Here is a 57,671-nt window from a genome sequence, read left to right as displayed (position 1 = left end):
TTGAGAATGGCCATAATGCAGAAGAGAACCATGTATCAAGGGTATCTTCATCCTGTGTCAGATGTTCACAGCCGCATTTCGGGCATACAGACGGCAGTTCTCTTGCAACAACTGTTTCTCCACAGTTATCACAGTAATAAGCCGGGATTCTGTGTCCCCACCATAACTGACGGGAAATACACCAGTCACGGATATTTTCCAGCCAGTGCATGTAAATCTTATCAAAACGTTCCGGAACGAAAGTCAGGTTGCCATCCTGTAATGTTTTGATTGCAGCCTCTCCCATTTCTTTCATTCTTACAAACCACTGCGGTTTAATCATTGGTTCTACGGTTGTACCACAACGATCATGTGTTCCTACACTGTGAGAATGCGGAACAACTTTTACTAAAAGACCAAGATCTTCTAAATCTTTTACCATTGCTTTTCTGGCTTCGTAACGGTCCATGCCTGCGTATTTTCCACCTAAATCATTGATGGTTGCATCATCATTCATGATATTGATTTCTTCGAGGTTATGACGTTTTCCGACTTCAAAGTCATTTGGGTCATGTGCCGGTGTAATTTTTACACAACCTGTTCCAAATTCTTTATCTACATATTCATCAGCGATAACCGGAATTTCTCTGTCTGTCAAAGGCAGTTTTAACATTTTTCCGATTAAATCTTTGTATCTTTCATCTTCCGGGTTAACTGCAACTGCAGTATCGCCCAACAGAGTTTCCGGACGGGTGGTTGCGATTTCAACGAAACGACCTTCTTCTCCAACAATCGGATAATTGATGTGCCAGAAAAATCCATCCTGATCCTCATGTTCCACCTCAGCATCAGAAATAGAGGTCTGGCAGACCGGACACCAGTTGATGATTCTGGAACCTTTGTAAATATATCCTTTTTCGTATAAACGGATAAATACCTCTTTGACTGCTTTTGAACAACCTTCATCCATTGTGAAACGTTCTCTGTCCCAGTCAGCAGAAGCACCCAGTTTCTTTAACTGGTTAATAATTTTTCCGCCGTACTCTTCTTTCCATGCCCAGGCATGTTTTAAGAATTCCTCACGACCTAAATCCTCTTTATTAATCCCCTGCTCTTTTAATTTTTCAATTACCTTTACTTCTGTAGCGATTGCTGCATGGTCTGTTCCCGGCTGCCACAGTGCCTCATATCCCTGCATTCTCTTAAAACGAATCAGGATATCCTGCATAGTTTCATCCAGTGCATGCCCCATGTGAAGCTGTCCGGTTACATTTGGCGGCGGCATAACGATAGTAAACGGTTTTTTATCTCTGTTTACCTCTGCGTGAAAATATTTATTATCAAGCCATTTCTGATACAGTCTTTCTTCAAGACCCTTTGGGTCATAAGTTTTTGCAAGTTCTTTGCTCATGACTACCTCCTTGTTTTTATTGGTTTATTTTTTTTGCAGACATTTATCATAAAAATAAAAAAGCCTTTACAGATAAAACTGTAAAGGGCGAATGTCCGCGGTACCACCTTGCTTTTTAACTCTAAGTCTGTTAACGCAGACGACGCGTGAACACCTACGCAGGATGGCTTTTCTTTACAGTCCCCTCACCCTTTCAGCATTCCGGTTCCAAAGCTACCTTCCACTTGTTCCTCTGAAACGTGCTTTCAGCATTTTGCCGTTCTCTCTGGCAGATTTCCAAATGTACTCCTCTTTTTCAACACCTTTTGCTACGATACATCATAATCATAAAAAATCTTTTTGTCAAGCAAAAAAATGAACCGGAAGTTCCGATTCATTTTACATTCGCTCTTTCTTTATTTACGGGGGAAGTTTTCTTCCCCCTGCCGTTTAATCAGTCGCATAATTCTATAATGTTCAGGCTCCGAGCTTTGGCATTCCATACGAATTCCAGATACAAAACTTTGGCACGGAAGTTTTTCACCTTACTGCTGTTAAGCAGGTTTCCTGGCTCATGGATTAACGCTTCGCCGCCCTTCTCATATAATTTTATACAATGGGTATCTCCGGCGTCACTCCCCATATACAGTGACCGGCTCGCTCAGGCCTTGCACCTGATTCCCTTTTCACCTATTCTGTGCGGTCAGTATAGATGCACTCAACAGTTCTATGGAATTATACTAGATTTATAGTACCATTTTCTATCAGATTCGTCAAGTTTCCTTTTACATTTTGCATGATAACTTTTTAAAATCATTATTCTTCGCTGTCATTTTTTCCAGCATGCCACCAAATGTCCCGGTGTCCTTTCTTCTAATTCCGGTTCCTGCTGCCTGCACAAATCCATTGCATACGGACAACGTGTATGAAATCTACATCCTGACGGAACGTGGAGCGGACTTGGCAGTTCTCCTTTCATTCCAAACTGCTCCAGACTAAGTGCCCGCTTTGGATCCGCAATTGGAATGGCTTTCAGAAGTGCCTGTGTATAAGGATGACAAGGATTATCATAAACCTCATCACTTTCTCCGCTTTCTACAACCTTTCCCAGATACATCACACCGATCCGATCTGAAATATGGCGTACCATAGATAAATCATGTGCCACAAACAGATAAGTCAGTCCCAGTTCTTTCTGCAAATCTTCTAACACATTGACAACCTGTGCCTGAATGGATACATCTAAAGCAGAAATTGGTTCATCACAAAGCAGAAATTCCGGATGAACCGATAACGCCCTTGCAATACCAATGCGCTGACGCTGACCACCGGAAAATTCATACGCATATTTTCCCATATCGTCTGCCTTCATTCCTACTTTTTCCAGCAAACCTACAATTCGCTGTTCCATCTCTTTTTCAGAAAGCTTTTCAAAAACTGAAATCGGCTCTGCCATAATTTCTCTTACATTCTGATGTGGATCCAATGCGGAATAAGGATCCTGAAAGATAATCTGCATCCGTTTATGGTAGGAAAGAAGCTCTTTTCCTTTTATTTTTGTTATATCATCTCCATCATAAATTAAAGTACCATCCGTAGGTTCGTACATACGAATCAGCGTTCTTCCCAATGTGGATTTTCCGCATCCGGATTCTCCTACCAGACCAAATGTTTCCCCTCTCTTTATCGAAAGACTCACACGATCTACTGCTTTTACCTGCTGTATCGTTTTCCCAAAAAAATTTTTTACCGGAAAGTACTTCGACAGATTCTTTGCTTCCAGGAGATATTGCTCTTTTGTTTCCATAGTTATTTCTCCTCTTTCTTCTCTTTCTCATCCAGTTCTCTTTTTGTGAAAATACATCTGGATGACTGTGTATCTGAATAGGAGCGCATAAGGGGAACTTCTTTTTTACACTCCTCACAGGCAAATTTACATCGTGTTACAAAAGGACATCCTTCCGGAGGATTTGCCAAAGATGGTGCCATACCCGGAATCGGTTCCAGACGTTCCCGGCAGCCACTTTCACATTTCGGAATCGCATGAAGCAAAGCTCTGGTATAAGGATGGGTTGGATTTTCAAAAATTTCTTCTGTTGTTCCTTCCTCCATAATAAGTCCACCATACATTACTTCAATTCGCTTTGCCAGAGAAGCTACCACTCCCAAATCATGCGTGATCAAAATAATATTCATATGTTCTGTTTCATTTAACTGTTTTAAAAGCTGTAAAATCTGTGCCTGAATCGTCACATCAAGGGCAGTCGTTGGTTCATCTGCAATCAGAAGGCGTGGCTGACAGCACAAAGCCATAGCAATCATTACTCGCTGTCTCATTCCACCGGAAAATTCGTGAGGATACTGCTCCATACGACTTTCAGGAGAAGAAATTCCTACCTTTGCAAGCATATCCACTGCTACTTTTCTTGCCTCTTTTTTACTCAGCTTTTGATGACGACACAAGACCTCAGTCATATGGTTTCCTATTTTTTTCAGTGGATTCAAAGCTGTCATAGGGTCTTGAAAAATCATAGCCATGTCTTTTCCGCGCATCTTTTCTTTTTCTTTCTCTGACATGGATAATAAATCCTTCTTTAACACTTCCAGATGGTCTGCCTGTATCTCTGCACTTTCTCCAAGCAGTCCCATAACAGATTTCATCGTTACACTTTTTCCACTTCCGGATTCCCCTACAATTGCAAGGATATCCCCTTCATCCACATAAAGAGAAACCCCTCGTACTGCCTGAATTTTCTGTTTATGACTTTTAAATACAGTTGTCAGATTGTCGATGGTTAATACTCTATTTTCATTCATCTTCTTATCTCCTATTTACTTTCATCCATCACACGCGGATCTACATAAATCCGGAGCAGATTACCCAGCTTGTTAAATGCAAATATAGTCAGCATAATTAAAAGTCCCGGAATAATTGCCATATAAACTGCATTTTGCAGATTACTCTGCGCACTTTGCAATAATTTTCCCCAGGATGACAAAGGTTCCTGAATTCCAATTCCCAGAAAGCTTAAAGAAGATTCTGTCATAATTGCATTTGAAATACTTGTCGTTGCTGCAATAATAATAGTAGGAAGTACAGATGGAATCAGATGTCTGATAACCATTTTAAGTAAGGACACACCTGTAAAATCTGCATATAATACATATTCCCGCTCCTTTACAGACATTACCTCTGCCCGAACAAGTCGTGCAATCTCCATCCAGGAAAAGAATCCAATTACAATAACAATTGATACCAGTCCCTGTTTAAAAAAGATACTGACAACCGTAACCAAAATCAGCCATGGAATAGATTGTAAAACATCTACAATACGCATCAAAATACTATCCACGATTCCTCCAAGATATCCTGCCAGAATCCCAACTGTCACACCAATCGTAATACTCATCAACATAGCAAGAACACCAACTAATAAAGAAATACGACCTCCATAGATTACACGAGCCAGATAATCACGTCCCACTTCATCTGTTCCAAAAATATGAACACTGCTTGGTGCCTCAAGCATATGAGAGACATCTGTTTTATTTGGCTCTAACGGCAGCACGGGAGCCAGCAAAGATAAAATCAAAATAATTGCAAGAAAAGCAATCGAAAATATTGCTATTTTATCATGCTTTAATGCCTCCCAGACATTTTCCAGACGTTTTTTTTGAGAATCATTCATTGCCATATACTTACCTCATCTTTCTAATTCTTGGATCTGTTACGCAATATAAGATATCAGACAACAGATTTCCCAGAACAACCAATGTGGAAGACAAAATCAGGATAATCATAACGATAGGATAATCCATTCCCTGTACCGCTTTAATAAAGTAAGGTCCAATTCCTGGCCAGCTAAATACGGTCTCTGTAATTACTGCACCTGTTACCAGAGTAGGCAGAGCCATACCAAGTTTTGTGATAACCGGAAGCAATACATTTTTACAGACATGTTTAAACATAATTTCCGTACGAGATGCTCCAAAAGCCTTTTGTACCATAACATAATCTTCCGAATACTGAGTAATTGTAGAAGAGCGAACATATCGGACATTATCCGGAATAAATGCCAGCGTCAGTACCACATAAGGCATAATAAAATGTAAAAAGAAATCTCCCAGTGTTTTTACACCTACCGTATGCATACCAAGAATCGGAAGAATTCTCAACCTGTAGCCAAACAGGTAGATAAACAGCATCGCTACCCAGAATGTAGGCATGGCAATCCATAAAGAACAAATTCCATCTATCAGTTTATCCTGCCATTTATTTTTATGAGAACCTGCCAGCAATCCAAGTACAATTGCAATCACATAGGCGGTCAGATAAGAAGGAAGAACCAGTTTGATTGTGTTTGGAATCCTTATTGCCAGTTCATCAAAGATATTGGTTTTCGTTACAATAGAATAGCCGAAATTTCCATTTAAAATTCCCTCCAGCCAGCGAATATACTGCACGTAAACCGGCTGATCATATCCATACTTTTCACGAATCATCTGAACCATCTCCGGAGACATCTTCGGAGTTGTCATCGCATCAATTGCATCATAGGGTGCCAGATGCATTAAAGAAAAACAAAGAATTGTGATTACAATAATCAGAGGAATCGCAGTAAGAATACGTTTTACAATATACTTTGCCATGTTTTCTCCTTTTTGCTTTTTACTCAAAAAAAGACGAAATCCTTCACTTTATTTCAGAAGAATTCCGCCCTTTGTAAAAATAATAAATCAATACTTACTTATTTTGCAATTTTCAGATTGGAAGTATCCTCAAACGTGTACACCGGAACAAGTCCTGCTTCTTTTACACCTTGAATTCTGTTGTTTACAACCAGAATCTTGTTATTGGAAATAATTGGATAAAATGCACCTGTGTCTTGAATAGCAGCCTGCAATTTTGCATAAGTTTCTTTTCTTGCAGATTCATCCGTCTCAGAAAATCCTTCTTCAAACAGCTGATCGATTGTATCATATCCACTGTAATGCATAGAATTATAAGCAGCTCCATTCTTAAACAGACTCGAGAATGTATCAGGGTCAATTCCCATAATATAACCGCCCAGATACATATCATACTCATTATTCGGATCTTTCATTGCATTAGAAACAGCTGTTGCGTCTCCTCCCGCAAGTTCTACCTCTACACCAACTTCTTTCAGCTGCTCCTGAATCAGAAGTGCCTGTGCAGACTGTACCGGGTCACTGGAACTATATCCAAGTTTCAATTTCAGATTACTTACTCCTGCATCTTTCAGCATGCTCTTTGCCTTATCTACATCCTGCTCATACTTCTCTACACCTTCTTCCGTATAGAACTGACTGTTTGTCGGCAGGAAAGTATACGGAATGCTATAATATTCATCCGACTCATAAGCTGCATCATCCATTGCTTTTTTATCCATAGCAAACAACAGGGCTTTACGGACATTTTCATCTGTCACTCTGTTACAGTTAAACTGTAAATATCCTATACGACCCTCACTGTAAGAATATGCTGTCAGATTGTTTGCATCCAAATCCAGTTTTTTCACCTGCTGTGGTGTCAGCTGATAAGCATCTACTTCTCCATTCTGTAAAGCCAAAATAGCAGTATCTGCATTCTCAATAATCTGGAATACTACATTTTTAATAGCAGGTTCACCTTTATAATAGTTTTCATTTGCCTCAAATTTCAGATAAGAACCAGATTGATAATCTACCAGTTTATATGGACCGGTTCCTACTGAATTCATGTTATAATCATTATGTTCAAAGTCCGTTACATCTTTATAGATGTGTTCCGGCATAATAAAAATCTGGCTCAGCATTTCCATAGCAGTAGGTGTTTCAAATGGAAATGTGAAAGATACGGTATAGTCATCCTTTTTTTCTACTTTTACCGCTCCCTGATCATATACCAGCTGGGAATATGCCCAACCCAGATTTTCTTCTTTTTCCATAGCCTCATAGGTAAAGACAACATCGTCTGCTGTAAATGGTTCTCCATCTGACCATTTCACATCATCTCTGAGACTGAATGTATAGGTTTTATTATCATCCGATACTTCACAGTCTTTTGCCAGAAACCAGTTGATTCCATCTGCATTATTCATATACAGCGGGGAATAAATCATCTTAACAGTCGATAATCCCCAACGGTCAGATGTTGTAATCACATTAACCGTTTCTGTTGGGTCTCCGGAAATCGCATAAGTAAATGTGTCTTTACCGGAAGTTTCTGCAGCCGCTGTACTCTTATCTGAAGCTGTTTTACTGTCATCTTCCGCAACCGGATCTTTTCCTCCGCAGGCCATCAGACTTGCAGCAAGTACAACAGTCAGAGCAACCACAGATGCAAGCTTTGTAATTCTCTTCATCTTACTCTCTTCCTCCTTATTTTCTCTCTTTTTCAGAGTCACTACTCTTCATTATGCTATCAGCTAAAAACAATTTTGTCAAACATTTCTTGTCCCAAAAAGAAATCACCACATCCCGGAAATCTTACGTGGAATGCAGTGATTTTGTCATTTTTGATTTTTGATTTTTTCTCTTTTTTTCCGTGTCATAATGCCACCGATTCTACCGGTTTCTTTTGCAGAGAGACTCTTCCATCCATCTTTCAAAACTCTGTCTAAAAGCCCGAGTTCTTCTGCTATCTCATATTTCACTTTTTCTTCGGGAGTCAGACTTTCCAAATCAATCTCTTTTTGCTTTTTTTGACTCATTTTATACTCCTTTTTCCTTATATGTACTCTCAGAATTTTGAGCGTACAGGAATTCTTATTCTTTTATACAGGAGTATTGCCTGAAATTTTTATTTTATACCGTTTCTTTTTATTTTGGGATAATAATTGACGCAATAATATAAGCAATAATTCCTGTTCCTGCACCAATACAGCTTAAGATTACCCATGCCAGACGAACCAACGTCGGATCAATATCAAAATATTCTGCAATTCCTCCGCAGACGCCTGCTAACATGTAATTGGTTGATGAACGATATAATCTTTTATTCGACATAATAAATTCCTCCTAAATTCAAAATCTTCCTAATTTAATATAGTTCATACAGAAATGTAAAAATGAACGTTACGATTCAAACGTTATCTGAACATCCCCCATTCCACAGTCAATGCTTAATTCCTTTCCGGTATTATTTTTATCTAAAAATTCATTTCCAAATCCGGAGGAAAGAACGTTATCTCCAACTTGAACAGAACCCATTCCAACCTCTGCCTCTGCATTGTAGTCCTCTCTTTTTCCTGCCATTTTCATGTCCACCGTACCTGTTCCACAGGAAATATCACTTACTTTTGCATCTAATTTCGCTACAGATACTTCACCGGCACCAACCTCTATCTCACATTCCTGTGCTCTTAATTCATCGGATACCTGCAAAACTCCTGCACCAACTTCCAGGTCAAGATAATCTGCATTTAATTTGTCGATAACCAGTTGTCCTCCACCGCTCATTTCAACTGTCACTGATTCAAACTGCATATCCTGCGGGAGAATAATCTCAATCGGGTCTTTTTCTCCCTGATGATTCTTTCCTTCCCGCTCAATTGAAAGTTCCCGGTCTTCTCTGTCATATTCTACAACATCTGCGCTATTATAACTCTTTACCTTAATTGAACTTGCATTTGCATCCGTCTTAAATTCCAGATAAATGGCATTTTTTTCTTCTGTTTCAATACTTAATGAACTCACTTCCTCTTTGCTAAATTCATATTCCTGTTTTGCTTCAGTATCTAATTTCGCATAGATTGTTTCAAGCCCATCAGAATCAAATCCTTTTCCGTCTGCAAGTACATTCACTTTTTCTGCCCAGCCAAAATATTGCATCCCTTTATCCTTTAGAACAGACCAGTCCGGACCAATTATCATTCCGGCTAAAAACAATCCTGCTCCAATCACCCCAATCACAGCTGACAAAATCAGACATGTCTTTGTAAACATTTTCATACACGCTGCCCTCCTTTTCTTCCCTTGTAAAAGATTCTCTGAAGAAAATCAACGCATCCTCGAAAGACTATCGGAAATCCTTTTCCAACTATCCAGAGAAAGACTAACAGGATTAAAATTGCAATCGCAACTGCTACCATACCGCCCCCGGCTACAATTAAAAAGATTCCCGGGGATGAAATCAAACGAATGATAGCTAAAACAATTGCAGTAATTCCTGCAATCAAAAGTGCGACACCTCCAATGCCAATTGCTGCAATGATTCCCAGCACTCCTACAATCAAACCAAATAAAACACCTAAAATCCCAAGTCCTCCGCCAGCCCAGATTGGAGAAGTTAAAATAACAAGCACTATCACAAGTCCCCAGGTAAGACCGCTTCGTTTTTTCTGTGTATGCTGTCCATATCTGCTTTCTTCCTGATGATAATGATTTGTTTCTTTGAGCATATCTTTCTTATCAAAACGCACATCCTGATAACCCTGTTCCGTATACTCTTCATAGTCTGCTTCATTTCCGGAAAGGTCTGCTTTGATAATCGCAGCCACCTTCCCGGGGCTTCCCAGCTCCTGAATCACCTCTGCTTCTTTCTCTTTTCCGGCATCATCAAAATATCCATTATAATATTCCAATGCCTCTTCCCGCTCCTGCGCAGGAATGTCATACAAAAGCCGTTCCAGCTGACTTAAAAATTCCTCTCGGTTCATACTCACAACACCTCTCCCTCAAATAATCCGCTAATCTTTCCTGAATACGTTTTCCATTCTTCTTTATACAAATTCAATTGTGCCATTCCCTTTTCTGTTACCTTATAATACCTGCGGTTTCTGCCTCCAAATTCCTGGTCATATGTTTCCAGACAATCATCCTTTAAAAGCCTTCGCAAAACCGGATACAACGTAGATTCTGAAATCTCAAGCACCTGCCGTACATCCTGCGTAATCTTATACCCATACGTTCCCTCGGCTTCCTTTGAGACAACAGCAAGTACAATTGCATCAAGTAATGCTGCACCTGTATTAAAAACCATGTATGCTTTCACCTCTTTTTTTGTAGAGTTATTTCTTATACAATACTATACGTCATATAATATAGTTTTGTCAATAATATTATATTAAATAAATCTTAAGGTTTTATAAAACAAAAAAATGGAAGGTTTTTTATTTTTCTAAAAAACCTTCCATTTTCTTTACGCTACTTTCTTTACTCTACCGCAAATGCCCGCTCCAAATTTACAGAATAAATATATTTTTCTTCCACCGGCTTTTCCAACATCCGCTCCAGTGCTTTCTGATAGTATTTCAGTTGAATTCCATACTTTCCAACCAAGTCACTGCCATCCCGCTGTTCTACATAATCTGTCTTGTAATCCAACAAAACAATTTTTCCATTTTCTTCAAAAAATGCATCGATGATTCCCTGTACCAGCATCGTCTCTTCTCCCGTCTCTGTTTTTAAGATATCTGAAGCCAAAACTTCAATGACAAAGGGCTGTTCACGGAATAAACATCCCTCGCTTTGCGCCTGTTTCATTCGTTTTCCAATTCTCGAATTAGCCAGTGCAAAAATCTTTTCGGGTTTTACTGTTACATAAACCGATTCATCTATTTTTTGTTCTTCTCTAAGTTTTGCAAGCTGATTTTTTACTGCCGTTTTGGTATCCGTATCTGTAAAATCCAGCCACTGCAGTACCTTATGATACGCATTTCCGCGGTCTACCCCGACTAAAACCTCGCCTTCTTCCTGCATAAATGCCGGAATATATGGTTCAATTTCCGGCAATTCTTTTATTTCTTCCTTCTCGTCTGCAAGAAGTTCTTCTCCAAGAATCTGATCCATAAGGGAAACTCTTTCCTCAAAGGAAATGCTCTCTTCAAAGGAAACACTTTCTTCATCTTCAAACTGCATCCGTTTGACTTCTGAAACTGTTACCTTAGCCGGAACTTCGGCTTCTTTCTGCCACGGATATTCCCACAAAAAATGTTCCTGTATTTCTTTTCTTATTCGTTCATCTGAAGATGCACGCTCCATTTCTGCAATCAATTCCTGCTCTTTGATTAACTGCTCACTTCGCTCTTTTGCCTCACTTAAAACAAACTCAACCGGTGATTTTACAGCAATCAAAAATGGAGCTGTTTCTTCATGCAATGAATGACTCACAGGGCAGGAATATTCATACTGCTGATACAATCCATCCATACAGCGGTGTCTTGCAAGTGCCGGAAAAATCCAGTCCAGATACATTCTCGCTTTCACAAGTTTTCCATAAGACAGACGCATTTTTTCTTCGTTTTTTATCAGTTCAAGTCCTTCCACACGTTTCTCCAGTCTGCTGACTGCCCCAGTCAGATATAACTTTTCTTTTGCTCTGGTCAAAGCTACATAAAGCACTCGCAGTTCTTCTCCCAGATTTTCAAGCTGAATCTGGCGCTGAACAGCTTTCTTTAATAAAGTCGGTGCTTTTGTTCTGCGTTTTGTATCAATCCAGTCTGCACCGATTCCCAAATCCGGATGAATCACAAGTGACGCTCTGGCATCCTGCTGATTAAACAATTTTCCAAGCCCGGATACAAAAACAATCGGAAATTCCAGACCTTTGCTTTTATGAATACTCATAATCTTTACGGTATTTTCCTGACTTGCCGTGATGTCTGCTTCACCAAAATCAATCTGGTATTTCTGCAGGTTTTCAATATAACGCACAAAGTTAAACAGTCCTCGATAGCTTGTTTTTTCATAATCTCTTGCCTTCTCAAAAAGCATCTCAAGATTTGCTTTTTTCTGTTCGCCAAGCGCATTTGCCATATAATATTCTATCAGTCCAAGGCTCTCATAAATATCCCATAACAGCTCATGGATTGGTGTATAGGCAACCTTCACACGCAGGGTGTAAAACTGTTCTAGAAATCGGCTGATTTTTCTTTGAATTTCTGCCGCTCCGTCTGTTTTCTCATATAACAACATACATTCAAAGAATTTAAGCGTCTCATCTGAACTTTCTTTTCCCGCACATTTTATCTTTGCCAGTTCTTCCATTGTAAAGGCATCCGGCAGATTTAAAAGCACTCCGGCAAATGGAATATCCTGAAGCGGATTATCCAGAATCCGAAGGTAATTTAAAACAGTTACGACTTCCTGTGCCGAGAAATATCCGGTCTTTGTCGTTACGCTTGCAGGAATTCCACGACTCTCGAGAATCTTTTTAAAATTTTCTGCCCAACCATTCATGGTGCGCAGCAAAATCACAATATCTCCATACTCTGCTTTTCTATAACCGCCATTTTCTTTATCTACAACCGGAAACTTTCCAACGATTTCCTGAATTTTATCCGCCACAAGTCTTGCTTCAAGTTCCTGCACATTTTCTTCGGTTTCCATCTGCTTCCATTCGGCTTCATCGCTTTCCACCAGCAAAAGTTCTGTTTCTCTTAACACCGGCTCACTATTTTCCTCAAACACCGCTCCGGCATAGAGTGCCGCATCTTCATCATATTCCACTCCGCCCAGACTCTCTCCCATTATCTGGTAAAAGATAAAGTTGATTCCTGCTAAAACTTCCTCTCTGCTTCGGAAATTTTTATGCAGGTCAATCCGCACCTTATCTCCGGCTTTCTGCAAATATGAATGATATTTTTCCATAAATAAATCCGGTCTTGCAAGGCGGAAACGATAAATACTCTGCTTGACATCTCCTACCATAAAGATGTTATTCTGTCCCTCTTCCATCCTTGATACCGCAGTTAGTAATTTTTCCTGTACCAGATTGCTGTCCTGATATTCATCAATTAAAATCTCATAAAAATGGGCAGAAAGTTCCTTCGCTGCCTCACTTCGCTCATCCCCATTTTCCGTATGATGAATCAAAATTTCCAGTGCAAAATGCTCCAAATCCGAATAATCCAGCAGATTCTTTTCCCGTTTTTTCTCTGCAAATGCTTCCGAAAAACGAAGCGTCAAATCAATCAAAACCCCAACCGGTCCTCCGGCTTCCTGCAGATATTTAGCTGCTGTTTCAAACGGCACACCAAAGTACTGTTCTTTGATTTCATTTAAACCGTCTTTGATTTGATTTCGATAATTTTTTACCAGTTCTTTTTTATTTTCCGATGCTTCCGGCATTTTTTTTCCCGATAATCTTGCATAAGAAAGATGGGAAAAAACCTCCTGCTGTGCTTCGAAACTGTCTGCTTTTAACAGCAGTTCCACTGTTTTTAAATCCTGACTTAAGGCTTCTTCGTAAAGATATGGTCCATCTTCCTGCCGACAAAGTGCAATTCCTGCTTCTGCAAGCATACGGATTTCTTCCAGATTTTTTTCGATATCGGACTTTAACAACTGCATCCACGGTGCCTGCTCCACTTCTTTTACTGACGAAATCTGATATGCATCTTTGCAGGATACCAGCCATTCTTTTGGATACGGATAACTCGTCGAAAAAGTATACAATTTACGTATCAATTCCACCAACCCATCATCAGAACGCCCTGTAGAAAACGCCTCCACAAACTCATGAAATTCTTCACTGCCCTCTTCATAAGCCTCGCTCAAAATCCGCTCTGCTACATCTCCCTGAAGCATACGCAGTTCCCCTTCTTCTCCCACACGAAAAGACGGATCTAAGTCAATTAAATGAAAATAATTTCGCACAATATACGCACAAAAACTGTCAATCGTTGTAATCAGCGCATGATGAAGCAGGGTATTCTGCTTTCTTAGATGCTCTAACATCTGATCTTTTTTCGGACTGTTCTCCTGCTTCTCTTCTTCCTCGATTCGAGCTTCTATCGCAAGTCGGATTCGCTCTCTCATCTCTCCTGCTGCTGCTCTTGTAAAGGTCACAATTAAAAGCTCATCAATCGAAACCGGATGCTCCAAATCTGTAATCATCGAAAGGATTCTTGCCACAAGCACCGCTGTCTTTCCACTTCCCGCTGCCGCACTGACTAATACATTTGCATTTCTCGTCTCTATGACTTTCTGCTGTTCCGGGGTCCATCTCATTTCCATTTATTTCTTTTCCCCCTTCTGATTTTCTGCTTTTTCGCTCTCCTGCATCTGTTCTTCCATGCCTTTCCAGATTTCTTCACTTTTTACCTGCGCAAGTCTGCGGTATCCACACCCTTCTTTCTTCTCATCAAACCCACACGCACCTTGATATGGGCAATACTGACAGGCATTTCTTTGCCCCATCTCATAAGGTGAAACCGACGCTTCTCCCTTTAAAATACGCTGTCCGATTTCCTGTATCTTATATTTGACATAGCCTGAAACCAGTTCAAAATGTTCCTCATCTACCGCACTGGAAGTCTTAGAAAGTCCTCCGCTTTTATTGATAGAAACCGGAATACTGTTTGAAGATACCCCTTTTTCTTCGAGTCCCTTGTCCAGACGTTTTAAAATCTCCGGGTCGGCAGATGCCAGTCCATTCATTCTAAGCTGCTTTAAAAGTCTCTGATTTAAAGACTCTTCCGATTCCTTTTCTACACAGTCTACAATCGGGTCTTTGATATTATAATAAAAAATCCCTGCCGGAAGTACGTTTTTATCCGGATGAGCTCTTTGTTCCAGTTCCATTGCCGCATTTAAATACAGCACCAGCTGAAGCTGAAGTCCGTGATACAGTGCCACTAAATCAAACGCAGTACTTCCTGATTTATAGTCAATGACTTTTACATAGACATTTTCAGAATCTTCACACACATCCACACGGTCGATTCTTCCCTTTAATTTCATTGTCTCCTCTTCTGAAAGCGCAATATTAACGCTTTCTAACGAATCTGCCATTGCAAAGGAAACCTCAAACCGGCTCGGTTTAAATTCGCCCTGTTCCATCTGTTTTGCAAGTGCCCAAACCGTTCTTCGCATCATTCGTTTGACACGATTGACCATATAAGCATTTCTCGCATCACTTTGAAGCACGGTATTCCCATAGGAATCAACAGCTTCTTCCACACAGGAATCTGCGAGTTTTTCCATCTCTTCGAGACTGATTTCATCCCATTCCACACCCTGTTCTTTGATGTGTCTTGCAAAGCGTTCCAATCCAGAATGAAGCACATTTCCCATATCCATTGCATTAAATTCATAGGCCGTACGTTCCTTTAATTCCAGCCCGTAGGAGAGAAAATGTGCACAGGCACACTTTGCAAAAAGTTCCAGTCTGGTCGCACTGTTTTCCAGTATCTGTCCATATAGTGCCTTTGCCACACTTCTTCCGATATTATCAGCGATTTTCTTTGGAAATGCACTCTCCATCAGACCTTTTACTCTCTCCTGCCATTCTTCCTGTGAAACAAACCATAAAAATAATTCCTGCCAGTATTTAGACGGTGTCTCTTTTCGGATATTCTGAAAACCTTTGGCAAGATATGCAAATGCCTGCTCCGTCTTTTCAAATGCAAAACTGTCATTTTGTCTGACTTTTTCCACCGGCAAATCCGCAAACATCTTTCTTAAATTTCCAATCAAAAAGGAAGGAAGTATTGCCTCTCCATCTGCCCCCTGCTTGCTGTAAGAGAGGAATAACTGATTTGATGGCTTCGTCAGATTCAAATACAGATAAAATTTCTGTGTATACAGATTTTCTTTCGCAGTTGGCGCAAGCGCTACTTCAGACAATTTCAAATCTTCACGGTTTAATTCTGATAAAATTTTTCCACCACCATCTTCTCTTGGAATTTTTCCATCATTGACTCCGACAAAAAATAGAACCTGAATGTCTTTTAAACGGGTTCGCTCCATATCTCCGACCAGCACCTGGTCTGTACTTGGAGGAATAATTCCCACCTTTGCCTCAGAAAGCCCTGCCTCTAAGAGTTCTTTAAACTCCCTTAAACTGACACTTTCTTCTCCCAAAACCTGCACCATTTTATCAAATAAATCCATCACAATGGCATAAATCTGACTGTATTCTTTTGCCTTTCCAACCTCTCCGTGTGCCTCAAAATACTGCTCACTTTTCTTTAATTTCTGCTGAATTCTGCATGAAACAATAAACTCATAAAAGGCTCGCACACGCTCCGATACCGTAGCTTTTCGCACTTTCATACGCAAAGTAAATCCTTCCAAAAGCTCCATCAGACGAACTCTTAAAGCTTCAATTTTTACAACTTCCTCTGGATTTTCTCCCCGATAAGCTAATGTCCACTCCTTCTGCCACTTCTTCCAGCTCTTAATACCCATTCCAAGCATATAGTTTTCTAAGACGTCCATTTCTTCTTCCGTCAAATCCAAAAGCCCGCATCGAAGAAAACGAAACACACTCTCATAGCTATAATTTTCTATCAGCATATCAATGCAGGCACGCAGAAATTCAATAAACGGATTCATAAGCACAGTCTGTTTTTCATCAATAAAACACGGAATTTCGTAACGTTCCAGCATCTTCTTTGCATAATCTGCGTAAGTATCCATGTCTGCCGTAATCACTGCAAAATCACGCCAACGCATCTTCTTTTGACGTACCATCCGGTGTATCATTCCGGAAACATATTCCATTTCTTCTTTGGGATTGGCACATTCCAAAACCCTTATCGAATCCTGTCTTTCGGTATAACAGTTTCTTTTAGAACGAAATAAATTCTGCTCTAAAAATGCCAGTGCCGGCTGATGGAAAAACCTTGCGTTTCCCTTAATTTTCACATCGTCCACCGGACAGCCGACTCTTGACGCTGTCTGGCACAATCTACTCACCGTCTGCTTACTTAAATAAAACAGATTCGTCGCATCACTCTGCACATAAGGACGTTCCCCTTCCCCGATTGTAACCGTCACATACATTTCTTCGCAGAGGGGCAGAATCTTCTCCAGTACATTTTGCTGAATCGGTGTAAATCCGGTATAGCCATCCAGAACCAGTATGCTCTCTTTTAATTTTTTCGACTTTCCGGCTACACTTCCAAGCACTTCAAGCACTTCTTCTCTTGTGATTGCTTTTCCTTCCAGATACTCAAAAAAGCCGTCATAAAGCACTGCAATATCCTTTAATTTATAGTAAAGTTCCGGCTTATCCTTTGCACACTCCAGCATTTTTTCCATGTCTTCTTTTGAGACTTCATACTGCCGAAGCTCAGATACCATGGATTTCATTTCAGAGATATAACCCTGTCGTTTCATTTTTTCGCCAAGCACACTTAATTCCTTCTTATGATTCTGTGCCACTTTTCGGATAACCAGACTCTTTCCGGTCTCTTCTAACACATCCTCACACAGATAACCTGTTTCTTCTAATACTCGAAAGGCAAGACGTTCAAAACTTAAGACATCAATATTTAAAATTCCTTTTCTTGGATGCATCCGGACCAGTTCCTTCTGTGTCTGCATCGTAAACTGCTCCGGTACTAATACCAGATATTGCTTCTTCGGATTCTGAATGGATTCCCGTATAATTTTCTGATAAATATAATAAGATTTTCCGGCACCCGATGCGCCAAACACAAAATGTAACGACATGCGTTTCCCCTTTCTTACAACTAACTGTTTCTGTCTTTTACTTTAGGAAAAATTTTTCAATGACCTCTGCAATTCCATCCTCATCATTACTATTTATGGTAATATAATCTGCCACATCTTTTACTTTTTCCTGTGCATTTGCCATAGCCACCCCAAGACCCGCATACTGAATCATGGAAATATCGTTAAATCCGTCTCCACAGCACACCATCTCTTCCCTTTCGATTCCGAGAATCTTTAACAGACGTTCCAGACAATATGCCTTATCCACATTTTTCGGAAGCACCTCCAGGAAATATGGTTCCGAACGGAATACCTGCGCTTCTAACTGATATTTCTCGGCAATGACTGGTTCAATACTCTCTAATAATTCACCGTCAGCCGTTAAAATACACTTGTTAACCGGAAAATTGACATAAGATTTAAAATCCGGTTTTTTAATCACAGGAAGTGTCGTAATTCTGGATTCTATCATAATATATTCATCCGGTATTTTTGCAGAAATAATAGAATCCCCCTCATAAGTCATAAGACCCGTTCCATAATGCATGGCATCGTCATATAATTTCTTTGGAATCCCAATCGGAAGTTCTTTCGAATAAATACATTCTTTTGTTTTCCAGTTAATAATTCTTGCTCCGTTAAATGCGAGCACATAACTTCCATACTCAGCAAAATCCAGTTCATCTGCAACTGCCACAATTCCCTTTGTCGGACGACCCGATGCAATCGCTACCGGAATCCCTTTTTTTTGAAGTTCTAAAATTGCTTCTTTTGTCTTTGGGGTAATCTCTTTTTTAGAATTTGTCACTGTTCCATCAATATCCAATACCAACAATTTATAACTCATTTTTAAAAAATCCTCCTCAATTTCTCAGATGTTTAACCAAATCAAGTAAGTCCCCTGCTTCAATTGCGAAAAGCAATAAGCAGGGGTGGGGACTTGCTTATATCAGGAGGGGGCAATCCCCTTCTGATAAGCTGCGTAGCAGCTATTTGGTTATGAGCAAGTAGCGAAGCGGATTGCGAATATCCACTTGACTCTGAAACCAGTTTAACACAAAAAGTTTTCTCAACCAACCTCGTTGGGGGCATATTTTTCTTTTTCTCCTAATAAGTTATAAAAAGGAATACCAGGAGGGAATACTATGAGTGCGAAAACCAAAATTGTTGTACTACATACGAAAGAAGTGATTTATACCGTGCTTTTTGTTGTACTTGCCATTGTGCTTGCAGTCCTTCTTTTTTTGATGTTCGGAAAAGACAAAAAGACCACTTCTTTCTCAGGCTCTCCCGCCAAATATCACGCCGGTATCTATAAAAGCCCAATTACACTCGATAACAACACCTTTGATGTCGAAGTCACGGTCGATGAACATGAAATCACCTCTATCTCCATGACAAATTTAAGTGAAGCAACAACTGCTATGTATCCACTGATGGAACCGGCACTCGAATCCCTTGCGAATCAAATTTATGCAACCCAGTCCACAAAAGATCTTACTTATGCCGAAGAAAACAAATATACTTCGATGCTGTTGTTAGATGCAATTAACTCGGCACTTGATAAAGCAAGGGCAGATTAAGAAGATCTACAAAAAATGGCTCCGAACAAAAGTCCGAAGCCATTTTTACTGCCTACTATATACTTATTATTTAATTGCACCTTCTACCATACCCTGAATAATCTGTTTCTGTGCAAACAGGAACAAGATAATAATCGGAATCATGGCAAGCAGAGCTGCTGTCAGGATTAAATCCCATTGTTTTACATAAGAACCTACAAAACTGCTTACTGCAACCGGAAGAGTTTTGATTCTTCCGTTTAATCCAAGCATCAGAGATGGAAGGAGGTAATCGTTCCAAATCCAGATACCATTTAAGATTAATACTGTAACCTGAATTGGTTTTAACAGCGGGAAGATAATTCGAAAGAATGTACCCTCAGGACTGCATCCATCAATCCATGCAGCTTCTTCCAACTCATACGGAATTCCTTTTACAAAACCATGAAGGATGAATACAGACATTGAACCACCGAATCCAAGATAAGCAAAAATAATTCCTTTGTAACTTTGAAGCATCTGAATTCCCAAAAACTCTGAAGTTTCACGGAAAGTAGATAACAGTGGAAGCATTACAACCTGGAATGGAATAACCATTGCTGATACAAATAACATAAAAATGAAATTAGACCATTTTGTTTTATTTCTTACTAAAACCCAGGCTGCCATACTGGAAAACAAAGTCAGTAAAATCAGAGATACTGCTGTAATTAACAGGGAACTAAAGAAAGAACCCCAGTAATTAAAGTTATCATTATGGATAACATTGCTCATGTTGGTCAACAGCTGTCCCCAGTTTTTTGGTAAAGAAATCGGGCTGATGACAATACTTGCACTATCCTTTGCAGAGTTGATTATAACCAGTAAGAATGGAGCTAACATCACAATTGTCAGAAGAATTCCTACAATCTCAGCGATTGTTGTTCTTATTTTTTGTGCTTTCATTACATTTCAACCTCCTTCTTTTTACTGATTGTAACCTGTGTCAGAGACACAATTGCAAGAATAATAAAGAATATAACCGCTTTGGTCTGACCAAGTGCATACTGGTTCTTTCCAATCGCTGTATTATAAATATTCAATGCTAAAAATTCTGTAGACTGTACCGGTTTTCCGGAAAGAATACGAGTTGGTGCACCATTGGTAATAGCAAGGTTCAAATCAAACTGTTTAAATGAGTTAACCAAAGTCAGGAAAATACAAATTGTGAATGTATTTGCAATCATCGGTACTTTGATTTTCAGCAGAGTCTGAAGTGTATTTGCACCATCTACATTGGATGCTTCCAGAATATCTTTTGGCACACTCTGTAAACCGGTTACATAAATCATCATGATATATCCTGCATACTGCCAGGTACTTACAATTAAAATTGCCACAAGCGCAAGGTTCGGATTTGTCAGCATGGAAACACTTCCTGAAATTACAGAAACTGCAACTTTATTGAAAATGAACTGCCATACATAACCAAGTACAATTCCACCAATCAGGTTCGGAATGAAATATGCTGCACGATAGAAGTTACGACCTTTTACTTTTGAAGTACAAAGCAGCGCCAGTGCAAATGCTACAATATTTACGCTCAGCATATTAATTACTGTGTAAATAAAAGTCACAACAAAAGAATATACATAATCCTTAGACTTGAACATTGTAATGTAGTTTCCAAGTCCAACAAAATTATCATATTTTATTCCGTTCCAGTCTGTCATAGAATAAAAGATACCACAGACAAACGGAATAAGCACAGTTACTGCAAATGCAAACAGCAGTGGAAATAAAAATAATACATAAATAATTGAACGGTGTTTCTTCGTTGGCAGCAGGTAAAGCCCTACAATAAGCAATACCGCTCCTGCGATTAAAAGTCCTCCCCGAAAGGAAGTTCCTGTTCTCATAAAATCCATGTACAACGCCGCTACCATTGCTATAATTCCAGCTACAATTGCTGCACATGATATTGCTTTTTTCGACTGATTCATCCCTAACTCTCCCATCAAATATTTACCGGCTGTCTTTATTATAAGACAGCCGATAAAACCTATTATTTACTTGATGCTACATAATCTGCTATTGAAGAAGCCATTGTACTTACAAATCCCTCTTTATCAAGCTGACCTTTTGCATACAGCTCAAATACAGGACCAGTTGCATTCATAGCCATGTTATCCGGCTGTGTTACCCAATCCCATGCATAAGTTTTTCCAGATTCAATATAAGGAAGCATACTCTGTGCAAGTGGTGTAGAAGGTTTTAATGTACAAGATTTAAATGGAGAAACCATACCGCAGTTTTCTACAAGTGCTTTCTGACCTTCTTCGGATTCAGCAAGTGCTTTTAAGAATTCTTTACAAGCATCAATTTTATCACTCTTATTGTAAATTCCCCATAAACTTGGTGTATCAACGATAAGACCGTCTGTATCTTCTTTTGTAAATGCTGATGGAGCAAGTCCACATGCAAATGTTGCATCATAAGTTGGTAAAGATGGGTCAATCCAGTTACCCTGTGTGATAAATGCTGCTTTTCCAGTTGCCCACAGAGCCAGCTGATCATCATAAGTACCGGAAATCAATACATTCTGGTCTGAGTAATCAAATAATAACTGTAACCAGTCTGCGAACTGTCCCATTCTATCTTCATCAATTTTTCCTTCATTGTTTACCATATCAATATATGTTTTATCATCACGGTCAACTCCCTGTGAATAATAAGCTGCTAATAAGTGGTTACCGGTTGACCAGTACATCTGTCCGGATTCTGCTGCAACTGCACAAACAGATGTCAGTCCAAGTTCATCTTTCATACCGTCAATTTTTTCAAATGCTGCTTTATAAGCATCAATGTTTGTCAGAGTAGAAGGATCAATTCCTGCTTTATCTAAGATATCTTTGTTATATGCAAGACCAATTCCTTCCAGTGAGAATGGCATACCATATACTTTTCCGTCATCTCCCTTAAATGCGTAATCAGTATCTTCAATCCAGTCTTCTCCGTCAAGTGGTTCTAACCAGTCACTGAAAGAAGATTTATAAGAGTCAGGACCAAATGCAAAGATATCTGGCATGTTTCCTGCTGCGTAGTAGTTCTTCAGCTGACCATTTACGTCAACACCACCACCTAAAGATTCGATTACAACTTCCTGTCCGGTTTCTTCTTCATACTGTTTTGCAAAATCTTTTAAGGCCGAGTCAATTTCAATTTTTGTATTTACAAAACGGATTGCATCTTTATTGGCACTGCTTGAAGCTGCGCTGGAATCACTGGAGCTGTCTGAAGAACTGCTTCCTGAACTGCTTCCACATGCACCTAATGTCATTGTCATCGTTCCTGCAAGTAAAACTGCTAACCATTTCTTTTTCATCTCTTTTACCAACCTTTCTTGGAATTTTCATCTTTTTTCTTTATCACTTATGCGCATAAGTTCTTGATGAAATTATCATAGCACCCCTTTCGTTAAAAAGCAATACTTTTTATATGCCATTCTATACATTTCTACATTTTCACCAGTATTACTACTTATTTTCATGGTATTGCAACCTATTTTTTGTATATTTTGCAGTAATAGGTTTTCCGCAAAACCTTTTTTCGTTTATTTTTCGTTTATCTTATGCGCAAAAGTAATTCCATTTTTCGACTTTTTTCATTTTGCGCATAAGTATTTTGAAGTCAAAAAATGACATTCTGCTTTCGGCAAAATGTCATTTTTCTGTCTCTCATTTTCTATATTCTTAAATTTTTTTTACAGAATCCCGAATTACAAGTTCTGTTCCAAGCTGAACAATTTTATCTTCGGATTCTCCCTCTATCAGTTTTAATAGTTCCTCTACTGCTGCAATTCCTTTTGCCTGAATGTCCTGTCGGACTGTCGTAAGCGCCGGACGCACTATTCTTGAAATCGGAACATCATCAAATCCTGCGATGGAAATCTCTTCCGGAATTTTTCTTCCTCTATCCAAAAGCATATTTTCAATGTATACCGCATAATAATCCGAAGCACACAGAAGAGCCGTATATGAAAATGATTTCTCATAAATCTCATCCATATTTTGAGGCTCTCCTGCATCGCTGGCATAAATTTGAATAAAATTTTCTTCCCTACTTACCGGAATGTTCGCTTCTTTTAGCGCCCTGCAAAATCCCTGAAATCTTATTTTATCCAGATTTACCAAGTTATCAGCAAGGAAAGCAAGCTTTCTGTGACCACACGAAATAACGTATTTTGTCAGCAAATATTCCGCCTGTTCATCCTCGATCCTGATGTTGACACAGTTTCCCAGACCATTTGTATCATAATCATCAATAATCGCAATCGGATTTTTAAAGCGCTCTTTTAAATAACGGATATCACCCTCTACAAATCCTGAAGTAATCAGCCCGTCCATGTTCCAGGACATCGTAAACTGCTGAACCTGATGCACATCGTCGACTGCATATACCATCAGGTAATATCCTTTTTGCCGTACATGCCTTTCAATCGCACCTAAAATTCTACCAATAAATGGGTCTTCAAATCGGTTCGCTATCTTATTCTGTTTTGATTTAATCAACAAGCCAATAATCTTTGATCGTTTACTCGCAAGGTTTCTTGCATTGATATTTGGTGTATAGTCATATTTTTTTAAAATTTTCTGAATTCGTTCGATATTAGCCGGTGAAACTTCTTTTGTCTTGCCATGAATAACATTCGAAACAGTCGTTGTGCTGACTCCGAGCTCCTGCGCCATTTCTTTAATTGTAACCATTCTTTACTCCTGTTTTTACACTGCTCTTCTGACTGCTCCCACAGGCAGACCTATGGATTTTCTCCATAATTTATAGCAGTTTTACTTCTATTTTTTTCTCACGACTTCCAGTATACACACAATTTCCATCTTTCTCAATAGTGATTCTGCCATAATTGTCCGGATTCTCATAATCTTTTCCCATTCCATCATCTTCGTACCACACATATTCGGCTTTTGTCTTTACAAATGCCAGCGCTTTGACATGGTCACAGTCTACTTCATCTGCATACTCGCCACCATCTGTCAGTACCAAAATTTTATTCGGACGTACGAAAACTAACATTTCAAACAAGCCTGCTTCTACATAGTGATGTCCTGCCGGGAGAATTTCCGTATCGTAATCATCCACGCCTCTAAAGCGAAGCATTGCCATTTCCTCCGGAAGATAGACATATCTGCCTTTTGCATTCTGGTTATAAACCGGAGCAATCATTAAACTGTCTCCAACCAAAAGCTGGTCTTCTACCTGAGAAGCAAATTCATCATCTGTGTATACAAAAGATAATGGTTTGAAGTACATTTCACTGTTTAAGGCAGATTTCATATACTCGCTGTAAATATAAGCCAGCAGACCATAGCGAATATTAATGATTTTTCTAAATTCTTCTACATGGTCAAAACGATATACTTCCTGTTCTCTTGTTCCCATTGCACTGTGATTTCTCATCAGTGGAGAGAACATGGCAAGCTGAGTCCATCTCATAACCAAATCTTCCGTTGCATCTGCACCAAATCCACCGATATCTGCACCGGTATAAAGAATTCCAACCATGTTTAAGGACGGCATCATACGCAGATTCAACAACAGATGATTCCACCAGGATTTATTATCTCCAGTCCAGATTCCACCATAACGGTGCATACCAATATAAGAAGAACGAGAGAACATTAAAATTCGTTTTTCCGGGCTTAAGCGTTCAAATGCCTCTCCTGCCGCACGGGTCATATTATAACCAAACAAATTATGTACTTTATCGTGGCGCATCATTTTTCCATCTACGTTATGATAGAACTTCTTAAAGTCATCTGTATTGTTTGCCAGACTTCCAACCAGACCGGTAAACTGCTGGAACGTATCCAAATCAAGGTTTTTATCTTTCAATTCTGCAATCTTATCAAAGGTTTCATCCATTCTATCCTGTGCAAAGAAAATAGACGGCTCATTCATATCATTCCAGAACCCTTCAATTCCCTGATCTAACAGCACCTGATATTTATTTCCAAACCACTCTCTCGCTTCTTTGTTTAATACATCCGGGAAATGCACTTTTCCGGGCCATACTCCGGCTACAAAGTATTCCCCATTTTCTTTCTTACAGAAATAACCCTTTTCAATGCCTTCTTCATATACGTCATAGCCTTCTTCAACTTTTACACCTGCGTCAATAATCGGCACTAAATGAATGTGCTGTGCTTTCATCTCTTTTACAAATTCAGGAAAATCCGGAAAACGTTCCTGATTTACCGTAAAGTCTTTAAACCGCTCCATGTAATCAATATCCATGTAAATACTTTCGAGCGGAATTTTCTTTTCTCTGTGTCCTTTTACCACTTCACGGATATCAGCTTCATTCATATAACCCCAGCGACTCTGCTGATAGCCAAATGCCCACTTCGGAGGAATATAGCTTCTTCCAATCAGCTGACGAAACTGTTTTACAATGTCTAAAATGCTTTCTCCTGTCATTACATAAACATCTGCATCCGGTTCACTTAATGTAATTTTTAGTTCATTTAAATGCGTATATCCCACATCAAAGGTAATGATTCCCGGATAATCAAAAAACACACCAAATTGCTCTTTTCCTCCATCTAAAACCAAAAAGTTATGAGACGCATATAAAGAGGTGCGATCCTCTACATGGTTCGGTTCATCTGCGCAGCAGCTCTTATAAATCCAGCCTCTCTTGTTAATTCCACGTACATTTTCACCCAGACCATACACCTTTTCTTCGTTTTCCAGTGTATACTCGAACTGAAGCTGTTCCTCCGTTTTTACCACTGTAAAATACGGAACATCCCCGTTCTGTACCTCTAATTTTTGTACCACTGCATCGGTCTGAAATGGATTTCCATAAGTGTATTTTGTTATCATGTCTTAGTTTCCTCCTTTATTTTTTATGTACTCTCGGACTTTTACTGCCTTTACACATATTAGCCCATTTCCAATTCCATTTTTTGTATCATAGCATGGCATTTTATTTCTATCAATCCCTTTTGCGCATAATCCACATGTGATACAATAATTCATCCAGTATTTCGGCTCTTTTTTAGTTTATTTTTTATAATTTTCGTCAAATAAGACAAAAAACTGCCGATGTTATCCGACAGTTTTTTTTGATTTTTATCCCCTATAATGTTTCTATAATGTTTCCAATTCTTCAATCCAGATTCGAACACAGGCATCGCTTGGCATTCTTAAATCTCCTCTTGGAGAAACTGCCACACTTCCGACCTTCGGTCCATCCGGCAGACAGGAACGTTTAAACTGCTGAGAGAAAAATCTCCAATAAAATTTTTTCAGCCATTTTAAAATCACTTCTTCTTCGTATTTTCCTTCAAAGGCTTTTTTTGCAATTCGGTAAATTTTTTTCGGGCTGCACTGGAAACGAAGTAAATGATACAAGAAGAAATCATGCAGTTCATAAGGTCCTACCAAATCTTCTGTTTTCTGGGAAATCACACCATCTTTTGGAGGAAGAAGTTCCGGGCTGACCGGAGTATCTAAAATATCCAGCAAAATATCAGAAAGTGCTTCTTCGTCGCAGGTGTCTGCATAATATCTTACAAGATGGCGCACCAGTGTTTTCGGCACAGAAGCATTGACGCCATACATGGACATATGGTCTCCATTATAAGTTGCCCAGCCAAGCGCAAGTTCGGACAAATCACCGGTACCGATTACCATTCCGCCAAATTTATTAGCAATGTCCATGATCACCTGAGTACGCTCTCTTGCCTGTCCGTTTTCGTAAGTAACACTGTGGTCAGACGGGTCATGTCCAATATCTTCAAAATGCTGAGTCACTGCTTTTTTAATATCTACTTCTTTTAAGGTTGCCCCAAGACGTTTTGTCAACTCACAGGCATTTGTGTAAGTACGGTCCGTTGTTCCAAAACATGGCATAGTGACTGCTAAAATCTGTTTTCTGTCAAGTCCGCATAAATCAAAGGCTCTTGCCGTAACCAAAAGTGCAAGTGTAGAATCAAGTCCACCGGAAATTCCAAGCACGGCGCACTGACTCTTTGTGTGTTCCAGACGTTTTTTGAGTCCCATTGCCTGAATTGTCAGAATTTCATCACATCTTCTGTCTCTTTCCCCTTTTGCATCCGGCACAAATGGATTTGCATCGATAAAACGTTCCAGTTTTGTCTCGGTTACATTTAAATGAAATGGAATCACCTGATAATTTTCTTTTCCCTCTGACTGCCAGGTTGTATTTTTTCTGCGCTCTCCGACTAAACGACTCATATCTAACACACTGTAAATCGTTTCATTTGCGAAGCGTTTTGCTTCTTTTAAAATCGTACCATTTTCTGCAATTATATTATGTCCGCTGAATACTACATCCTGCGTGGATTCTCCATTTCCTGCGGAGGCATAAATATAACCACAAAGCAGTCTTGCAGACTGACCGGAAACCAGATTTCTTCTGTACTCATCTTTTCCGGTCGCCTCATCACTCGCAGACGGATTGATAATCAAAGTAGCACCAGAAAGGGCATGAGAAATACTTGGCGGATTCGGTGCCCACAAATCTTCACAGACTTCTACTGCTGTTACAAGCTGTGGCAGTTCTTCACAGACAAATAAGAGATTTTGTCCAAAAGGTACTTCTCTTCCGTACCAGTTTACCATTCCCTCAAATGCACGGCCTGCTGTAAAATGACGTGCCTCATAAAACTCTGCATAATTCGGCAAATGGTGTTTTGGCACAAATCCTAAAACTTTTCCACCCGAAATTACAGCTGCTGTATTATACAGCTTCTGGTTAAATTCCAGCGGAAGCCCCACAATAATCAAGCCTTCCACTTCTTCTAACTCTTCTTCAAGTTTGTGAAGTTCTTCCTTCGCACGCACAAGAAGCAGTTCCTGCCAGAACAAGTCTGAACAGGTATATCCCGTAATACAAAGCTCCGGAAATGCCATCACCTTTGTTCCTGCTTCTGCCATTTCTTTTACTTTTTTTACAATCTCTTCCCGATTGTGCACGCAATCTGCCACTAAAATATCCGGCGTTGCAGCTCCCACTTTTACAAAACCGTCTCTCATCTCGTACCCGACCTTTCCTTATGCTCTTGTACAGCGTTTTAAAATACTTTTCAGTTCGTCTACTGTAAAGATATAATTTTTATTACAGAAATGACAATTTAACTCAATTTCTTTTCCATCATCAATCATTTCTTTGATTTCTTTTTTACCAACACTGATTAACGCTTTTTCCACACGTTCTTTACTACAATTGCAATGGAACTGTGTCGGCACTGTCTCCATGATTTCCACATCGAATCCATCTAAAATCAATTTTAATAAACTTTCCGGTGTATGTCCTTCCTCTAACAGACTGGTAACAGAAGTTACTTTCTTTAAGTTTTCTTCCAATTTGTTAATCACTTCGTCATCTGTAAATGGCATTAACTGAATGATAAATCCTCCTGCCTGTTTTACGGTATTATCTTTTTCCATCAACACTCCAAGACCTACAGAGGACGGAACCTGCTCACTTGTTGCAAAATAATAAGTCAAATCTTCTGCAATCTCACTGGTCTGCAAAACAGTCTGTCCCACATAAGGCTCTTTCATACCCATATCTTTGATGACGTTCATAAATCCTACGCCAACCGCACCGGCAACATCTAATTTTCCCTTGTCATTAGCATGTAAAATAACATTTGGATTTCCAACATAACCTTTTACATTTCCTTTGGAGTCTGCAGTTACTGTGATTCCCTCAAGTGGCCCTCCTGCTTTAATTTGAAGAGTTAAAATATCTTTTTCCCCCTTCATCATCACGCCCATCATGCTTCCTGCAGTAAGAAGACGTCCTAATGCCGCTGTTGCCACCGGACTTGTATTATGTGCTGCTCTGGCTGTCTCAACTAATTCTTTTGTAGTTGCCGCAAATGCACGAATCTGATTATTTGCGGCAGTTGCTCTTACAATGTAATCTCCCATTTATTTCCAATCTCCTAATTTTTCTTTTTTCCATGTTCTCTTGCAATCACATAAATCCGTTCACTTTTTTCATTCACCGGATTTTTTGTAAATGCATCATAAGCCGTAACAAATTCCATGCCGGCTTTTTCTAACAATTCTTTTACCAGCTCCAACTCATAAGCCCGCTGATAATGAACTTCTTCATATTTTCGATAAAGACCATCCTTGCCCTCCGGAATAAACAATGCCAAATCATATTCATTAATTTGTTCTTCTTCATCATAATAATTATCCCAGATAAAGCTGGCATCCTCGCGATTCTCCGCAATCGTCTGTTCTCCAAGGATTTTTTCATACTTATAGACGGTATTTAAGTCAAAAATAAAAACACCCTCCGGGTCAAGATAATTGTTTACCAGTTTAAATACTTCCAGCAAATCCTCATCTTCGGTAATATAATTCATGCTGTCGCAAATTGAGACGATCGCTTTTACTGTTCCATACAATTCAAACTCCCGCATATCCTGACAAAGATAAAGAATATCCTGACCTTCTTCCTCTTTCTTTTCCAGTGCGATTTCCAGCATATCCGGTGCATTGTCCACACCAATCATATCGTATCCGGCATCGGAGAGCAGTCTGGTCGCATTTCCTGTTCCACAGCCCAGTTCCAGTACCAGTCCGTCATCTACTTCATATTCTTTTAAAAGCCCAGTCAGATAATTACACCACTCCTTGTAGGGTATATTATCCATGAACATATCATACACCCGGGCAAAACTTTCATAAGCGCTCAAAAAACATTCCTCCTGTGCACATATTCTTTTTTATCTTAACATAAATCAGGGTTGGGGTCAAAAAAAATCGACTGTACCCTTAAGCACAGCCGACTAATGATTTATGCCCTCTCAGAATCTTTGTATACACGTATCATAAAGACTCCAAACGTTCATTTTATTTTTTTATAAACCTGTTTTTTCTGCAATGAATTTTCTTGCTTTGATTGCATATTCTAAAGGATTTGCCTTTGCAGGATCCTGTTCTGCTTCTACTAACATATATCCTTCATAACCTGCATCTTCAAGCACTTTGAAAATCGGGTCAAAATCAATACATCCATCGCCCGGTACAGTAAATGTTCCAAGACGTACACCCTCTAAGAAGCTTAAGTTTTCATTTTTTACTTTTTCTACTACTTCCGGACGGATATCTTTTAAATGTACATGTTTGATTCTGCTGACATATTTTTTTACCATTTCAAGCGGATCTGCTCCACAGTAAGTAAAATGTCCGGTATCAAATAATAAGCTGACATATTCCGGGTCTGTATTTTCCATCATACGCTCTACTTCATCCGGATTCTGTACAACAGTTCCCATGTGATGATGGAAAGTAAGAGAAATTCCGTATTCCTCTTTTGCGATCTTTCCAAGTTTGTTCATTCCTGTACAGAATGTATCCCACTCTTCATCATTCATTACATATTTATGTCCAAAAATCGGAGTGTCCTGCATTCCCTGCACACTGTGACTCTGTTCAGAAGCTCCAATAATCTTTGCACCCATTGCCTTTAAAAAAGTCAGCTGTGCACGAAATTCTTTTTCTACTTCTTCAAATGGTTTTGTGATTAAAAAAGAAGAAAACCACTGATTACAGATCTCCACGCCACGAAGTTCCAATGCTTTTTTCAGAACTTCCGGGTCTTTTGGATATTTATTTCCTACTTCAGAACCGGTAAATCCTGCGAGTGCCATTTCACTGACACACTGTTCAAATGTATTTTCTTTTCCTAAATCCGGAAGGTCGTCATTCGTCCATGCAATTGGTGCAATTCCAAGTTTTACTTTTTCTTTATTAAGCATCTTTTCTATCTCCTGCTGTTCTTTTTAGTCAAGTGGATATTCGCAATCCGCTTCGCTACTTGCTCATAACCAAATAGCTGCTACGCAGCTTATCAGAAGGGGCTTGCCCCCTCCTGATACAAGCAAGTCCCCACCCCTGCTTATTGCTTTTCGCAATTGAAGCAGGGGACTTACTTGATTTGGTTAAAAAAATACCACGAAAGTCTCTACATAATTTCAGAAATTTTAACCGGTCTGTGTTCTTCTAGAGATTTCTTAGCTGCCAGTCCCATTAATACCGGTTTTAATCCATCCATTACGTTAAGAGGAGTTTCTTTATCATTTTCAATTGCATCGATAAATGCTGCAATTTCTTTTCCATAAGCATCCATATATCTCTCTAAGAAGAAGAACAATGGTTTTTCACCTGTTACACCATCTGCGTTGCTGATAACTGCGGAAGACTGACTGTCATTTTTCATAGAAACCATACCTTCTGAACCAAATACTTCTGCTCTCTGGTCATATCCGTAAACTGCTTTTCTACAGTTATCGATAACAGCGATTGCTCCGTTTTCCATCTGAAGTGTAATAACAGCGGTATCTACATCTCCTGCTTCTCCGATTGCCGGGTCTACTAAGTTTGCACCCTGAACATAAACTTCTGTTGCATCGCATCCAGCTAAGAAACGAACCATATCAAAATCATGAATTGTCATATCAAGGAACATTCCTCCGGATACTTTTACATAATCAATGCTTGGTGGCTCAGGGTCGCGGGATGTAATCTTGATAATCTCCGGTTTACCAACCTTTCCTGCTGCAACTGCCTGCTGAACTGCTTCAAAGTTATGGTCAAATCTTCTGTTAAATCCAACCTGGTATTTTACGTTTGTTCCTTTTAAGGCATCGATTACTTCCTGAATTTTTGCAATATCATGGTCAATTGGTTTTTCACAGAAAACATGTTTTCCGGCTTTGATTGCTTCTAAGGAAATCGGGGAATGGGTGTCTGTTGAAGAACAGATTAAAACTGCATTGATTTCCGGGTCATTGATGATTTCTTTGTAATCTCTTGTTGTGTGTTCTACACCCATGCTCTTTGCCCATTCTGCTGTTTCATCATTTAAAAATGGGTCTGCAACTGTTTTAATCACTGCATCTTTTACTCTTGTTGAAATACTTGTGATATGGACTCTTCCGATTCTTCCTGCTCCGATAATACCTACTTTTACCATTTTTTCATTCTCCTTTTTATGAATTTTATTGTTTTTGTTTTCTCTTGCGTGCCCGAGCACTTTCTCTTTATGTTGTTATAATACCATTGCGTGCCCGAAAACGCAACTCGGGATTTTGTACAATTTTACCAGAACAATTCTATCTAAAATTACCAAAAGCAGGAACTCGGCTTCTGCATCTGATTCGCCGATAGACTGGCAATATAGCAGAAAATAGTCAAGTGGATATTCGCAATCCGCTTCGCTACTTGCTCATAACCAAATAGCTGCTACGCAGCTTATCAGAAGGGGCTTGCCCCCTCCTGATACAAGTAAGTCCCCTGCTTATTGCTTTTCGCAATTGAAGCAGGGAACTTACTTGATTTGGTTAAAAACAAAAAATGAGAAAAATTACAGAACATGACAATTTTGTAATCTTTCTCAAAATATAATCAGCCGATATTATTATTTTCAATTCTAAGCATACGATATCCAATGCCAATATGTGTCTGGATATATTCCACTCCATTTTTCTCAGGCTCAAGTTTTTTCCGCAAGGTTGCCATAAAAACCCTGAGAGAAGCAATATCGTTATCTGAACATCGTCCCCAAATCTGCTGAGTAATATACATGTGGGTCAACACCTTTCCCACGTTACGTGACAAAATGCAAAGCAGCTTATACTCTATAGGTGTCAGATGTAGTTCCTCTCCCTTCAGATATGTGCAGCCTGCCATAAAATCTATCTTTAACTCTCCATTTTCAAAAATAGATGTTTTGTTCTGTTCATCTGTCTGTGTTATCGTAAGTCTTCTCTGTGTAACACGGATACGTGCAAGTAATTCCTCTACTGAAAATGGTTTTGTAATATAATCATCTGCTCCGGCATCCAGTGCCTCTATTTTGTCTGTATCTTCACTTCTGGCACTGATCACAATAATCGGCATGTTCGACCAGGTACGGATTTTTTTTATCACTTCTACTCCTTCTATATCGGGAAGACCTAAATCCAGAAGAACAATATCCGGATTATGGGACGAAGCCTCCAAAATCGCCGAAGAACCGTTTTCCGCAACCAAATATTTATAATCATGTGTTTTTAATGTAGTAACAATCAAATTACGTATGGGTTTGTCATCCTCAACCACCAGAATTAATGTTTTATTCATTTAATGTCACCTCGCTTAATGGTAAAGTAAAAATAAAATTGCATCCATGAGGAGCATGATCCGTCAGAACCAGAGTTCCATTATGTTCTTCTATGATAGAACGACAAAGTGCCAGACCAAGTCCCAGACTTCGATGACTATCCGCAATTGTTGTTTTTCCTGTATAGAACATCTCAAAAATATGCGGCTTCATCTCATCCGGGATTCCCGGACCGTTATCTTCCACACTTATCTGTGCTTTCCCATCTGCTTTGATTCCACGAATACAGATAATAGAACCCGGTGGTGTATATTTTATTGCATTATCAATTAAGTTTACCAAAACCTGTATAATAAGACGTACATCCATACGTGCAAGAACAAGCTCTTCACAGTCTGTCACTATTTTATACTCATCATGCTTCTTGTTAATATGCCGCAGAGACTCTGCAATCACTTCATCTAAAAGCTGATCTGTAAATTTAATTTTCAGTCTTCCGTCATTCAGTCTGGTAATAGAAAGCAAATTCTCCACAACTCCGATCAGCCATTCAGAATCATCATAAATGTCAGTATAGATCTGAGCCTTTGTAGCCTCATCCAAACGGTCGCCATTGTTAACCAACATATCTGCATTACCGGAAATAGAACAAAGTGGCGTTCGAAGGTCATGAGAGATTGCCCGCAGAAGATCTGCCCGCATCTGCTCGTTTTTGGCCAAAACTGCATTTTTCTCTTTTTCCATGGCGTTTTGTGCATTTTCCATTGCAAGCGCACATTCATTTATTACAGACAGCAGGATACTGTATTCAAAATAGTCCAGTGTTTCTTTTTGCATTGGTATTCCAACTACACCGTAAACATTGTCTCCACCCCGGATTGCCAGATATAAGCATTTGGCCTGTGGAAAATGATGAGTGGAAGCACCGGCACGCTGCCTGTTTTCATAGACCCATCTGGCTACACCCTGTTCTTCTGGTGTTAATATATTTTTTGCACTCTCTTTTTCCACCGAAAAAAGTTTTCCATCTGATAAATTTCCGTTTTCCACTACATACGCTGTAATATTGCGATTTAATAAGCGAAGAAGCTGAGTACAGGTAATATCAAGAATCTCTGTCCCTCCTTTTGCCTTTTGCAGCAGGCAATCCGTATCAAACAAAACTTGTGTACGAAAGGCAAGCTGAGCAGACAATTTTGCATGTGTTTTCAGCTTTGCTGCAAGTGCTCCCGTAAGCACAGATGAAATAAGCATTATGAGAAAAGTTACCGGATACCCTACCGCATAAGTCTGAAAAGACATCCTGGGTTCTGTCAGAAAAAAGCAAAATAAAAAAACACTTATAACAGATCCGACCACACTGCAAAGATAACCATCTGTCAAAATTGAAGTAAGCAAAACTCCCAATATATATATCGTTACAATATTTGTATCCGTGAAATTCAGTCTCTGAAACAGAAGACCAATCAAGGTACATACTGCAAATATAATTACCGTGAGGAAATAATCTTTCGCTGACGGTTTTTCTACATACCTTGCAAATGACCTCTTTTGATGAGTTCTGGTTTTTAGCGCATCCGGAATAATATGGATATCAATATCCGGTACAATTTCAATCAGTCTTTCTGTCAGAGTTGCTTTGCTGAAAAAGTGATTCCTCCTGGCATTACTTTGTCCGATTACAATTTTTGTTACATTGGATAATCTGGCATACTCTGCGATTTGTACCGGTATGTTTTCCCCATGAGTCATCACTATCTCTGCTCCCAGCTTTTCTGCATACTGTATATGTTCTTCTAGCTTTTCTTTATCTAAGACTTCTGACTTTGTACCAGTTCGTACATATAAGGCTGTAAAACGTGCCTGCAGCACCTTCACCATCTTGGCCGCTGTATCTATTATTTTTTTATTGGAGGGTGCTGCTGACAGACAAACCAGAATATGTTCGCTTAGCTCTTTATTATTCTCCTCTGCTTTGAAACTCATTTCATCTTCCACCCTTTTCTGCTGTTTTTAAAATTATATCATGCGACTGTGTTATGGTCAAAAGTCTTTTCTACCTCCTCTAAATATCCATCAAAAATCAATATTCCTTATTCCATTACCATCACTTATTCCATATCCTCTTCATGACAATCACGCTATATACGGAAACACTTCTGAAGATCCCGATACTCTCCTAATACCAGTAATTTATTATTCTCTGCAAAACATGTATCCGGAGAAATCGAAATAGTGAATTCTCCTTCTTTTTTTACCGCCAGAATATTAATATTGTAACGTTTTCTAATATCCAGCCCGCCTACTGTTTTTCCAATCCATTCCTCTGGTACTTCCACCTCAAAAATCGCATGGGAAGCATCCACCTCCATATAATCAAGGATATGATCATCTGTGTAACGGATAGATGCCCATTTCGCAACTTGCTTTTCCGGATAGACCACCTTATCTGCACCGTTGCGCAAAAGAAATTTTTCCTGGACATCACGTTCCGCTCTGGATATAACAAGTTGTGCTCCCAATTCCTTTAGAAGAGAAGTTGTTTCAAGGGAATTTTGAAAATCACCTCCAATCGTCACAAAGCAGATATCGTAGTTGCCAATCCCAAGAGATCGCAGAAATTCAGCATTTGTACTGTCCCCAATCTGGGCATTCGTCACAAATGGCAACACTTTATTCACCCTTTCTTCATTCCAGTCAACCGCCATAATCTCATGCCCAAGCTGATTAAGCTGTATAGCAATATGCCTTCCAAATCTTCCAAGTCCAATAATCAATATATTCTTCATAATATTTTTTTCTCCTTATCCAACTGTAATTTTCTCTAAAGGCAGCCTTGCATTTCCCCTGTTTCTTCCGGAAAATACTGCATAAATCAGGGTCAATCCCCCTACACGCCCAAGATACATCAGTATAATTAACACAACTTGTGAAAAAACATGAAGTTTCGGTGTAATTCCTAATGTCAGACCTACTGTACCTACAGCCGAAGCTGCTTCATATAGACAGTCCAAAAGAGGAATATCTTCGTATATGCTGATTGCAAGTCCACCGCAAAAAAACAATGTAAAATAAAGCATGGATATTGTTGCTGCATTTTTAATCGCATGATATTCCAGTCTCCGTCCAAAAGCCCCTGCATTTTCCTGGCTTCGAAATGTAGCTATTGCATTTAAAAGCAGTACTGTAAAAGTTGTCGTTTTCATTCCTCCTGCTGTAGATCCCGGTGAACCGCCAATCAGCATCAGCAGTATCATAACCGCACTTGATGCCTCACTCATCTCTGAAATATTTATAGTATTAAAGCCTGCAGTTCTTGTAGTTACTGATTGAAATGTGGCAGCTAACAGACGCTGCCCTGCAGGCAGATTTTTCAAATCATAGACAAAGAAAAAAACTGCCGGAAGGAAAATCAGACATGCCGTCGTCACGAGAATGATCTTGCTTTGCATACGGTAACGTTTAAAGTTCATTTTATTCATATAGATATCGTCCCAGGTGAGAAAACCGATCCCCCCTATAATAATCAACAGCATAATTACCACATTTACGATGGCATTTCCAGAATATCTCATCAGAGATGGAAATGTATTTTCTGTTGTTCCCAGAATATCAAATCCAGCATTACAAAAAGCAGAAACTGAATGGAAAACTGCCATCCAGACTCCCTTTAATCCATAATCCGATAAAAAAACCGGTAACAATAACATGGCTCCTACTGTTTCAATCAGAAGGGTTCCCTTTAAGATGAATCTTGTCAGTCTGACGATTCCTCCAACTTTAGGTGCTGAAATTGCATCCTGTATTGTGCTTCTTTGCATAAGAGATATTCTTTTTCCTGAAAGAATAGAAACCGCTGCCGCCACGGTTACTACTCCCAGTCCTCCTATTTGTATAAGCACAAGAATAACCGTCTGACCAAACACAGACCAATAGCTTCCTGTATCCTTTACTACAAGCCCTGTAACACATACTGCCGAAGTGGCTGTAAAAAGTGCCTCAGAAAATGGCGTTGGCACATTCTCCAAAGTAGAAATCGGAAACATCAACAGGATAGTGCCAAAAAGGATCACACCTGCAAAGCCCAGAATAATCAATTGAAAAGAGGTCAGATGCTTCTTACGTATTATCTTTGACATAAATAATTATAACTCCTTACTAATAATTCTAATGCTATATCTTCGTAATATATTTTATTATATGGCGTTCTGAGATTATGGAAATTGCATAGCAATGGAGCAATCCCGTTATATCTGTAAGTGCCAAAATTTACTTTTGACACTCACATCATTATATATGATTACTTTCAAAGATAGTATAAAAGTCTATGATTCTGTATTAAGATAGTATAAAGATTTTATTTTTAAATATGTTCTAATTATTCTGCCAACATTCTGAAAGATAATATTATAGCCACATGATTTAACAAAAAATCATGCGGCTTTATCGGAGAAAGTATTGCATTGAATAATGTGGTGTCTATTTACTTTGTAAGCTTCCTGTTATCAAAAGCCAGCCTCATCTGATGCCATTCAGCATTTCCGTGTGTAGATTTTTCCGACACACCCTCATCCAAAAAGCCAAATTTGGCATAATATGAAACCAGCTTTTCTTTACAGGTCAGCACAAGACCCTTACGTCCCTGCTGCTTTGCGTCATGAATTGCACGACGAATCAATTCCCCCGCATATCCGTTTCTGCGATAAGCCGGTAAAGTATTGACACCAAAAATCATCTGCCATGCTCCTTTTTCGTTGTGCATCTCTGCTTTTTCATACATTTCATCCGTCAAATCTGCTTCATCTGTAACAAAACCATCCACAAATGCAATCAGTTTTTCAGCTTCATACATCAGCCAGAAATGATTTCCATAATATCTGATTCTTTCAATAAATTCTTCTTCTGTTGCAGCTTCCGCAGGTGGAAAACACTCTGCCTCAACTTCGGCAACTGCCGTGATATCTTCTGCTGTTGCATATTTTATATTCATATTTTTTTCCTTTATCAAACAATTTTTAACATCTGAATCAGCAAAATCCATGCAAGTCCATAATAAGTCACAACCGCTACCAGGTCATTTACCGTCGTAATCAGCGGACCGGAAGCCACTGCCGGGTCTACTTTTATTTTATGAAAAAGGATTGGCACTAATGTTCCAACCAGACTTGAAATAATAATTGCTACTAAAAGTGAAATTCCAACACATCCGGAAATCAAAAAAGCACTTTCAAATGAATATCCTTTAAACAAAGCAATATAGATTCCCAGACAGACAAGTGCCATGATTCCAAGCAGTGCTCCATTACAAAATCCAACTTTCATTTCTTTAAATAATAATTGAAGTTTATCTTTACCACTTAAATTTTCATCCATCAATACTCGAATAGTAACAGCAAGGGACTGAGTTCCAACATTTCCGGCCATATCAAGAATTAAAGACTGAAAGCAGATTACAACAGGCAGGACTGCAACAACACCTTCAAACGCTCCTACAACTGTAGAAACTCCCATTCCAAGAAACAGCAGGATAACCAGCCATGGCAGACGCTTTTTCATACTCTCTTTTGTTGTTTCATTTAAGTCCTCTTCTGCTGACAAACCGGCAAGTTTTGCATAGTCTTCACCCATTTCATCATCAACAGCTTCTACAACGTCCTGTGCGGTGATGATACCTATAATTTTTTTATTTTTACTTAAAACAGGCAAAGAATCTTCCGCATAGTCCTTTATTTTTTCAATACTATCAGAAATTTTTTCCCGGTCCAATAAATAAGGATATGCATAACTGATTAAACTGTCTAACTCTTCATTTTCTCTTGCAATAATCAGGTCTTTTAAGTCAATCGCACCACAAAAGCATCCTTTCTCATCAACGACATAAATTGTTGTAATGTTATCATTTTCTCCAGCCTGACGAATCAGTTCATGCATTGCCTGACGAATCGTAAGATTCTGTCGGATGCAAATATAATTCGTTGTAATCAGACTTCCAATCTCATCTTCGTCATAAGAGTTAATCAACCGAATATCCGTCTTGGTTTCATCATCAATCATCGGACGAAGCTTAACCTTAACGCTTTCATCGATATCTTCCCATAAATCAACTGCATCATCTGCATCCATTTCATTAATAATTTCTGCCAGTTTATCAATGCCAATCTCTTCAATGTATTCTGACGGATTATCAATATACGCAATGATTTCTGCCATCCATTTTGCATCGAGTGCACTATATAAAAGATTTCGCTCTGCTCTGTTTAAAAACTCAAAACTTTGAGCAATATCATTTTCATGATAATCTCTAAGCTGTTCCCTCATTTCTTCTATGGAAGGGGATACTTTAATAATTTCAGCAATTTCTTTCGCAAAAATCGGTTCTTTTAATACTTCTTTTCTCATAATAAGCCTCCTCTCACCCTAAAAAAGGGCATAAAAAATCCATCGTAACAACTTCTGTTACACAATCCTAAGATTTATAAGTTGTGAATTCGTTCCTAACGATGGATTAAGACTTATTATTTATATTCAATGGGATAAAATGGCGTACTTATAGACACTTGAAATAAAATCCAAGTCTATATCCATCATTATATGTACTTCGACTTCGACTCTCACAACTGTCCATACGACTATCCGCCTCCTTTTAATTAAGCTTAAATAAACTTTTTTGCGTAGTGATTATAACACCCTTATCTGCTTGGTTCAAGCCCCATTTTGAAACTTTACAAAGATTTAAACTAATTTCATATACAGCAACAACTTCTGTCTTTTATAATCTTTTATCCGCTGTACTAATAATTTCTTCTGTCTTTTCCTATTCTTTGATAATACGCTTTTTTAGCAAAATACATTCTCTGATCCGCCAGAATAATCTGCTCATCAATGGAACAGACTTCTTCTGACAATGCAACTCCATAGGATATATTAAGTTCTGCAACCTGTTTGCCATGCCACTTTTCAGCTGCCTTTTCAAAACTTTCATTCAAAACAGATAATTTCTCAACTGGCTCTTCTAATATTACTACAAACTCATCTCCACCTGTCCGATAGCATTTTCCATAGCTTCCATACACACTCCGAATTGTAGATGCTGCTCCTCTTAACATCTCATCCCCTGATGCGTGCCCAAGCTTATCATTGACTTCTTTTAATCCATTTACATCAAATATCGCAACAACAATCCTTTTTTCACTCGGCACGTCTTTTCTGATTCTGTCCAGACCTTCCTCATAAGCCCGACGATTATAAAGCCCTGTCAGTTCATCTGTGTAAGCAGAATTAAACAAACCTCTGTCCCGCTTTGCAATAACATGAAGACTGATTCCGAGCAACAATAAGCAAAGCAAAAATACCACTACATTTGCCGAAATCAAAACGTAATTATTGATATAAGCATAAGTATCTAAATTGTGAATAACCATATACCAGTCAAATTTTTCCATATATTTCGTAATGGTATAATTTTTACTTTCCGGTTCTTTCTCATACGCATAATTATCATGGTCGTCTTCTTTGATTATCTTCTCTGGAAGTTTCTGTAAAAATGAAGCATATTTCTTTGCATCTCCGCTTCCTACCTGAATGTTTCCCTGCGCATCTGTAAATAAAATATCGATACCATACTGCTTTTCATACTTTGCAATCTGCTTCTGAATTTCCTCCAATTCCATGCTGACACCACAGACTCCCAGAAGATTTCCCTCTTTATCTTCAATCCTCACATCAATATAAATCAGCCACAGGTCCGGATATTCTTCATCTCCCCCTAACATTACCGTATACTTTTTACCAGAATCTACGAATTTCTGATACCATACATCATCCTCATCATTTTCCACATCCATAATCTTATAAAAACCATCATAAGTATAATAGGCTTTCGTTTTTTCAGACGCTACAAATACAGTTCTATAAGAGAAATTTTTCATATATGAAGTCGTATACTCATCCATTTCTCTGCTTATTTCCTCAGCATCCATCTTTTCTTCGTTTTCCAACAATTCAATCAAAAAATGATCCGAAGCCAGTGTATTCGCCACAATAACCGGTTCTAACAGCCGACTGTTGATATCATTATAAATTCCCGCCGCAATGATTTCACCATTCTTCAATGCATGTTTTTGCAATACCCGATACAAAGATACCGTCGAAATAACGGTACTGCTAACAAAACATAAAACAATAACCATAAGCATCAGGAGAAAAAACCTGTTCTTTTTCATAAAATTCTTCCTCATATTCTTCCCGCTAAAACATTACAAATATTATTTTTATTCGTTTTAGTGAGCATAGTATAATTATTTTAGCACACTAAAGAGCCTTTGTCGAATAAAAATATAATGTAAAATTATTCAATTATTTGCATTTTTATATATTTTTGTATAAACTTTCACAAAAAATGATTGCATAAACTGCTTTAACTATGCTATAATAACACAACATTTAAGAACTATTTTACCAAACAGCGGAGTAATTTTACTTGTCCGCTTAACTAATAAAAACAGAAAAATAAGGGTGTGCCTGAATTTCAGAAGACTGCCAAAAAAGACGCATGAAAGTGCGTTTCTTTTGGCAGTCTTTTTTATTTTAGCAAATTTTATTTAATTCAGGCAGAAAGGAGTTTTTCATGCTTGTAATGATTGATAATTATGATTCTTTTGTTTATAATCTTGCAGCCTACTTTGAGGAATTAAATCAGGATATCAAAGTCATCCGAAATGACAAACTGACGATTGAAGAGTTAGAATCCATTGAAAACCTGGACGGCATCATTATCTCGCCGGGACCGGGTCGTCCACAGGATGGCGGAGTCTCTTTAGATATCGTCCGCCATTTTGCCGGAAAACTTCCAATCCTGGGTGTATGCCTTGGACATCAGATTATCGGACATGCCTTTGGCGCAGTCGTAAAAAGAGGAACCGTTCCAATGCACGGAAAAGTAACACCGATTCATACCACCCAAAGCAGAATGTTTTCCAACCTTCCGGAAACTTATGAGGTAACACGCTATCATTCTTTGGTGGTGGACGAGAGTTCCCTTCCTGATGAACTTCAAATTGATGCAAAAACCGAGGATGGTGCAATTATGGCACTTTCTCATAAGACCTATCCGGTTTATGGAATCCAGTTCCATCCGGAAGCCGTTTTAACCAAATACGGACATGAACTTTTAAACAATTTTATTACAATCTGTAAGAAATGGAGGACTCACGATTGGCAGTCAGATTTTGCAAACTAAAACAATACTGCCCGACGGCAGATTTATTTTCCCTTTATCATACCAGAGAAACCGCTTTTTTAGATTCTTCTCTTACCAATAAATATGGAAATTATTCGATTATCGGACTTTATTCATACTTAAAAGCGGAAGAAACCGATGGCATCTTAAAAGTAAACGGAACAATTCAAAAAGAAAGTTTGTTAGATTTCTTAAATCAATATTTAAAAAAACACAAAGAAGAAAACCCAACCAATTTACCGATGCTTGGCGGAGCTATTGGCTATCTCTCTTATGATTACGGCAGGAGTTTTGAACAGATTCCAAGCCGGCATAAAAAAAAGATTTCAATGCCGGATGCCATGTTTGAGTTTTTTGATTTATATCTCATCGAAGATTTAAAGAAAAAAGAACTGTATCTTTCTACAAGTGAGCACTTTCATACACTTGAGGAATACAGGAGCGAAATCATGCAGGATATTTTAACACTTGCCTCTAAAAACGTCACTGTAGACTCTCGTCTTTGCGACGTTAGAATCAAATCCGATTTCGTAAAACAGGATTATCTTAATGCCATTGATTCCATGATTGATTATATTAAGGCAGGTGATATCTATATTGCAAATATGACCCGACAGATTTCTGTCGAGAGTTCCCGTACCCCTTATGAGGTTTTTCGCTATTTAAGGGAGCACAATCCTTCTCCATTTGGAAGTTATTTTAACCAGCCGGAGTTTCAGATTGTCAGTGCTTCTCCGGAACGCTTCTTGGAAGTTCACGACCATAAGGTGGAAACCCGTCCAATTAAAGGAACGAGAAAACGCGGAATCACTCCTGAAGAAGATTTGATGTTAAAAGAAGAACTGGCACAATCTGAAAAAGATAAAAGCGAGCTTTTAATGATTGCAGATTTGGAAAGAAATGATTTAAACCGTGTCTGCAGACCCGGAAGTGTAAAGGTGACTGAATTATTTGAAGTCGAAACTTATGCAACGGTCTTTCATCTGGTTTCTACAATTATCGGAGAACTCGAAACAGATAAAACCGTACCGGATTTAATTGCCTCTACTTTTCCCGGCGGTTCGATTACCGGTGCTCCGAAAATCCGCGCCATGGAAATCATTGATGAATTAGAGCACAGCCAACGCGGACTCTACACCGGCTCTATCGGATATCTTTCTTTAAATGGAGACTGTGATTTAAATATTGTCATCCGTACTGCTGTGCATCAAAATGGCATTTATCATCTTGGAGTTGGCGGTGGAATTACCGCTGAATCCGAATTGGAATTTGAATATGACGAAACCTGGCAGAAAGCCAAAGCCGTTGTCGCAGCCATCGCAGGAGGTGACGTGCATGAGTAATCTTACTCTTACATCATTAACTCCAGATGATGGTTACTGGTTTGGGCTTGGAGTATTTGAAACAATATGGGTGAAACAAAACACTGCCGTATTTTTAGACGAACACTTAAACCGTTTAAAAAAATCCGCTCTTTTTCTTGGATTTCTGCCGGATAAAACATCTGCCAGTCAATGGATTTCGATTCGGAAACAGGAAATCCTGGACTATTTAAAAGAAAATCCGACGGAAAACGGTGTGTTAAAATTAACACTTTCAGATAAAAATCTTTCTCTGACTTCAAGAAAAAATACTTATACCAAAGAACAGTATGAAAAAGGCTTTGCTTTAGACTACAGCAAGATTTTAAGAAACGAGACTTCTCCGTTTACTTATATGAAGACCTTAAACTATGCCGACAACATTTTAGAAAAACGTCTGGCAAAACAGCGAGGATACGATGAACCCATTTTCTTAAATACCAAAGGCGAACTGTCAGAGGGTGCAACAACCAATCTATTTTTTGTATCAGGTAAAAAACTTTTTACCCCTGCGCTTTCCTGTGGTCTGCTTGACGGTATTTTAAGACAGTATCTATTAAAAAACTATCAAGTTGAAGAATGTATCATCAAACCGGAACAGGTTTCTGACTTTGACGAAATGTTTGTCACCAATTCCCTGCTTGGAATTATGCCAATCTGCCGCCTTGGCGAACACAAGTTTACCCGACGTACGATTACAAATCAGTTATTGCAGACTTACTCTGAAATTTAAAAAAGACGTCGCACTTGACAGGCTATCTTTCCAAATCAAAAATCAAGACAAAACAAGAGCAGACGAGATTTTTCCTCTTCTGCTCTTGTTTCATCTTATGGTCTTTTCATCACCACATGATTCTTTTCTTTTTTTCCCTGTTCCATTAACTGATAGGCTTCTTTAAATGCCTCTTCAAGCGGAAGGACTCCATGCACTCCACCAATTGTAACTGAAAATCGAATGTGTGGATATTCTTCTAATACCATGTTATTAATTGCTTCTGCAATACGCTTTAACTTCATTTCAAACATCTGGCTTGAAATGTTTTCCATAAGAAGCAGAAATTTATCACCTTCATAGCGAATCAACACATCGGAACAACGGATACAGTTTTCTATCATTTTCGCGATATGATAAATTACAATATTACCTGCTGCATGCCCATATTTCTCATTGATAATTCCAAAATTATCTCCATCAATTAATGCCAGTGCATTCATCTGAGTCATATTTTTAGCATATTCATCATAATATCTGCGGTTATACACTCCGGTTAAAACATCTCTATAAAATTTCTGATTATAGTTTTTAATTCCCTCAATAAAATCATTGCGTCCAAGCGGGTCTGAAATCATTTCATCCCGCATTTTATAAATCATCTCAAGCACATAAGGATGACCTTCTATTTCGATGTATTTCGCAATCGTCTCATAAATGTTTTCGCCGATAAATTCAATTTTGCTGCACTGATCTTTTTTAACAGTTGCCTTTCTTGATACACAATTTTTGCAGATTTCTTTTTTCCCAAATATATTATAACATTTATCGGATTTATAAACCGATTTCTTTTCTCTTACTGGAATAACTTCGTACGATTCCACATCAATCAGACGTACACTATCAAATACTTTTTCTAACTGCTGAACCATTTCTTTTAATTCTGCTTTTGTTCCTTTTGTGACATCTTTATTGTTGTCAAAATAAATCGTATCTTTCTCATGAATATCTATAATTCTTCCAAGTACACCGATATATTTGGGTTCTTCTTCTCTTGACCACAAAGACTTTGCGATTACCTGACACCATCTCTGTCCTTCTGGATAATTTGCAAGGAATTTCATCCGAATCTCAGAATTTACCGGTGTCGTCTGATGCAGAGCTTTCGTCAAAGTCTTGATATTCTCACTGCCTAAAAATGTTTCTTCCCCTTGCTCCGGTTTAATAATCACTTCGCGCAATCTCAACAGTTTTGCTCCATATTCAGAAAGCGTAACCGCTTCAATGGCAGAATCATATTCAAACTGAATTTCTTCCAGTCCTGCTGTGAAAAATTTGCGTTTTTCCTGCTCTTTTTCCAAACGCCAGGAGCTGTAACTTGCCTTTTCCACAATTCTGCTGTCCAAAAGTTCTTCGGTTACTTTTGTTACCAGAGAAGGATTGACATCCATCTGCGCGTCCATATCCAGACTGACCTCAATAATATCCTCAATGTCTTTTAAGCATTCCAATAACAATGGATTAAATGCACCACACTGTCCATCTAAAATCATTTCCATCGCTTTTTCTTTTGAAAATGCTTTCTTATAGCATCGTTCACTTGTCAATGCATCATAAACATCCGCCAGTGCCACTACCTGTGCAGAAATCGGAATTTCTTCTCCCTTTAATCCATCCGGATAGCCTTTTCCATCATAACGTTCATGGTGCCATCTGCAGATTTCATAAGCCACACTGACCAGTGTTTTCTTTTGATACGTTGGAAGTTCTTTTAAAATGGAAGCCCCTAACATGGAATGAGTTTTCATGATTTCAAATTCTTCTTTTGTCAGCTTTCCAGGCTTATTTAAAATCTTCTCATCTATCATAATTTTTCCGATATCATGAAGCGCAGAAGCGGTACTGATAATCAAGACATCTTCATCTGTAAGATTATAAGAATTCGTTTTATTCATCAGACACTGAAGCAATAAACGAGTCATGGTCTGTACGTGATGTACATGAGGTCCGCTTTCACCATTTCGAAACTCTACGATATGCCCCAGTATATTAATCATCATACTGTTATTTTTTTCTTTTTCATAAATCTGCTCTTCCACCATATTTAACAGACGTTTCTGTTTTTCATAAAGCATTAAAGTATTGGTAATTCGGCGATGAATAATATAACTCTCATAAGGTCGTTTAATATAATCTGTTGCACCAAGTTCATACGCTTTTTCCATATAGGAGGTATCATTTTCTGCGGAAATCATAATAACCGGTATGGTATCAATCCAATGCTTCTGATTCATCACTTTGAGTACTTCAAATCCATCCATACCCGGCATTACAATATCAAGTAAAACCAAATCAATACTGGTTTCATATTTTTGAATGACAGAAAGTGCTTCTATTCCATCTGATGCTTCAAGAATCTCATAATTCTCACCTAGCATTGCAGCTAACATCACACGATTCAGTTCTGAATCATCTACAATTAAAATTGTTGTTGTTTTTCGTTTTTCTACTCTATCCATTTACTATTCCTTCACGAATCTTTCTCTGTTTTCATATTCAATCTGACAACCACAAGACTTGGCGCATGAGTTTTATCGCCTGAAATGAATTCCCTTTTTATATTTTTTGCAATTTTTGTCTCGCAATTATTCATTTTCGCAAGAAACTCTTTTTTCTTTACTTTTATAACAAAAAACAGGCAGAATCGCTTCTGCACTGCCTATGTCCTCTAGTATGATATTATTCTATAGTAGATTTTGCCAGAAATCAACCTCTTTTTTTGCATGTTTTGACAAAAGACTTTAAAAAAAAGGCAGTTTCCTGCCTTTTTTCGTATTACCTTTGTTTTACTTTTACTTTTTCGGTTCTTTTGCTGTAATATAATACGGAAGTGCAACAAAGATTGCTCCGCCTATCATATTTCCAAGCGTAACCAGTCCTACATTGTAGATATATCCTCCAATGCTGACGGATGCATCACCCGCATTCATCAAACCAACTGCCAGTACACTCATGTTTGCAATACTATGTTCGAATCCACAAATCATAAATACGAAGATACACCAGAAAATCATAATCAGTTTTGCAGCTTCGGATTTTAATTTAAATCCACACCAAACTGCAAGACAGACCAGAATATTACAGAAGATTCCTCTGAAAATCAACTCCTGTGGAGCCAAATGCATCTTTGTTTCTGCAATCTTTGCATAGTATGCACCAACATCACCACTCGGTACTCCTGAAATTTGAAATCCTACTGCGGAAATTAAAGAACCAAGTAAGTTTCCAATATAGCAGACAATCCATACTTTAATGGTTTCTCCCCATGAAACAGAACCGCCAAGTGAAGAGCCTGCCATAACCAGATTATTTCCGGTAAACAGTTCCGCTCCTGCCATAACAATAAGGCTTAAGGCTGCTGCAAAGGAAAACGACTGCGCACCTCTTACCATTGCAGGAGCACCATTGATTGTCAGATTTGCGCCCCAGGTAAAGGTGATAAATCCACCGAATGCAATAAATAAACCTGCCATTAAAGCGGAAACAAAATATCCCACTTTATTTTTCTCTAAAAAATCAGCTTTTGCCTTTCCGGCATTACATAACGTTGCAAATTCATTCTTAAACATATACGTTCCCTCTCTTTTCCTCTAATGTACTCTCAGAATCTCAATAAAGACCACGAAAGTGCATCATATACATGTTTTGATACAGAACACTTTTCCTGTTTGCATAAAATCCTACAGACTCACACTCCGGATTGCTACCTCTGTGTTCTCACAGCAAACGTACATGCCTGCTTTTTTGCAGGTATCATTGTGATGTCAAGCGGATATTCGCAATCCGCTTCGTTACTTACTCATATCGGTTAAATTCAGGTACGGCATAAGCCGCACCTGAACCTGTTATTTTAGTTGAAGAGACCCTCACTTATATAAATGATAAGTACTCCACAAACTTATTTATGTATTGAATCTATTAACTTAGAACAGACCAGAAATCTTTCCTGTTTCATCTACATCGATTCTTTCAGCAGCCGGTACTTTTGGAAGTCCTGGCATGGTCATGATTTCACCTGTCAGAGCTACGATAAAGCCTGCACCTGCGGAAATCTTCAGGTTACGAACAGTTACTTCAAAGTCTGTCGGTGCGCCCAGTTTTGTCTGGTCATCTGTTAAGCTGTACTGAGTCTTAGCAACACAAATCGGACAGTTGCCAAATCCCATTGCTTCAAGCTGTGCAGCCTGTTTCTGAGCATTTGCAGTCAGAACAACTCTCTTACCACCATAAATTTTCTGAACGATGTTATTCAGTTTATCTTCGATGCTTCCCTCTAATTCATAAGAGAACTGGAAGTCATTTGGCTCTTCAACCAGACGGATTACTTCTTTTGCTAATGCAAGACCGCCTTCTCCGCCTTTTGCCCATACTTCAGACAGAGCAACGTTAACACCGAGTTCTTTACATTTCTGTTCTACTAAGTCAAGTTCTGCTTTTGTATCAGTTGGGAATGCATTAATAGCAACTACACATGGCAGTTTGTATACATTCTTGATATTACTTACATGTTTTAACAGGTTTGGAAGACCTTTTTCAAGAGCTTCTAAGTTTTCGTTATTTAAGTCAGCTTTTGCAACTCCGCCATTGTATTTCAGTGCACGTACTGTTGCAACGATAACAACTGCGCTTGGATGTAAATCAGCCATACGACATTTGATATCCAGGAATTTTTCAGCACCAAGGTCAGCACCGAATCCAGCTTCTGTAATTGCATAATCACCTAATTTTAATGCCATCTTTGTAGCAATTACGGAGTTACATCCATGAGCGATGTTTGCGAATGGTCCACCATGAACGATAGCCGGTACATGTTCCAGAGTTTGAACAAGGTTTGGTTTTAAGGCATCTTTTAACAGTGCACACATAGCGCCTTCTGCATGTAAATCATGTGCAGTAACCGGTTTCTGCTCAGAAACTTTACCGTAAGTGTAACCAATGATAATTCTTCCCAGTCTTTCTTTTAAGTCTGTGATGTCTCTTGCAAGACAGAGAACAGCCATGATTTCAGATGCAACTGTGATATCGTATCCATCTTCTCTTGGCATACCGTTTGTCTTTCCGCCCAGACCATCAACTACAAAACGAAGCTGGCGGTCATTCATATCCACACATCTTCTCCATGTGATTTTTCTAGGATCGATGTTTAATGCATTGCCCTGATAGATATGGTTATCAATCATTGCTGCTAATAAGTTGTTTGCTGCACCAATTGCATGGAAGTCACCTGTAAAATGCAGATTGATATCTTCCATCGGAACTACCTGTGCATATCCACCGCCTGCGGCTCCACCTTTTACACCAAATACCGGTCCAAGAGATGGCTCACGAAGTGCAACCATGACATTTTTGCCAAGTTTCTGCATACCATCTGCAAGACCTACTGTTGTAGTTGTCTTACCTTCACCTGCCGGTGTCGGGTTAATCGCTGTAACCAGAATTAATTTTCCGTTTGGTTTGTCAGATTCTTTCAGTAAATTGTAGTCAATTTTTGCTTTGTACTTACCGTACTGCTCCAGATATTTCTCTTCAATCCCTGCTTTTTCTGCAATCGCGGTAATTGGCTCCATTGTGCACTCCTGTGCAATTTCGATATCAGTCTTAAATCCCATACTAAAAAACCTCCTTAAACTAAATAGAGAAAAGCTGTCCCTCTTTTTCTGCTTCGAGTTTGTTTCTATTAAAATTCACGAATAATATGCCGAATTTTTTTATCAGATCACACTTCATGTGTAAAAAAGGGCAACATTTGTGGTCTACAAATGCTGCCCAGACGGTCGGCCCATACTTCGTTTTAATTTCACTGTGGTTTTCCACACTGACCCGTCAGAAATCAAAACTGCTTTTCAATTGATATCTATAATCTACCATAAACCTTATAGTTTGTCAATGCTCTAACAAACTAAATTGTGTATTTTTTTTGTTTTTTCAGATTAAATCGGCGCATTATTTATTTTGTTGAAATAAATGTTTCGACATCTTCTTTTGTTGGCATTACACGAAGTGCGCCTTTTTTGGTTGTAATTAAAGATGACGCTCCATTTGCAAATTCCAGCATTTCATAGAGTTGTTCTTCCGATAAACCGGTAATTCCATTCTCTAACACATAGTTTAAAGCACAAGCTCCAAAGGTATCACCTGCTCCTGTTGTCTCGATTGTATTTTCCTGAAGAAACGGCGCATGAAAGACTTCTTTTCCCTCATGAAATGCAATACTTCCTTCTTTTCCCATTGTCACATTCATCAGTTTCAGATTCGGATAATCAGCAAGCAGTTTATATGCACCTTCTTTGATATCTTTTGTTCCGGTCATAAATTCCAGTTCTTCTTCAGAAATCTTTAACAAATCACACTGTCCCAGTCCATAGGCAATCTGTTCTTTCGCAAGCTCCATGCTGCTCCATAATGGTGGTCTTAAATTCGGGTCAAAAGAAATCAACATTCCGGCCTCTTTTGCAATAGTTATCGCTTTTTGGGTTGCTTTTCTGACTTCTTCATGTGTCATAGACAATGTTCCAAAATGAAATGCCTTTGCAGATTCCAGATATTCTTTCTCTACCTGAGATTCACTTAACATCATGTCTGCTCCTGGATTACGATAAAATGCAAAATCTCTATCACCGTCTTCAAATGTATGTACAAAAGCCAGAGTTGTGTGAACTTCCTGATTTTCGTACAGATGACTGGTATCAATTTTCAATTCATTTAATGTCTTTCTAAGAGAAGTACCAAACTGATCTTTTCCAACTACACCCAGAAATGAAGTTTTCTTTCCAAGGTTATTTAACATCGCCAGTACGTTACAAGGTGCTCCGCCTGGATTTGCTTCAAAAATCGGATTTCCCTGAGCACTGACTCCATTTTCGGTAAAATCAATCAACAACTCGCCAAGTGCAATTACATCAAACTTTTTTTCCATGTCGTTTCCTCACTTTATTTTTTATTGTTTCACTTTGTTATTTCATACCTGTTGGGGCTGTTTTTTTGCCCCAATCAATGTTGATACTCTTATTATATCGGTATTGGTTTTAGACTGCAATCACTAACTATATCTATTACAAAATATCTACATAAGATACATTCAGAAACTACTCTTAATCTTTCCATTATTCTTCCGTTGTACGAGCCCATCTTACAAAGTCCCGAAACAGATTCCTAATGTTCTTTAACATTCCGTCAAAAACTCCTGCTTTATAAAAATTAATCACAATCGCACCTATCGGCACTGCAAGTATCATTCCTAATACACTGCTGATTTTATATCCGGTATACATAAAAATCAATGTCACCAGCGGATTCATTCCTATCGAATCTCCCACCATCTTCGGCTCAATAATTCTGCGGACAAGCTGTGTCACCAGATATAAAATGACAAGTCCCACCGCAAAACTTGTATCACCGGAAAGTGCTTTAAAAATCGCCCATGGAATCAATGCAGTTCCAGTTCCAAAAAACGGCAGCATATCTAAAAAGGAAACCAGAAAAGAAATCAAAATTGCAAATTTTACTCTTAAAATCAGCATCCCGATAAACAAAATCAGCCATATGACTCCCATAATTTTAAACTGTGCCTTAAAATATCCACTGAACACCTTTTTGAAACTCTCAGCGAGCATCCGCCATTTATCCTGTATCATTTTCGGAGTGTGTTTTCGTCCAAATTCCAGAATTCGATTTCTGTCAGCAATGAAAAAATACGACGACAGCAACGTAAAAATGGTAGAAATCAATGCATTTGGTAAATTTTTTGCAATATTTCCTGCATAATCTACGGTAAGTTCGCTTACCGTACTGATTATCGTACCAATTTCCTTTCCCAATTCTTCCTGCGTATTATCGATACTCGCCTGCACATTATCCGGAAGTTCTTTGATGATGCTTCTTAAATTATGCTCTACTTCCTGAAATTCTTCGCTGAAGCCGCTATACAAATTCGGAGCCTGCTCCAGAAATTTTCCGGTTTCTGTCATTACCTTTGCACCTATGAGATAACTTCCGCCAATGATTGCCCCCAAAACCATAATAATAATCACCATGGAGGTATGTTTCCTTGATATCTTTAATTTTTTTTCCAAAAATTCCACCAGAGGACTTGCTATCATTGCAAGAATCCATCCAATAATAAACGGAAGAAAAAATTTAAACATTTTTATTCCTAAAATAATACAGAGAATTCCCGTAATTAGTCCTAAAATTGCTAAAAAAACTCCCTTTAAATGTTTTTTCAATGTTTTTTTCATAAATTAATTTTCCTTCATTTGATAAGATTTTTTTAAATTTCTTTTAAAAATTCAAATGGCTCTCCATCATGAAGAAAATGCATCAGCATATAGGACGTCATGATGGCCACCTTTTCTTCTTTTAAAATCCGTTTTACTTCTTCTTTATCTGCAAGCACAATTTCCAGTTCTTCTGAATCTTCCAGTCCGGCTCTTGACACAGTTCCGGATGCATATCCATAAACTGTTGCACAGGATTCATCGGTCATTCCGATTGTCGTAAAATACGGTTTTTCATAAGCCGGATTTACCGTTACCGGTTCTAATGTCAATCCGGTTTCTTCTTTCATCTCTCTGATTCCTGCTGTTTTAAAATCCTCTCCTGTCTCTACCAGTCCTGCCGGAAATTCATAGATATAATCATCAATTGCATAACGGTATTGTCTGACTAAAACAACTTTATTCTTATCTTCTTTACAGACTGCATAGATAATTACTCCATCCGGATGGTTTTCTCTTGTATTCAACTTTAAATGTCTCTCATCTTTTGCTCTTGATGCTACATAATAATGACCTGCTTTTCCTGTTTTACTTTCTACATCCAGATGATACAAACGAACATATGGATTTTCTGTCATCGGAGTTACTTTTTTAATGGATGGCATACTTTTTTACCCCTTTCTGATGCAATTGTGCAATTTCTGCTTTTGTAAATAGAAAGATTATAGCGCGTTTACACTTGTTTTTCAAGACATAGCCGACGATCTAAACAACAAAAAAGATATCTTTCGTTTTTATCCGAAAGATATCTCTTTTGTTCATCTATTTATTCTTTTTAATTTATAAGACAGAAATTATCTCTGAACACGTGCTCCTGCACCGCCCATGATTGCTTCTACTTCTTTTTTGCTTGCCATTGTTGTATCTCCTGGTGTTGTCATGGCAAGTGCACCGTGAGCTGCTCCGTAGTTTACAGCCAGTTCTGCATTCTCTGTTGTCATAAGACCATAGATCAGACCGGATGCAAAGGAGTCTCCGCCACCTACACGGTCCATAATTTCAAGACCTTTGTAGTCTTTGGATTTGTAGATTTCACCATCAGCCCAGCAAATTGCTGCCCAGTCATTTACAGTTGCAGTCTTAACAGTACGAAGAGTAGTTGCCACTGCTTTAAAGTTTGGATATGTTTTTGCAGCTTCGTTAATCATTTTCTTGTATCCGTCAAGGTTCAGTTCTTTTAAGTTTTCGTCGTTTCCTTCGATTTCGAAACCAAGGCAAGCTGTGAAGTCTTCTTCGTTACCAATCATAACGTCTACATATTTAGCGATTTCTTTATTTACTTCCTGAGCCTTTGCCTGTCCACCGATTGCACTCCACATAGATGGACGGTAGTTTAAGTCGTAAGATACGATTGTTCCGTATTTTTTAGCAGCTTTGATTGCAGCTAAAACAGTTTCACAGGATTGTTCAGATAAAGCAGCGTAGATACCGCCTGTGTGTAACCAACGTGCTCCGAGTTCCCCGAAGATGTAATCGAAATCAAAATCTTCCGGTGTTGCTTTAGAAATAGCTGTATTTGCACGGTCTGAGCATCCAACTGCTCCACGGATACCAAATCCTCTTTCTGTGAAGTTTAATCCGTTTCTGCAGATTCTTCCGATTCCATCTGTTTTCATCCATTTAATTAAGGAAGTATCTACTCCACCCTGATTGATGAAGTCTTCCATTAACATACCAACTTCGTTATCAGCGAATGCTGTGATGATACCTGTATTCATTTTAAAGCATTTGCTCAGTCCACGGGCAACATTATATTCTCCGCCACCTTCCCATGCACGGAAGCTTCTTGCTGTACGGATTCTTCCTTCGCCCGGATCAAGACGAAGCATTACTTCGCCCAGGGATACTTCATCAAATTTGCATTCATTTGCTGGTCTTAAATTTAAGTTCATGATTAATCCTCCAAATTTTTATGTATTGTTTTACAATTTTGCTCTTATCATTTCACTCTTACAATTTTTCTCTTACAATTTTGCTCTTGCAATTTCTTATTATAGCATGTGGTTTTTATTTTTGTTGTTTTTTATTTCGTGCTTTCCAATTTTTAAAATTCTAAGTAAGCACCTTTCATCGGGCTTGCTGCATGTTCACTGAACAGACGAAGCACACCATTTTTGTATTTTACTTCTTTTGGTTTCCAGTTTTTCTTACGTTCTGCAAGCACTTTATCGATTTCTTCCGGAGTTTTTTCTTCCCCTGCGATACCGATGATATTTAATTTACGTGCAAATACATCAATTTCAATTAAGTCGCCTTCTTCTACTAATGCAATCGGACCGCCTTCTGCTGCTTCCGGACTGCAGTGTCCGATTACAGGACCGGTAGATGCACCGGAAAAACGTCCGTCTGTAATCAGTGCAATACTTTTTCCAAGTTCTTTATCACTGCTGATCGCCTCTGAAGTATAGAACATTTCCGGCATACCGCTTCCTTTTGGTCCTTCATAGCGGATAAATACAGCGTCACCTTTATTTACTTTATGTTTTAAAACCGCATCAAGACATTCTTCTTCGCTGTCAAATGGTTTTGCACGAAGTACGGCACGATACATTTCTTTCGGGCATGCAGTGTGTTTGATAACTGCGCCTTCCGGTGCAAGATTTCCACGTAAGACTGCGATACTTCCGTCTGTTCCAATTGCTTTGTCATAAGGACGGATAACATCTTCTTTTGTCACATTGCAGCCATAACGTTTGTTAAATTCCTGCATCCATTTGTCGCATCTTTCGTAGAATCCGTTTTTCTTTAATTCTTCCAGATTTTCTCCAAGTGTTTTTCCTGTTACAGTCATAACATCAAGATGTAAGTGCTGTTTGATTTCTTCCATAATAGCCGGAACTCCGCCTGCATAGTAGAAACATTCTGCCGGCCAGCGTCCTGCCGGACGTACATCTAAGAGATATCTTGCATTTCTGTGCAGTCTGTCGAAGGTATCACCTGTAATTTCAATTCCGAGTTCGTGTGCGATTGCCGGAATATGAAGCAGACAATTTGTACTTCCTGAAATTGCTGCATGAACTAAGATTGCATTTTCAAAGCTGTCCATTGTCACGATGTCGCTTGGACGCATGTTGTCCATTTTTGCAAGTGCAACTGCCTGACGACCTGCCTGTCTTGCAAAATCAAGTAAGTCAGGACTGGTTGCCGGCATTAAAGCAGTACCCGGAAGTGCAAGTCCAAGTGCTTCTGCCATAATCTGCATCGTAGATGCAGTACCGATGAAAGAACATGCTCCACAGCTTGGGCATGCATTGTGTTTTGCCCAGTTTAATTTATCTTCATCAATTTCTCCGCGCTGGAATTTTGCACTATACATACCTAACTGTTCCAGAGTCAGCATGTCCGGTCCTGCATTCATTGTTCCACCTGGCACTACGATAGCCGGAATATTTAAACGGCACAGCCCCATTAAGTTTGCCGGCATTCCTTTATCACAGCTTGCAAGAAATACGCCTGCATCAGATACAGTTGCATTTCCGTGGATTTCAATCATATTTGTAATCATTTCACGACTTGCAAGAGAGAAGTTAATTCCGTCTGTTCCCTGACTTTCTCCATCACAGATATCGGTACAATAATATCTTGCTCCAAATCCGCCTGCTTCTGCAACACCCTTTCTTACTTCTTCTACTAAGACATTTAAATGTCCGCTTCCCGGATGGCTGTCTCCGTAAGTACTTTCGATTAAAATCTGAGGTTTGGATAAATCCTCCGGTTTCCATCCTGTACCAATACGCAATGGGTCAAGCTCTGGTGCTAATGTACGCATTTCCTGGCTTTTTAAACAACTCATGTTTTTTGTTCCTCCTTAAATTTTAAATTCTTAGTTTCTACTTATTTTATTTTTTATTTTTACTTTATGGACTTTTCTATTACTATTTATTAACTATTTAACTAAATATCCTCCGTCAACCGGAATGACTGCTCCACACAGATAATCACTTGCATGGGAAGCTAAGAAAATGGCTGTTCCCTGCATATCTTCTCCGGTTCCCCAGCGTCCTGCCGGAATTCTTTCGCTGATAGTTTTAAAACGTGGATTTTTCGGGTCAAGAAGTGCTTCATTCATTTCTGTTGCCATATATCCCGGTGCAATTGCATTGACATTAATTCCTCTTCCTGCCCAGTCATTCGATAACTCTTTGGTAAGCTGTGCTACTCCGCCTTTTGCAGCTGCATAGGCCGGAATGGTCTGTCCTCCAAAGAAAGAGTTCATGGAAGCGACATTAATAATCTTTCCATAGCCTTTCTTCAGCATAATTTTTCCTGCTTCCTGACACAGTACAAAAATAGAACTTAAGTTGACGCTGATTACATCATCCCATTCATTTAATGGAAACTCTTCTGCGCTATGACGTCTCTGAATTCCATGTGAAGTAACAAGTACATCTAAGTCTCCACCAAGTTTTTCGACGCATTCATTGAAAATGCGGTAAACTTCTTCTCGTTTGGAAAGATCTCCCTTTATGCCTACACAGTCATAACCCTTGTTACATTCTTCTTCCGCTACAGCAAACACCTTGTCTGATGTTCC

Annotated in this window: 44 protein-coding genes, 2 riboswitches and 1 other annotated feature (2 of these 47 only partly in view); of the genes, 4 read left to right on the top strand and 40 right to left on the bottom strand. The window is 38.8% G+C overall.

From position 1 onward, the window contains the following. The 14 genes from ACYQ2D_RS13905 to ACYQ2D_RS13840 all read right to left on the bottom strand — a co-directional run. Positions 1-1,390 carry the 5' portion of a valine--tRNA ligase gene (locus tag ACYQ2D_RS13905; RefSeq protein WP_459785860.1) on the bottom strand. Its footprint begins 1,259 nt before the window's first position, so the window shows 1,390 of its 2,649 coding nt (coding positions 1-1,390); it begins with the start codon at positions 1,388-1,390; its stop codon lies off the left edge, out of view. 80 nt (positions 1,391-1,470) lie between these two features. Continuing rightward, positions 1,471-1,698, bottom strand: a binding site (T-box leader). Positions 1,699-1,909: 211 nt separating this feature from the next. Beyond that, positions 1,910-2,106, bottom strand: a riboswitch (cobalamin riboswitch). A gap of 92 nt (positions 2,107-2,198) precedes the next feature. Beyond that, positions 2,199-3,176 (bottom strand): ABC transporter ATP-binding protein, encoded by a 978-nt coding sequence (locus tag ACYQ2D_RS13900; protein WP_459785858.1) that lies wholly within the window; start codon positions 3,174-3,176, stop codon positions 2,199-2,201. 2 nt (positions 3,177-3,178) lie between these two features. Continuing rightward, the gene (locus ACYQ2D_RS13895) at positions 3,179-4,186 is read right to left on the bottom strand and encodes an ABC transporter ATP-binding protein (RefSeq protein ID WP_459785856.1); all 1,008 of its coding nucleotides are present in this window, start codon (positions 4,184-4,186) and stop codon (positions 3,179-3,181) included. A gap of 11 nt (positions 4,187-4,197) precedes the next feature. Continuing rightward, on the bottom strand, positions 4,198-5,064 hold the full coding sequence (locus tag ACYQ2D_RS13890) for an ABC transporter permease (RefSeq protein ID WP_117457760.1): 867 nt from the start codon (positions 5,062-5,064) through the stop codon (positions 4,198-4,200). Positions 5,065-5,068: 4 nt separating this feature from the next. Further along, positions 5,069-6,019 (bottom strand): ABC transporter permease, encoded by a 951-nt coding sequence (locus tag ACYQ2D_RS13885; RefSeq protein WP_117457761.1) that lies wholly within the window; start codon positions 6,017-6,019, stop codon positions 5,069-5,071. Between the two features lie 98 nt (positions 6,020-6,117). Further along, positions 6,118-7,734 (bottom strand): ABC transporter substrate-binding protein, encoded by a 1,617-nt coding sequence (locus ACYQ2D_RS13880; protein ID WP_459785854.1) that lies wholly within the window; start codon positions 7,732-7,734, stop codon positions 6,118-6,120. Between the two features lie 147 nt (positions 7,735-7,881). Beyond that, positions 7,882-8,082 (bottom strand): alpha/beta-type small acid-soluble spore protein, encoded by a 201-nt coding sequence (locus ACYQ2D_RS13875; RefSeq protein WP_022303939.1) that lies wholly within the window; start codon positions 8,080-8,082, stop codon positions 7,882-7,884. A 109-nt stretch (positions 8,083-8,191) separates the two neighbouring features. Next, the gene (locus ACYQ2D_RS13870; RefSeq protein ID WP_117457763.1) at positions 8,192-8,377 is read right to left on the bottom strand and encodes a PspC domain-containing protein; all 186 of its coding nucleotides are present in this window, start codon (positions 8,375-8,377) and stop codon (positions 8,192-8,194) included. Positions 8,378-8,446: 69 nt separating this feature from the next. Next, a complete protein-coding gene (locus tag ACYQ2D_RS13865) occupies positions 8,447-9,322 on the bottom strand; it encodes a DUF4097 family beta strand repeat-containing protein (RefSeq protein ID WP_459785853.1) in 876 nt (291 codons plus the stop codon). Continuing rightward, positions 9,319-10,029: a DUF1700 domain-containing protein gene (locus ACYQ2D_RS13860; RefSeq protein WP_117457765.1), complete on the bottom strand. Its 711-nt coding sequence runs from the start codon at positions 10,027-10,029 to the stop codon at positions 9,319-9,321. The genes ACYQ2D_RS13865 and ACYQ2D_RS13860 overlap by 4 nt, the downstream gene beginning before the upstream one ends. A gap of 2 nt (positions 10,030-10,031) precedes the next feature. Further along, on the bottom strand, positions 10,032-10,352 hold the full coding sequence (locus ACYQ2D_RS13855; protein ID WP_022303943.1) for a PadR family transcriptional regulator: 321 nt from the start codon (positions 10,350-10,352) through the stop codon (positions 10,032-10,034). A 173-nt stretch (positions 10,353-10,525) separates the two neighbouring features. Continuing rightward, positions 10,526-14,329 (bottom strand): helicase-exonuclease AddAB subunit AddA, encoded by a 3,804-nt coding sequence (gene addA / locus ACYQ2D_RS13850; protein WP_459785852.1) that lies wholly within the window; start codon positions 14,327-14,329, stop codon positions 10,526-10,528. Continuing rightward, complete coding sequence (gene addB, locus ACYQ2D_RS13845; RefSeq protein WP_459785850.1) at positions 14,330-17,773, bottom strand: helicase-exonuclease AddAB subunit AddB; 3,444 nt, start codon at positions 17,771-17,773, stop codon at positions 14,330-14,332. A gap of 37 nt (positions 17,774-17,810) precedes the next feature. Next, a complete protein-coding gene (locus ACYQ2D_RS13840; RefSeq protein ID WP_187558612.1) occupies positions 17,811-18,623 on the bottom strand; it encodes a Cof-type HAD-IIB family hydrolase in 813 nt (270 codons plus the stop codon). A 298-nt stretch (positions 18,624-18,921) separates the two neighbouring features. On the opposite strand from ACYQ2D_RS13840, the gene ACYQ2D_RS13835 reads away from it, so the two are divergent. Continuing rightward, positions 18,922-19,359, top strand: coding sequence for an FMN-binding protein (locus ACYQ2D_RS13835; protein ID WP_117457770.1), 438 nt, complete (start codon positions 18,922-18,924; stop codon positions 19,357-19,359). A 66-nt stretch (positions 19,360-19,425) separates the two neighbouring features. Here ACYQ2D_RS13835 and ACYQ2D_RS13830 read toward each other — a convergent pair whose 3' ends face one another. The 17 genes from ACYQ2D_RS13830 to ACYQ2D_RS13750 form a co-directional block, all read right to left on the bottom strand. Further along, entirely contained in the window at positions 19,426-20,283 is an 858-nt protein-coding gene (locus tag ACYQ2D_RS13830; RefSeq protein ID WP_117457771.1) for a carbohydrate ABC transporter permease, read from the bottom strand. Beyond that, positions 20,283-21,320, bottom strand: a complete 1,038-nt coding sequence (locus ACYQ2D_RS13825) for a carbohydrate ABC transporter permease (protein WP_459785848.1) — start codon at positions 21,318-21,320, stop codon at positions 20,283-20,285. The genes ACYQ2D_RS13830 and ACYQ2D_RS13825 overlap by 1 nt, the downstream gene beginning before the upstream one ends. A gap of 62 nt (positions 21,321-21,382) precedes the next feature. Next, positions 21,383-22,702, bottom strand: coding sequence for an ABC transporter substrate-binding protein (locus ACYQ2D_RS13820; protein WP_117457773.1), 1,320 nt, complete (start codon positions 22,700-22,702; stop codon positions 21,383-21,385). A 367-nt stretch (positions 22,703-23,069) separates the two neighbouring features. After that, positions 23,070-24,083 (bottom strand): LacI family DNA-binding transcriptional regulator, encoded by a 1,014-nt coding sequence (locus ACYQ2D_RS13815; protein ID WP_459785847.1) that lies wholly within the window; start codon positions 24,081-24,083, stop codon positions 23,070-23,072. 70 nt (positions 24,084-24,153) lie between these two features. Then, positions 24,154-26,220, bottom strand: a complete 2,067-nt coding sequence (locus ACYQ2D_RS13810) for a glycoside hydrolase family 31 protein (protein WP_459785846.1) — start codon at positions 26,218-26,220, stop codon at positions 24,154-24,156. Between the two features lie 267 nt (positions 26,221-26,487). Further along, on the bottom strand, positions 26,488-28,398 hold the full coding sequence (locus tag ACYQ2D_RS13805) for an NAD(+) synthase (RefSeq protein WP_117457776.1): 1,911 nt from the start codon (positions 28,396-28,398) through the stop codon (positions 26,488-26,490). A gap of 18 nt (positions 28,399-28,416) precedes the next feature. Then, complete coding sequence (hslO, locus tag ACYQ2D_RS13800) at positions 28,417-29,301, bottom strand: Hsp33 family molecular chaperone HslO (RefSeq protein ID WP_022304112.1); 885 nt, start codon at positions 29,299-29,301, stop codon at positions 28,417-28,419. A gap of 14 nt (positions 29,302-29,315) precedes the next feature. Next, positions 29,316-30,080, bottom strand: coding sequence for a class I SAM-dependent DNA methyltransferase (locus ACYQ2D_RS13795; protein ID WP_117457777.1), 765 nt, complete (start codon positions 30,078-30,080; stop codon positions 29,316-29,318). Positions 30,081-30,245: 165 nt separating this feature from the next. Continuing rightward, complete coding sequence (gene iolE, locus ACYQ2D_RS13790) at positions 30,246-31,145, bottom strand: myo-inosose-2 dehydratase (RefSeq protein ID WP_459785844.1); 900 nt, start codon at positions 31,143-31,145, stop codon at positions 30,246-30,248. A 206-nt stretch (positions 31,146-31,351) separates the two neighbouring features. Next, on the bottom strand, positions 31,352-32,362 hold the full coding sequence (gene iolG, locus ACYQ2D_RS13785; protein ID WP_118701161.1) for an inositol 2-dehydrogenase: 1,011 nt from the start codon (positions 32,360-32,362) through the stop codon (positions 31,352-31,354). 431 nt (positions 32,363-32,793) lie between these two features. Next, positions 32,794-33,510, bottom strand: coding sequence for a response regulator (locus tag ACYQ2D_RS13780; RefSeq protein WP_459785842.1), 717 nt, complete (start codon positions 33,508-33,510; stop codon positions 32,794-32,796). Beyond that, positions 33,503-35,476: an ATP-binding protein gene (locus ACYQ2D_RS13775; protein WP_459785840.1), complete on the bottom strand. Its 1,974-nt coding sequence runs from the start codon at positions 35,474-35,476 to the stop codon at positions 33,503-33,505. Before ACYQ2D_RS13775 ends, ACYQ2D_RS13780 begins: the two co-directional genes overlap by 8 nt. A 155-nt stretch (positions 35,477-35,631) precedes the next feature. Continuing rightward, the gene (locus tag ACYQ2D_RS13770) at positions 35,632-36,279 is read right to left on the bottom strand and encodes a potassium channel family protein (protein WP_118701162.1); all 648 of its coding nucleotides are present in this window, start codon (positions 36,277-36,279) and stop codon (positions 35,632-35,634) included. Positions 36,280-36,294: 15 nt separating this feature from the next. After that, a complete protein-coding gene (locus tag ACYQ2D_RS13765) occupies positions 36,295-37,629 on the bottom strand; it encodes a TrkH family potassium uptake protein (RefSeq protein ID WP_459785839.1) in 1,335 nt (444 codons plus the stop codon). 344 nt (positions 37,630-37,973) lie between these two features. After that, entirely contained in the window at positions 37,974-38,480 is a 507-nt protein-coding gene (locus tag ACYQ2D_RS13760) for a GNAT family N-acetyltransferase (protein WP_459785838.1), read from the bottom strand. Positions 38,481-38,494: 14 nt separating this feature from the next. After that, positions 38,495-39,889, bottom strand: a complete 1,395-nt coding sequence (gene mgtE, locus ACYQ2D_RS13755; RefSeq protein ID WP_022302889.1) for a magnesium transporter — start codon at positions 39,887-39,889, stop codon at positions 38,495-38,497. Between the two features lie 392 nt (positions 39,890-40,281). After that, positions 40,282-41,712 carry a sensor domain-containing diguanylate cyclase gene (locus tag ACYQ2D_RS13750; protein WP_459785836.1) on the bottom strand — a complete coding sequence of 477 codons (1,431 nt, stop codon included), beginning with the start codon at positions 41,710-41,712 and terminating at the stop codon, positions 40,282-40,284. Between the two features lie 404 nt (positions 41,713-42,116). Between ACYQ2D_RS13750 and ACYQ2D_RS13745 the strand changes: the two genes are divergently transcribed. The 3 genes from ACYQ2D_RS13745 to ACYQ2D_RS13735 are packed head-to-tail and all read left to right on the top strand — an operon-like array spanning position 42,117 to position 44,822. Next, the gene (locus tag ACYQ2D_RS13745) at positions 42,117-42,728 is read left to right on the top strand and encodes an anthranilate synthase component II (protein WP_459785835.1); all 612 of its coding nucleotides are present in this window, start codon (positions 42,117-42,119) and stop codon (positions 42,726-42,728) included. Then, complete coding sequence (pabB, locus tag ACYQ2D_RS13740; RefSeq protein ID WP_459785833.1) at positions 42,704-44,071, top strand: aminodeoxychorismate synthase component I; 1,368 nt, start codon at positions 42,704-42,706, stop codon at positions 44,069-44,071. The genes ACYQ2D_RS13745 and pabB overlap by 25 nt, the downstream gene beginning before the upstream one ends. Then, a complete protein-coding gene (locus tag ACYQ2D_RS13735) occupies positions 44,064-44,822 on the top strand; it encodes an aminotransferase class IV (protein ID WP_459785831.1) in 759 nt (252 codons plus the stop codon). The genes pabB and ACYQ2D_RS13735 overlap by 8 nt, the downstream gene beginning before the upstream one ends. Before the next feature lie 95 nt (positions 44,823-44,917). On the opposite strand, the gene ACYQ2D_RS13730 is transcribed toward ACYQ2D_RS13735, so the two are convergent. The 9 genes from ACYQ2D_RS13730 to ACYQ2D_RS13690 all read right to left on the bottom strand — a co-directional run. Beyond that, positions 44,918-47,320, bottom strand: a complete 2,403-nt coding sequence (locus tag ACYQ2D_RS13730) for a GGDEF/HDGYP domain-containing response regulator (protein ID WP_459785829.1) — start codon at positions 47,318-47,320, stop codon at positions 44,918-44,920. A 333-nt stretch (positions 47,321-47,653) separates the two neighbouring features. Continuing rightward, positions 47,654-48,430, bottom strand: coding sequence for a formate/nitrite transporter family protein (locus ACYQ2D_RS13725; protein WP_117456785.1), 777 nt, complete (start codon positions 48,428-48,430; stop codon positions 47,654-47,656). 354 nt (positions 48,431-48,784) lie between these two features. Then, positions 48,785-50,470, bottom strand: a complete 1,686-nt coding sequence (locus ACYQ2D_RS13720; RefSeq protein WP_022303250.1) for a formate--tetrahydrofolate ligase — start codon at positions 50,468-50,470, stop codon at positions 48,785-48,787. Between the two features lie 148 nt (positions 50,471-50,618). Further along, positions 50,619-50,702: riboswitch (ZMP/ZTP riboswitch) on the bottom strand. A 106-nt stretch (positions 50,703-50,808) separates the two neighbouring features. Next, entirely contained in the window at positions 50,809-51,777 is a 969-nt protein-coding gene (locus tag ACYQ2D_RS13715; RefSeq protein WP_187558604.1) for a carbohydrate kinase family protein, read from the bottom strand. Positions 51,778-51,964: 187 nt separating this feature from the next. Beyond that, a complete protein-coding gene (ytvI, locus tag ACYQ2D_RS13710) occupies positions 51,965-53,098 on the bottom strand; it encodes a sporulation integral membrane protein YtvI (protein WP_372554787.1) in 1,134 nt (377 codons plus the stop codon). A gap of 32 nt (positions 53,099-53,130) precedes the next feature. Beyond that, positions 53,131-53,742, bottom strand: a complete 612-nt coding sequence (locus ACYQ2D_RS13705) for an NUDIX hydrolase (protein ID WP_117456788.1) — start codon at positions 53,740-53,742, stop codon at positions 53,131-53,133. A gap of 189 nt (positions 53,743-53,931) precedes the next feature. Then, complete coding sequence (locus ACYQ2D_RS13700; protein ID WP_022303246.1) at positions 53,932-55,029, bottom strand: sugar kinase; 1,098 nt, start codon at positions 55,027-55,029, stop codon at positions 53,932-53,934. 152 nt (positions 55,030-55,181) lie between these two features. After that, complete coding sequence (ilvD, locus tag ACYQ2D_RS13695) at positions 55,182-56,930, bottom strand: dihydroxy-acid dehydratase (RefSeq protein WP_117456790.1); 1,749 nt, start codon at positions 56,928-56,930, stop codon at positions 55,182-55,184. Between the two features lie 93 nt (positions 56,931-57,023). Then, positions 57,024-57,671, bottom strand: partial view of an SDR family oxidoreductase gene (locus tag ACYQ2D_RS13690; protein WP_022303244.1) — the 3' portion only. The gene runs 120 nt beyond the window's last position; only the last 648 of its 768 coding nucleotides appear in the window; its start codon lies beyond the right edge, outside the window — the gene reads right to left on this strand; the stop codon is at positions 57,024-57,026.

Source organism: Blautia stercoris, assembly GCF_054657695.1.
The sequence above is the reverse complement of the archived record's forward strand: the minus strand, read 5'-3'. Positions and strand labels throughout refer to the sequence as shown.

What these genes read in the sequence shown, in the direction of transcription:
- ACYQ2D_RS13900 (WP_459785858.1), bottom strand. Translation starts at nt 3,176, where the DNA reads ATGGAAACAAAAGAGCAATATCTCCTGGAAGCAAAGAATCTGTCGAAG.
- ACYQ2D_RS13895 (WP_459785856.1), bottom strand. Translation starts at nt 4,186, where the DNA reads ATGAATGAAAATAGAGTATTAACCATCGACAATCTGACAACTGTATTT.
- ACYQ2D_RS13890 (WP_117457760.1), bottom strand. Translation starts at nt 5,064, where the DNA reads ATGGCAATGAATGATTCTCAAAAAAAACGTCTGGAAAATGTCTGGGAG.
- ACYQ2D_RS13885 (WP_117457761.1), bottom strand. Translation starts at nt 6,019, where the DNA reads ATGGCAAAGTATATTGTAAAACGTATTCTTACTGCGATTCCTCTGATT.
- ACYQ2D_RS13880 (WP_459785854.1), bottom strand. Translation starts at nt 7,734, where the DNA reads ATGAAGAGAATTACAAAGCTTGCATCTGTGGTTGCTCTGACTGTTGTA.
- ACYQ2D_RS13875 (WP_022303939.1), bottom strand. Translation starts at nt 8,082, where the DNA reads ATGAGTCAAAAAAAGCAAAAAGAGATTGATTTGGAAAGTCTGACTCCC.
- ACYQ2D_RS13870 (WP_117457763.1), bottom strand. Translation starts at nt 8,377, where the DNA reads ATGTCGAATAAAAGATTATATCGTTCATCAACCAATTACATGTTAGCA.
- ACYQ2D_RS13865 (WP_459785853.1), bottom strand. Translation starts at nt 9,322, where the DNA reads ATGAAAATGTTTACAAAGACATGTCTGATTTTGTCAGCTGTGATTGGG.
- ACYQ2D_RS13860 (WP_117457765.1), bottom strand. Translation starts at nt 10,029, where the DNA reads ATGAACCGAGAGGAATTTTTAAGTCAGCTGGAACGGCTTTTGTATGAC.
- ACYQ2D_RS13855 (WP_022303943.1), bottom strand. Translation starts at nt 10,352, where the DNA reads ATGGTTTTTAATACAGGTGCAGCATTACTTGATGCAATTGTACTTGCT.
- addA (WP_459785852.1), bottom strand. Translation starts at nt 14,329, where the DNA reads ATGGAAATGAGATGGACCCCGGAACAGCAGAAAGTCATAGAGACGAGA.
- addB (WP_459785850.1), bottom strand. Translation starts at nt 17,773, where the DNA reads ATGTCGTTACATTTTGTGTTTGGCGCATCGGGTGCCGGAAAATCTTAT.
- ACYQ2D_RS13840 (WP_187558612.1), bottom strand. Translation starts at nt 18,623, where the DNA reads ATGAGTTATAAATTGTTGGTATTGGATATTGATGGAACAGTGACAAAT.
- ACYQ2D_RS13835 (WP_117457770.1), top strand. Translation starts at nt 18,922, where the DNA reads ATGAGTGCGAAAACCAAAATTGTTGTACTACATACGAAAGAAGTGATT.
- ACYQ2D_RS13830 (WP_117457771.1), bottom strand. Translation starts at nt 20,283, where the DNA reads ATGAAAGCACAAAAAATAAGAACAACAATCGCTGAGATTGTAGGAATT.
- ACYQ2D_RS13825 (WP_459785848.1), bottom strand. Translation starts at nt 21,320, where the DNA reads ATGAATCAGTCGAAAAAAGCAATATCATGTGCAGCAATTGTAGCTGGA.
- ACYQ2D_RS13820 (WP_117457773.1), bottom strand. Translation starts at nt 22,702, where the DNA reads ATGAAAAAGAAATGGTTAGCAGTTTTACTTGCAGGAACGATGACAATG.
- ACYQ2D_RS13815 (WP_459785847.1), bottom strand. Translation starts at nt 24,083, where the DNA reads ATGGTTACAATTAAAGAAATGGCGCAGGAGCTCGGAGTCAGCACAACG.
- ACYQ2D_RS13810 (WP_459785846.1), bottom strand. Translation starts at nt 26,220, where the DNA reads ATGATAACAAAATACACTTATGGAAATCCATTTCAGACCGATGCAGTG.
- ACYQ2D_RS13805 (WP_117457776.1), bottom strand. Translation starts at nt 28,398, where the DNA reads ATGAGAGACGGTTTTGTAAAAGTGGGAGCTGCAACGCCGGATATTTTA.
- hslO (WP_022304112.1), bottom strand. Translation starts at nt 29,301, where the DNA reads ATGGGAGATTACATTGTAAGAGCAACTGCCGCAAATAATCAGATTCGT.
- iolE (WP_459785844.1), bottom strand. Translation starts at nt 31,145, where the DNA reads ATGCTTAATAAAGAAAAAGTAAAACTTGGAATTGCACCAATTGCATGG.
- iolG (WP_118701161.1), bottom strand. Translation starts at nt 32,362, where the DNA reads ATGGTAAAAGTAGGTATTATCGGAGCAGGAAGAATCGGAAGAGTCCAT.
- ACYQ2D_RS13780 (WP_459785842.1), bottom strand. Translation starts at nt 33,510, where the DNA reads ATGAATAAAACATTAATTCTGGTGGTTGAGGATGACAAACCCATACGT.
- ACYQ2D_RS13775 (WP_459785840.1), bottom strand. Translation starts at nt 35,476, where the DNA reads ATGAGTTTCAAAGCAGAGGAGAATAATAAAGAGCTAAGCGAACATATT.
- ACYQ2D_RS13770 (WP_118701162.1), bottom strand. Translation starts at nt 36,279, where the DNA reads ATGAAGAATATATTGATTATTGGACTTGGAAGATTTGGAAGGCATATT.
- ACYQ2D_RS13765 (WP_459785839.1), bottom strand. Translation starts at nt 37,629, where the DNA reads ATGTCAAAGATAATACGTAAGAAGCATCTGACCTCTTTTCAATTGATT.
- ACYQ2D_RS13760 (WP_459785838.1), bottom strand. Translation starts at nt 38,480, where the DNA reads ATGAATATAAAATATGCAACAGCAGAAGATATCACGGCAGTTGCCGAA.
- mgtE (WP_022302889.1), bottom strand. Translation starts at nt 39,889, where the DNA reads ATGAGAAAAGAAGTATTAAAAGAACCGATTTTTGCGAAAGAAATTGCT.
- ACYQ2D_RS13750 (WP_459785836.1), bottom strand. Translation starts at nt 41,712, where the DNA reads ATGAAAAAGAACAGGTTTTTTCTCCTGATGCTTATGGTTATTGTTTTA.
- ACYQ2D_RS13745 (WP_459785835.1), top strand. Translation starts at nt 42,117, where the DNA reads ATGCTTGTAATGATTGATAATTATGATTCTTTTGTTTATAATCTTGCA.
- ACYQ2D_RS13735 (WP_459785831.1), top strand. Translation starts at nt 44,064, where the DNA reads ATGAGTAATCTTACTCTTACATCATTAACTCCAGATGATGGTTACTGG.
- ACYQ2D_RS13730 (WP_459785829.1), bottom strand. Translation starts at nt 47,320, where the DNA reads ATGGATAGAGTAGAAAAACGAAAAACAACAACAATTTTAATTGTAGAT.
- ACYQ2D_RS13725 (WP_117456785.1), bottom strand. Translation starts at nt 48,430, where the DNA reads ATGTTTAAGAATGAATTTGCAACGTTATGTAATGCCGGAAAGGCAAAA.
- ACYQ2D_RS13720 (WP_022303250.1), bottom strand. Translation starts at nt 50,470, where the DNA reads ATGGGATTTAAGACTGATATCGAAATTGCACAGGAGTGCACAATGGAG.
- ACYQ2D_RS13715 (WP_187558604.1), bottom strand. Translation starts at nt 51,777, where the DNA reads ATGGAAAAAAAGTTTGATGTAATTGCACTTGGCGAGTTGTTGATTGAT.
- ytvI (WP_372554787.1), bottom strand. Translation starts at nt 53,098, where the DNA reads ATGAAAAAAACATTGAAAAAACATTTAAAGGGAGTTTTTTTAGCAATT.
- ACYQ2D_RS13705 (WP_117456788.1), bottom strand. Translation starts at nt 53,742, where the DNA reads ATGCCATCCATTAAAAAAGTAACTCCGATGACAGAAAATCCATATGTT.
- ACYQ2D_RS13700 (WP_022303246.1), bottom strand. Translation starts at nt 55,029, where the DNA reads ATGAACTTAAATTTAAGACCAGCAAATGAATGCAAATTTGATGAAGTA.
- ilvD (WP_117456790.1), bottom strand. Translation starts at nt 56,930, where the DNA reads ATGAGTTGTTTAAAAAGCCAGGAAATGCGTACATTAGCACCAGAGCTT.